The organism is Cohnella massiliensis, assembly GCF_900169535.1.
In the GTDB taxonomy this organism is placed as follows: domain Bacteria; phylum Bacillota; class Bacilli; order Paenibacillales; family Paenibacillaceae; genus Cohnella; species Cohnella algarum.
In genome coordinates this window covers 1-57,517 of record NZ_LT821244.1, presented here as the reverse complement: position 1 = coordinate 57,517, position 57,517 = coordinate 1, and the positions used below count along the sequence as shown (strand labels likewise).

Sequence of the window (57,517 nt, the reverse complement as noted above, 5' to 3'; positions counted from 1 at the left end):
GCGTTCTCGCACGGCGTGTTCATGTCCGTCGGGTCGACCATCGCCGCCGACCTCGTTCCCGAGAACCGCAGGGCCAGCGCCATCTCGATCATGTTCTCCGGCCTGACCGTCGCCACCGTGGCCGGCGTGCCGCTGGGAACCTATATCGGCCAGGAACTGGGCTGGAGAATCGCGTTTTGGCTCATTACGGTTGTCGGAGCCGTCGCCTTTTTCGCCAATCTGACCCTTGTTCCGTCTTCGGGTTTGCGCAAGGGCACGTCGGTTTCCTTTCGGGATCAGGCGAAAGTAATTGCGAACGGCCGGTTGCTGCTGATGTTTATCATCACCGCGCTGGGATACGGCGGCACCTTCGTCGTTTACACGTATCTGTCGCCGATGCTTCACGAAATCAGCGGCTTTCCGGAAAAAACGGTGGCGCTCATCCTCGTGCTGTACGGCGCGGCGATCGCCATCGGCAACGCCGTAGGCGGGAAAACGGCCAATCGGAACCCCGTGTCCGCGCTGCTGGTCATGTTCTCCGTTCAGGCCGTCGTGCTGCTCGTTTTCACGTTTACCGCGCCTTATCCGGCAGCCAGTCTCGCGACCGTCTTTCTGATGGGGCTCCTCGCGTTCATGAACGTGCCCGGCCTGCAGTCTTACGTCGTCGTATTGGCCGAACGGTTCGTGCCCAAAGCGGTGGATGTCGCTTCGGCGATCAACATCGCCGCTTTTAACGCCGGAATCGCGTTCGGAGCGTACCTGGGCGGAATCGTAACGGATACGCTGGGCCTGATTCATACGCCTTGGGTAGGCGCCTTGATGGTCGGAGCCGCCGTCGCGCTGACGTTCCGGGCTCGCGCGCTCGAAAACCGGGATGCCCGTTCGGCCGGCTCTCAATAAATAAGGAGGGATACAAACAATGAAAGCACGACATTTGCAAGATACGATTAAGCTTCGCAACGGAGTCGACATGCCTTGGCTTGGCATCGGCGTTTTCCAGGTTCAAGAAGGAAGCGAGCTCGTGAAAGCTCTCCGGTCGGCGGTCAAGCTCGGCTACCGGAGCATCGACACCGCGGCGATCTATCAAAACGAGACCGGCGTCGGGCAGGGGATCCGCGAAGCGCTCGCGGAAACCGGACTGGCAAGAGAAAGCCTGTTCGTAACATCCAAGGTGTGGAACACCGACCTGGGCTACGAGCAAACATTGGCCGCGTACGAGGCGAGCCTGCAAAAGCTGGGCCTCGACTATTTGGACCTGTACCTCATCCATTGGCCGGTGGAGGGAAAATACAAGGAAGCCTGGAAGGCGCTCGAAACCCTGTATAACCGGGGAAAAGTCCGGGCGATCGGCGTGAGCAATTTTCAAATCCGGCATTTGGAAGAGCTGAAGGAAAGCGCCGAGATCGTGCCGATGGTCAACCAAGTCGAATTCCATCCGCTGTTGACGCAAGAGCCTCTGCGCGCGTACTGCGAAGAACGCGGCATCCAAATGGAGGCCTGGTCGCCGCTCATGCAAGGCCAGCTGCTGGATCATCCGTTGCTGGCGGAGCTTGCGGCCAAGTACGGCAAAACTGCGGCCCAAATCATTCTGCGCTGGGATCTGCAGCACGGCGTCGTCACGATCCCGAAGTCCACGAAAGAAACCCGCATCGCCGAAAACGCGAACGTCTTCGACTTCGAACTCGCGAAGGACGATATGAAGCGCATCGACGCTTTGAACGAAAACCGCCGCGTCGGTCCCGATCCGGAAAACTTCGATTTTTAAAACCGAATTTTCGCTTGCCTTGCGCCTCTCCGTGCAGAATTCCCGATGCGGATCCTGCCCGGAGAGGCTTCGGCTTTGCGGATCGGTCCGTCGTTCGTTCCCGCCCGACCAGCCTCCCTGCCTGAGGATACCGGAACGTCATGCCCGCCGCAACGCAAGTCTATGCAAAAAAAGCCGTCCGGACGAGCGGACGACTCTCTGCGACGTTGCGTTTTCGCTACTTTTTCGTTTTTTTGCGTTTGGACGGCTTGGCGGCCTTTTCGCCTGCGGGGGCAAGCGTCAGGGCCGGTTTTTTCTTGCTGCCGTTCCGTTTCCGGCCACCGACGGCACCGACGGCACCGATGATACCCGCGGATCCGCCGGTGCCCGCGGCTCTCTCGCCGGACCCCCGTTTTCGGCCCCGGGAAACGGTGAACCCGACCTCATCGTCGTCATGGTTCCGGGAGCGGCGGCCGGCAGGCGGGATCGGCAGGCCCCACATGTCGAGCGCGACTTTGCGGGCGGGGGCCGGCGGAATGTAGTCCGCCGAGTCGCGGTTCACCGGCGGCTCGACGGCGAACTCCGCCGCCTCCGCCGGTGCCGGCCGCCCGCCGCGCCGGCCGGCTCCCTTCCCGCCGCCGGCTCCGGCGGCGGCGGAGCCGCCCTTGCCGCCCCGCTTCGCGCGGAGCGGCGGCTCTGCGGCGCCCGCTCCCGGCGCCGCCCCCAGCGCAACGCCGCCGCTGCCCCGGCGCTGCTTGCTCTTGCGCCCCGCCGCGGCCGCGCCAGCCGCGACGCCGGCGCCCTTGCGGCGCTTGCCGCCGCCCGCGGCCGCGCCGCCGAACGCCGCCGGCTCTTCCCGGCGGCTGCGCTTCTTGCGGCCGAATCCGCCGCGGCCGCCCCCGAACGCTCCGGCGCCGACGACGTTCATCTTGCCTGCGCGGCGAGGCTTCATGTCGACCATCTCGAAGTCGATGTTATAGTCGTCCATGTTGACGCGCGCGACGCGAATGCGGACCTCGTCGCCGATGCGGTACATTTTCGACGTGCGCTCGCCGATGAGCGCCATGTGCAGCTCGTGGAAGTGGTAGTAGTCGTCGGAAAGGTCGCTCAGCCGAATGAGCCCTTCCACCGTGTTTTCCAGCTCCACGAACATGCCGAAGCCCGTCACGCCGCTGATGATGCCGTCGAACTCCTCGCCGATTTTGTCCAGCATGAACTCGGCTTTCTTCAGCTTCTCCGTGTCGCGCTCCGCGTCGACCGCCACCCGCTCGCGTTCGGACGACTGCTGCGCGATATCCGGCATCCGCTGCGCGAGCGCATCGAGCCGGTCCTCCTTCGGCATGCCGCCGCTTTCGAGCGTCTCGCGGATAATCCGGTGGATGACCAGATCCGGATACCGGCGAATCGGCGACGTGAAGTGAGTGTAAAACTCCGCCGCCAGCCCGAAATGCCCGAGGCTTTGCGAGTCGTACTTCGCCTGCTTCATCGAGCGGAGCATCATCGTGCTGATGACCGTCTCTTCCTTCGTGTCGCGGATTTCCTCCAGCAGCGTTTGCAGCGCGCGCGGGTGCACCGAATTGCCCTTGCCGCGCACGGCGTAGCCGAAGTTGCTCGCGAACTGCACGAACGTCATCAGCTTTTCGCTGTCCGGCTCCTCGTGAATCCGGTACAGAAACGGCACCTTCAGCCAGTGAAAGTGTTCCGCGACCGTCTCGTTCGCCGCAAGCATGAACTCCTCGATGATCTGCTCCGCGACGGAGCGCTCCCTTTTCACGATATCGACCGGCTTGCCTTCCTCGTCCACGATCACCTTCGATTCCTGAAAATCGAAATCGATCGCCCCGCGCTGCATCCGGCTCTTCCGCAGCCCCATCGCCAGCTCCTCCATCAGTCGGAACATGTCGACCAGCGGCGCGTAGCGCTCCAGCAGCTCGGGATCCTTGTCGACCAAAATTTTGCGCACGTTCGTATACGTCATCCGCTCCGCCGTGCGGATCACGCTCGTATAAATGTCGTGGCGAACCCGCCGCAGCGTCTTCGGCTCGAATTCCATCTCGCACGTCAGCGTCAGCCGGTCCACCTTCGGGTGAAGCGAGCAAATGCCGTTCGACAGCCGGTGCGGCAGCATCGGAATGACGCGGTCGACCAGGTACACGCTGCACCCGCGACTGTACGCCTCCTCGTCAAGCCGGGACTTCTCGCGGACGTAGTAGCCGACGTCCGCGATATGGACGCCGAGCAGCAAATTTCCGTTCGGAAGCCGCTCCACGTTGACCGCGTCGTCGAGATCCTTGGCGTCCTCGCCGTCGATCGTCACGATCGCCCGGTTGCGGAGGTCGCGGCGGCCTTGCTCCGCGATTTCGTCCTCCCGGATCGTATCCGGAGCGGCCTCCGCCTCGGCCAGCGCTTCCGCCGGAAAAGCTTCCGGCAGTCCGTGCTTGCGAATGATGCTCAAAATATCGACGCCCGGATCGTCCTTATGGCCGAGAATTTCGACGATTTCGCCTTCCGCCGCCGAACGGCCTTCCGGGTAATGAATGATGCTGACGACGACCTTCTGCCCGGTCACCGCGCCGTGAAACCCTTCGGGCCGGACAAAAATATCTTTATTGATCCGCTTGTCGTCCGGCAGCACGAAGCCGTAGCTTTCGTGGTTTTCAAACGTGCCGACGACCTGGGTCACCGCGCGCCTGACGATGCGGACGACTTCCCCTTCCATCCGGGAGCCGCCTTCGCTCTTCGACGTCACGCGCCCCAGCACGATGTCGCCGTTCATGGCGCCCTTCAAGTCGTTGGCGTGAATATACAGGTCGGGATGGTCCTGCTCGTCCGGCAGCAGGAAGGCGAAGCCTTTCGCATGCGCCTGCAGCCTGCCGCGCACCAGATTCATCCGCTCGGGCACGCCGTAGCGCTCCGTGCGGGTCCGCATGATTTTTCCCTGATGCTCCAGTTCGTTCAACAGCTTCAAAAACGCCTTGAATTCCGCGGCGTCCTCCAATTCGAAATGCTTTTCCAGCTCTTGGTACGTCAATGGTTTATACGCGCTTTCGCGCATGAAATCGAGCAGCTCCTGCTCCGTACACAATGGCACCGGCATCACCTCGTCCTGCTATAGTATACACGCTTTCGGCCGGTTGCAATCAGATCAGCCGCCCTGTCAACCGCATAAAAAAAACGAGAAGCGATCGCTCCCCGTTTGGTTCCCGTCCGATTTACGCTTTTACGACATAGGCTACGACCAGCGACAAAACGAAAAAGCCGACCGCCAGTCCGACCGTCAGACGCTGTAAAAACAGGTCCAGGCCGCGTGCCTTCTGCTTGCCGAACAAGTGCTCTGCCCCGCCGGAGATGGCGCCCGACAGCCCCGCGCTCTTCCCGCGTTGAAGAAGGACGACAGTAATCAGGCCAAGCGAGAAAATGATCAGCAAAATTTTCAAGATTACTTCAAGTGCTTCCATTGCTTCCACCTCCATTGCGCTATGCAGACAACAGTATTTCTATTCTACCATAGCCGCACCTGGGTGACAACCTGCTTTCGCAGCGGGTCACGATGCCCATTTGCGCTTCAAAAACGCCTCGAAAACGAACGGACCGAACGGGAGAAAAGCGGCGGCCAGCGCCCCGAGCGCCCAAACCCACCGCCAGCGGTGCAAAATCGTCATCCAGGCGATCCCGGCCACGTACGCGGCAAAAAGAACGCCGTGAATCATTCCGATAACCGTGACCGGCTCGGGAATATCCACCATATACTTTAATGGCATCGCAATCAGCAGCAGCACGAGAAAGGATATGCCTTCGGCGTAGCTGACCCATTTGAACAGCCGGTAAGAAGTCGACATCTTGGCCTCCCGTCACGCGCGTTCCGGCACCGAAGGCGCCGTGCGCCAGGCCGCGGCGCGATGGCGGCGGCAGGCGGCGCACAGCCCTTGCGGGGCCCGGCCGGCGCGGATCTTCTTCTTTCAGAATAGCGAATGCGCAGGCGGCGCAAAAGACCGAATCCGCCGTCATTCGAGGCAATTTTGTGACCGAAATGGCGGAACGGGGCATCCCCCGGTCCCATTATCCGGTCCATGCCGCCGACGGGCGGCGGATCGGCAAGTGACGACCGGCACCCGCCCCCCGCTTCGGAGGACTCCTCGCCTTCCGCAAGCCGCGCCGCATGCCGGGAACGGCGCGCGGCGCGGCGTCGATTGCCTGCTCAATCCTCGCCGAACCATTTGCGCAAATAACGGATCGCCGTTTTCGCATCCTGTATTTGCGCGGGGAACGGGGCCACGTCGGACGGGCGATATTCGGCGATCGCGACGGCATAGCCGCGTCGGGCGACCCACGAGAGCGAAGCCAGGTTCAGGTCCAGTTCCTGCTTCCGCCAGGCCGAACCCTGCACATAAACGAGCAGCGGCCATCGCTTTTCGGGCTTCTGATGCTGAGCGGGCAAAATCAGGTGCATATGCAGAGGGTAGCCGTCGCGTTGACAGTAAGGATGCCGGTAAATCACCCGGCAAAATATCGCCTCCTCATCCATCGGAATCGTCTTCATTCCTTCGGCAGACGCTGCCGATGCCGGAAATTCCTCATAGCTTGCCGCGATGGGCTCGATCATGTTTCTAACGAATCCCGGCTTTTTTGACTTGTCTCCTCCGTACGTTTGCATACCTGCTTTCGGGTTCGTCTCCGGTCCGCCGCAAATTTTTTCCGCTCCTCCGCCATCTCCGTCTTTCTTCCGATCAGCGGCCGCTCGCGGGAACTTGCCGACGAATGAACGATGAACATCGTCGTCCTCCGGTCGGCATTTGCAACTTGTGCCATGTAGTGTAAACTCTGTTTAGGATCGCATGCGGCCTGTTGTTGCGCAGCGGTTCGCGCCGCCCGTTCGGCGTTTCAATCCTTAGAGGGACGTGCACCGATGGATATTGTCGATACCTTAAAAAACTTGACCGAAGAGGACCTGAAAAGCTGGCTGGAGCAATTTCGCGCGCTCGGCCCTCTCCCCGGCATTCTCCTTACGTTCGCCAAATCGTTCGTGCCGCCGCTGCCGACGCTGTTAATCGTCGGAGTAAACGCCGCCGTTTACGGGCTGTGGCTCGGCTTTCTTTATTCCTGGATCGGCATCGTCGCCGGTTGCCTGACGACGTTCTGGATCGTGAAAAAAATCGCCGGCCACCCCTTTTTGGACCGCTGGGCCCGCAAGCCCAAAGTGCAAAAAAGCATGGTTTGGATCCGGCGAAACGGATTCAGCTACGTCTTTTTGCTCAGCCTTTTTCCTGTCGGTCCGTTCGTCGTCATCAATATCGCGGCGGGCTTGGCGCGCATGCGGTTCGGGTCTTTCCTGATCGCGATCGCCTTCGGCAAAGCGATTATGGTGATGTCCGTATCGATCATCGGATACGATTTGTCCCGGTTCGTCGAGCATCCGCTGCAATTGCTGTATGTCGTCGCCTTTATCGCGGCGTCGCTATGGATCAGCAAAAAAATTGAAGCGATGTATACGCGGAAAACGGAAAAAAATTCGGCCTAACGCGCCAATTCCATTCGTGTAGTGCACCCGGTGCACCACTTTGGCGGTATCCGCCGCAACACCCTCTCATGTAGTGCACCCGGTGCACCACTTTGGCGGTTTTCACCCCAACATCCTCTCATGTAGTGCACCCCGTGCACCACTTTGGCGGTATCCGCCGCAACACCCTCTTATGTAGTCCGCCTGCTCCCCTTTTTGTCCAGCCCCCATTATCTCGGCTCCCCCACAAAACAAAAAAGGCCCGGCCCGCCGCAGCGCCTGCCGGAATGGGCCGAACCTTTTTCGCATCTTTACTCGTAGCCCCGCGCTTTGAACCAAGCGTAGTTCAGCTTGGCGCTCTCCAGGGAATTCACGTCGTAGCGTTCCTGCTCAATGATGACATACTCGACGCCCGTTTCCTCGCAAGCCGCGAGCGCCGAATCCCAATCGACCGAGCCGCGTCCGATTTCCGTGTCGACGCCGTCATCCTTGAAATCCTTGGCGTGCACGACCGGCACCCGTCCCGCGTATTTGCGAACGTAAGCCGCCGGATCCTGGCCGCCTACTTTAACCCAACCGAGGTCGAATTCCGCGAACAGCAAGTCCGGGGAAACCCGCTCCAGCAGATGATCGATGACTGCTTTGCCATTAACCGTCTTGAACTCGAAAGCATGGTTGTGATAGCCGAATTCGAGGCCGGCCGCTTTCACGGTTTCGCCCGCTTCTTGCAAAGCCGCCGCGAATTTCGCCACGTCGTCCTCCGTCGGCACTTCCGCAAGCGGATAGGCCGGCACGATGAAGCGCTTGAGTCCGATTTCCAACGCGATCTCGATCTGCTGCTTCAAGTGCTCGCCGATTTTTTCCGGCTCCTTGAACGGCAGCCCGATATGGGCCGAAGGCGCCTTAAGTCCGGCGTCGTCAAGCGTTTGGCGAACCTCGCGGGCCGAGTGGCCGAAAATTCCCGCCAATTCCACGTTGCGATATCCGATTTCCGCCATCTCGCGGATCGTTCCGAGAAAATCGCGCTCGCTCCGGTCGCGAACGGAATAAAGCTGAATGCCCAATTGCGGCTTGCTCATCGGAAAAAACCTCCTGAACGTATCGATTCGATTCGTGCGCTTTCCCGCGTGGGCGAAGCGCATGTCTACCTCACATTATAGGGAAACGCCTTCTTTCGCGAAACCGCCGTTTTGGCCGTGTTCTTATGGCATTTGGTTCACCGATCGGGTCCGCCTATTGCCGCCAAGGCCGCGATGAACTTTGTCCCGGAAATTCTTTTCGAATAAAAAAGACGAACCCGAGCGTAAACGCGGTCGGATCCGTCTTTCGAAGGAAATGTATCGCAAGCGCGGGCTTCGAAAAGCGAAATTACTTGAAGCTGCGCAGGTTGTAGAACGCGGACTTGCCGGCGTATTGCGCGGTGCTGCCCAGGCGGTCTTCGATGCGAAGCAGCTGGTTGTACTTCGCTACGCGGTCCGTACGGGACGGAGCGCCGGTTTTGATTTGGCCGGCGTTCGTCGCGACCGCGATGTCGGCGATCGTGCTGTCTTCGGATTCGCCGGAACGGTGCGAGATGACGGCCGTGTAGCCGGCGCGCTTCGCCATTTCGATCGCGTCGAACGTTTCGGTCAGGGAGCCGATTTGGTTGACCTTGACGAGGATCGAGTTGCCGATGCCCTTCTCGATGCCTTGGGACAGGCGCTCGGTGTTCGTGACGAACAGGTCGTCGCCGACGAGTTGGACTTTGTCGCCCAGCTTTTCGGTGAGCAGCTTCCAGCCTTCCCAGTCGTCTTCGGAACAGCCGTCTTCGATCGTGATCAGCGGGTATTTGTCTACCCAGCTCGCGAGCAGATCGACGAATTCCGCGGAGGTGAAGGACTTGCCTTCGCCTTCCAGGTGGTACTTGCCGTCTTTGAAAAATTCGGTGGAAGCGACGTCCATGCCGAGGAACACGTCGACGCCCGGCTTGTAGCCCGCTTTTTCGATCGCTTCGATGATCGTGGACAAAGCTTCTTCGTTGGAGCCGAAGTTCGGCGCGAAGCCGCCTTCGTCGCCTACGGCCGTGTTCAGGCCTTTTGCCTTCAGAACGGCTTTCAGAGCATGGAAAATTTCCGCGCCCGTGCGCAGAGCTTCCTTGAAGGAAGGAGCGCCGACCGGCAGGACCATGAACTCTTGCACGTCGACGTTGTTGTCGGCGTGAGCGCCGCCGTTGACGATGTTCATCATCGGAACCGGCAGAACTTTGGCGTTGAAGCCGCCCAGGTAAGCGGAAAGCGAAACGTCGAGAGCGTCGGCGGCTGCGCGAGCCACGGCGATGGAGACGGCCAGGATGGCGTTGGCGCCCAGCTTCGCCTTGTTCGGCGTGCCGTCCAGCTCGATCATTTTGCGGTCGATCGCCACTTGATCCAGCGCGTCGTAACCGATGATTTCCGGCGCGATGATCGAGTTGACGTTTTCGACGGCTTTCAGTACGCCTTTGCCCAGGTAGCGGTCCTTGTCGCCGTCGCGCAGTTCGACGGCCTCGTAAGCGCCGGTGGAAGCGCCGGACGGCACGATGGCCGTGCCGCGAGCGCCGGATTCCAGGGTTACTTCGACTTCAACGGTCGGATTGCCGCGGGAGTCGAGGACTTCGCGTGCGTAAACGTCGGAAATGATCGTCATCGTGAAAACACTCCTATTAATCGTATTTTATTTCGTCCGGACCGCTGGATAACGCGGCGTCGGCGATTTAAGCGTTTTGAATCAGCGTTTGGCCCGTCATCTCCGCCGGCTGCGGCAGCTCCAGCAGCGTCAGCAGCGTCGGCGCCACATCCGCCAGAATGCCGCCGTCGCGCAGCGCGACGCCTTTCTTGGTCACGATGCACGGCACCGGATTCGTCGTATGCGCGGTGTGCGGACGGCCGTTTTCGTCGATGACCATGTCGGCGTTGCCGTGGTCGGCGATGATGACCGCCACGCCGCCTTTCGCGAGAACGGCGTCGACGACGCGGCCGAGGCATTCGTCGGTCGCCTCCACCGCTTTGATCGTCGGTTCCAGGAGACCGGAGTGGCCGACCATGTCGGGGTTGGCGAAATTGAGAATGATCGCGTCATGCTTGTCTTCTTCGATTTCCTTCACCGCGGCGTCCGCGACCTCGTAGGCGCTCATTTCCGGCTTCAGGTCGTACGTGGCCACCTTCGGCGAATTGATCAGAATCCGCGTCTCTCCCGGCAGCTGGACGTCGCGTCCGCCGCTGAAGAAAAACGTGACGTGCGGATACTTCTCGGTTTCGGCGATCCGCAGCTGCTTCTTGCCCTGCTGCACGAGCACTTCGCCGAGCGTGTTGTCGAGCTCCTTCGGCTTGTAGGCGACGAAGCCGCCGACCGTCTCGGAGAACAGCGTCAGGCAGACGAAGTGCAAATCCTTCGGCGCCTTCTCGCCGCGGTCGAAGCCGCGGAAGTCTTCGTTCGTGAACACCTGCGAAAGCTGGATCGCCCGGTCGGGACGGAAATTGAAGAAAATGACCGAGTCGCCCGATTCGACGAGGCCGACCGGTTTGCCGTCCGCGCCGACGATGACCGTCGGCAGCACGAACTCGTCCATGACGGAGCTTTCGTACGAAGCTTTAACCGCCTGAACCGGATCGACGGCGGTCGGACCGTCGCCGTACACCATGGCGCGGTACGATTTCTCGACGCGATCCCAGCGCTTGTCGCGGTCCATCGCATAGTACCGGCCCTGGATCGTGGCGATTTTGCCGATGCCGACCTCGTCGATCTTCGCTTGCAGCTGCTGTAAGTACCCGACCGCGCTGTCCGGCGCAACGTCGCGGCCGTCCAAAAACGCATGAATGTAAACTTCGTCAAGCTGCTCCGACTTGGCCAGGTCCAGCAGCGCGAACAGGTGCGCGATATGGCTGTGAACGCCGCCGTCGGACAGCAGGCCGTAGAAGTGCAGCTTTTTGCCGTTTTGCTTGGCGTGGCGAGCCGCCGCGAGCAGCGTTTCGTTGCGGTAAAAATCCCCTTCGCGGATCGACTTCGTGATCCGGGTCAAGTCCTGGTAGACGATCCGTCCAGCGCCGATATTGAGGTGGCCGACCTCGGAGTTGCCCATCTGGCCTTCCGGCAATCCGACGGCTTCCCCTTGCGCGGTCAATTGCGTATGGGGAAATTCGGACCAGTACTTGTCGTAATTCGGTTTGTTCGCTTGCGCGACCGCGTTGCCCGTGACGTCGTTCCGCAGGCCGAAGCCGTCGAGAATGATGAGGGCAACCGGTTTCGGAGCGCTGCTCATCTTACTTCGCCCCCTCGACAAGCGCGATGTACGAGGCCGGCTCCAGGCTGGCTCCGCCGACGAGCGCGCCGTCGATGTCCGATTGGCCGAGATATTCGGCCACGTTGTTCGGCTTGACGCTGCCGCCGTACTGGATGCGCACTTTGGCCGCCACGTCGGCGCCGTAAAGGCCTTCGACGACGCTGCGGATGTACGCGATCGCTTCGTTCGCGTCCGTCGCCGTCGACGATTTGCCCGTTCCGATCGCCCAGATCGGCTCGTACGCGATGACGACTTGCGCCGCTTGCTCCGCGCTTAAGCCCGCGAAAGCCGCTTCCGTCTGCACGCGGTTCACTTCGTTCGTTTTGCCGGCTTCGCGCTCTTCGAGCTTTTCGCCGACGCACAAAATCGGAACGAGCCCGTGCTTGAACGCCGCATGGAGCTTCTTGTTGACGGTTTCGTCCGTTTCGTTGAAATATTGGCGGCGCTCCGAGTGGCCGACGATGACGTAGTCGACGCCGAGATCCTTCAGCATGACGCCGCTGATCTCGCCGGTGAACGCGCCGTTGTCTTCGAAGTGCAGGTTTTGCGCGCCGACCTTGATGGACGTGCCTTTTACGGCTTCGACGAGCGCCGGAAGCGCCGTGAACGGAGCGCAGACGACGCTCTCGACGCCGGCGACCTCCGCCTTGCCCTTCACGTCGTTCACGAAAGCGACCGCTTCGGAAACCGTTTTGAACATTTTCCAGTTGCCTGCGATAATCGGGGTTCTGCTCATCTTCTCAACCTCACTTGTCGTTCAGCGCCACGACGCCTGGCAGGGCTTTGCCCTCCATAAACTCCAGGGACGCGCCGCCGCCGGTGGAAATGTGGTCCATCTTCTCCGCCAGGTGGAACTTCTCGGCCGCGGCCGCCGAATCTCCACCGCCGATAACCGTATAAGCCGCCGTGTCCGCGCAAGCTTGGGCGACCGCCCGCGTGCCGTGCGAGAACGGCTCGATTTCGAATACGCCCATCGGTCCGTTCCAAACGACGAGCTTGGAATTTTTGATGACGTCCGCATAAATTTCGCGGGTTTTCGGTCCGATGTCGATGCCTTCCCAGTCCGAAGGGATGCCGTCCACGCCGACGATTTTCGTGTTCGCCGAAGCGCTGAAGTCGTCGGAAACGACGATGTCGACCGGCAGGTAGAAATTTTTGCCGAGCTTTTTCGCCTTTTCGACGAATTCCTTCGTCAGCTCCAGCTTCGAATCGTCGCACAGCGATTGGCCGATTTCATAGCCTTGCGCCTTGAAAAACGTATAGGAAAGTCCGCCGCCGATAATGATGTTGTCCGCGATCTCGATCATCTTGTTGATCACGTCGATTTTGTCCTTGACCTTGGAGCCGCCGACGATGGCGGTGAACGGACGCTCCGGATCGTTCAGCGCGCGGCCGAGCACGTCGAGTTCCTTCTCCATCAGAAGGCCGGCGACGGCCGGCAGATGATGCGCGATGCCTTCGGTCGACGCGTGGGCGCGGTGAGCGGCGCCGAACGCGTCGTTGACGTACAGATCGGCCAGCTCGGCGAACGACTTCGCGAGCTCCGCGTCGTTTTTCTCTTCGCCCTCGTAGAAACGGACGTTTTCAAGCAGCAGCACGTCCCCGTCGTTCAAAGCCGCGACTTTCGCCTTGACGGCGTCGCCGATCGCTTCGTCGGCTTTCGCGACGGGCTTGCCCAGCAGCTCGGAAAGGCGCGCCGCGACCGGAGTCAGGCGAAGCTCTTCGACAACCGCGCCCTTCGGGCGGCCGAGGTGGCTGGCGAGAATGACTTTGGCGCCGCGCTCGATCAGAAAGCGGATCGTCGGCAGCGTCTCGCGGATGCGGGTGTCGTCCGTAATCGCGCCGTTTTCAAGCGGGACGTTAAAGTCGACGCGGACAAACACTTTTTTGCCTTGAACGTCGACATCGCGTACGCTCTTTTTGTTCATAGGTCCAATCTCCTCCCGATAGGTCGTGCTCTAAAGCGAACCGTCCTCAAAAAGACAAGTCCGCGGCAATGTCCTTATATCCAAGTAAAACGGCTGCGTTAGCCTTTCCCAAGACGCACCCGTTTTATTTGGAGCCGATTTTGAGCCGATTCGGAAAGGGCGACGGTACCGTCAATCGATCCCGAATCGCGGATGAAGAGGAGACGCGTCTCCTCTTCTCCGTAACGACTATATAGCTGTAAGGCGAATTACAGGCCTTTGCTTGCGATGAAAGCGGCCAGGTCGACGACGCGGTTGGAATAGCCCCACTCGTTGTCGTACCAGGAAACGACTTTGACCATGTTGCCCTCGATGACCATCGTGGACAGGGCGTCGATCGTGGACGAAGCCGGATCGCCGTTGTAGTCGCTCGAAACGAGCGGCTCTTCGGAGTAGTTCAGGATGCCTTTTAGCGGGCCTTCGGCAGCGGCTTTCAGGGCTGCGTTGACTTCTTCGACCGTGACGCTCACTTTCAGTTCGGCCACGAGGTCGGTAACGGAAACGTTCTTGGTCGGTACGCGCATCGACATGCCGTTCAGCTTGCCTTTCAGTTCCGGCAGAACGAGGGAAACGGCTTTCGCGGCGCCCGTCGTGGACGGAATGATGTTTTCTGCGGCAGCGCGGGCGCGGCGCAGGTCTTTGTGCGGCAGGTCAAGCACTTGCTGGTCGTTCGTGTAGGAGTGAACGGTCGTCATCATGCCTTTGACGATGCCGAATTGGTCGTTCAGAACTTTGGCGAAAGGAGCCAGGCAGTTCGTCGTGCAGGATGCGTTGGAGATGATCGTGTGAGCGGCCGGATCGTACTTGTCGTTGTTGACGCCCATGACGATCGTGATGTCTTCGTTCGTTGCCGGCGCGGAGATGATGACTTTCTTGGCTCCGCCTTTCAGGTGAAGCTCGGCTTTCTCTTTCGCGGTGAAAATCCCCGTCGATTCGACGACGATTTCAGCGCCTACGGAAGACCAAGGCAGCGCGCCCGGATCGCGTTCCGCGAATACTTTGATCGTTTTGCCGTTGACGACCAGCGCGCCTTCGCCTACTTCTACCGTAGCGTTCAGTCTGCCGTGCGTCGTGTCATATTTCAACAAGTGAGCCAGCGTGTCAACGCTCGTCAGGTCATTGATCGCGACAACTTCTACGTTCGGGTTGTTCAGCGATGCGCGGAATACGTTGCGTCCGATCCGTCCGAAACCGTTAATGCCGATTTTAACACTCATGAATGGTTCCTCCTTGAACATCTGTTTTAAAATTTGATCTATGTCAAGCGCATGAATATTGCGCCGAGACCACCGATTCGACCGGCTTCCTCGCCCTTCCTTCGGGCTAGCCGTTCTTCAACGCTTCTTCGGCCGCCGCCTCGTCGGTCACGAGGATGTCGTCATGGCCGAACTTTAACACCGAGGCGATCGCCTCGCCCTTGCTGCGGCCGCCCGCCAAGCCGATGACCGTTTCGGCGGCTTCGATGTCGTCCAGCCGGAGTCCGGCCGTCGCCATCCGATGAATGACCGCTCCGTTCTTGTCGAAGTAATAGCCGAACGCTTCGGCCAGCGCTCCGTCCTTGAGCAGCTCCTGTACCGTCTCCTTCGCAAGCTTCCGCCGCCTGGCCATCGTGATCGCGTCGCCGATGCCGTGAACGACGATGCGGGCTCTGCGGATCATATCGACCACTTCGCGCACGTTGGGCTCCTGCATGAGCGACTGATACGCTTCCTCGCTCAAATGATCGGGGACATGGAGCATCCGGTAACGGGCTCCCGTTCGCTTGGCAAGCTCCGAAGCGATCGTGTTCGCCTGGTAGTCGACGCTTTCCCCGAGTCCTCCGCGGGCCGGCACGAACCAGTTGTCCGCGAGCGGCTCCGAAACCTTGAATTGGGCGGCCAATCGCGCCATCGTCGTTCCGCCCATGACGGCGACAATGTCGCCGGGCGAAAGCGACTGGCTGAGCACCCTGCTACCGGCTCGGCCGATTTCCCTCTTCGTGTCGTCCGAAACGTCGGAATCGCCGGGAACGACCACGACCTTGCGCAAGCCGAATTTCTGGCGGACCGCCTCTTCCAGCTCCGACAGCCCGAACAGCTCCTTGACGATCGGTTCCAGCTCCTCCAGCAGCTTCTTGCCGGACTCGCTTAGCGACATTCCCGCCGCGCCCGCTTCGAGCAGGCCTTGCTCGCGCAGGATGTCGAGCTCCGAGCGAAGCGTCCGCTCCGTCAGGTCGAGGCTTGCGGCCAGCGTTCTTCGGCCGATCGTGCCCGCGACGAGAATGCGCCGCATAATTTCGTAGCGCTTCTGCATGACTTGCACCAAGTCGGGCACGAGCTTCTTTTGAATATGGACGATGCTTTGCAAGAGTCCGGCCTCCCCAAATGCCGGATGGAGTCGGCACGAATGCGGGTCCGTCTAGCTGGACGTTAAATGTCCCGCCACTACGTTTTAAGTCCCACATTTATTTTAATGCAACTCGCCGTCTCTTGCAAGAGCGGCCGCCGTTTCCTCCCGGCCTAATTATTTTTGTCGAACCCTTGCTTTTTATCAGGGAATGGCCTATAATAACTCTTGCTGTCAAACTTTCAGCGTGTTAATCTTCTCAAGTATGCGCCCGTGGTCCAACGGATATGACGCAGGCCTCCGGAGCCTGAGATTGGGGTTCGATTCCCTACGGGCGCGCCAATATTCATCATAAGCACGACCGAACGACCGGCCCTTCGCGAAGAGGCGCGGTTTTTTTGTTTGTCCAAGTTTGACTTTCTTTGACTTTTGGTTTCGGATGATTTATGATGGAATCACTTCGTCACCTAACTGAAGGAGGTTATGTTATGAGTTTCGTACCCATGGTCATCGAACAAAGCAATCGAGGCGAACGGGCCTACGATATTTATTCCCGTTTGCTTAAAGACCGAATCATTTTTCTCGGATCGGGCGTAAACGACGTCGTCGCCAATTCGATTATCGCGCAAATGCTGTTCCTTGCCGCCGACGATCCGGAGAAGGACATCAGCTTATACATTAACAGCCCCGGCGGATCGATCACGGCCGGCATGGCGATTTACGACACGATGCAATTCATCAAGCCGGACGTCTCCACGATTTGCGTCGGCATGGCCGCCTCGATGGGCGCCTTCCTGCTCGCCGCCGGCGCGAAAGGCAAACGCTACGCGCTTCCGAACAGCGAAGTGATGATCCATCAACCGCTGGGCGGCGCCGAAGGCCAAGCCAGCGACATCGAAATCAGGGCCCGCCGCATTTTGAAGATGCGCGACAAGCTGAACCGCATTTTGTCCGAGCGCACCGGGCAACCGCTGGAAAAAATCGAGAAAGACACCGACCGCGACAACTTCATGGATGCGGAAGACGCGAAAGCTTACGGCCTCGTGGACAAAGTCATCGAGAAAATCTGACGCTCGCGTCCGCTTTGCTTGCATGGCGGCGGATGTCCGCCCCCGTTGCCTCCCCGCTCCCCTTGGAGCCGGGGAGGCTTTTAATATCATAAACGTTTTCCTTTGTCAACAAGAATTCAAATCTGCGAATCCCCCCTCTGCGAAAAACCTGTATCGTGTTATTCTAAACTCAAGAAACATTCCATAAACAACCATATCTAGCTAAACCCTAGGAATCTTGCAAAGGGGGGATCCCCATGAGCCGCACGTCCCACATCATTCGGCTGGTACCGCGAAACTCATCCGCAAACGATTCAGTCACGACCAGCAAGAGCAGTTCCGACGCGATTGCCGCGCGAAGCCTTAGCGACAAAGCATCGCTGCTTCGCCCGTTGAAAGACGAACACCTGTTGGAAGTGTACCGGGAAGCCAAGAAGATGAACTTGTCGGCCGAATTCATCGAGCTGCTGGAAGACGCCATCGAGCTCCGCCAGTTGGAGCATAGGCTTAAAGCCTGAACCTGACAAATTCGGACCAAGCAAGACAAGATAAATCCTGCGGTTTGCCTTTCTGACGGTTTGCCTTTCCACCAAACGCGTAATCGCCTCCCGTTCGAATGAACGGGGGGTTTTTACTTTTGCCTTGACATCGGGACAAGCGCGCCCGTTCGGATGGCCCTCTGAGCGAACGGGATATCGCGAACAGGGGGCTAATTCCCCCCTCCGGGCTGCCGCTGCGAAACCGAGCCATCGAACACGGAAAGCCCCGCCGCCCGAATGCCGGAGCGACGGGGCTTTCCCCCTATTGCTGCCCTTTGCCACGATTATTTCAGCTCATATTGCACGGTTACGCTCGCGGAAATCTCGATCTGGCCGGATTGCACCGAAGACGATTGCGCGCTGTCGCCCGCCAGCATTTTCGCCTCGGCCATCGTTCCGGCTCTGAGAACCGGAACCGGCGCGGCGTCGCCCTGAACGATGTTGATGACGCCTCCCAGCTGGCGATTGCCCGAGGCGGCCAGCACGCCCGCTTTCGCCCCGGCGGACTCCATCGCCTTTTTCAGCGCCTCCAGCTCGTACTCGTCCCGCTTCTCCGTATCGAACGTCACGCCCTGCATCCGGTTCACGCCGGCTCCCGACAAGGCGTCCAGCAGCTTGCCGATGTCCGCGAGCTTGCGGTACGTAATCCGGATCTCATGGACCGCCACGTACCCTTTCAAAACCTGGCCGTCCTTCTCCGTATAATTATACTCCGGGCTTACATGAAACCCCGTCGTTTGGACGTCCTTTTTGTCGATTGCGAACGTTTCGTACAGCACCTTCTCGACGGCGGCGAACGTTTCCGCATTCGCCTGCTGCGCCGCCTGGGCGGTCGACCCGCGCGTCTCGACGCCGACGTTCAAGTATGCGACGTCGGGCTCCGCCTTGACCGAACCCTCCGCTCCGACCGTTACCGTATTCACCGCATATGCCGAACCCGATGCTGCCGTCGCCGTCTCCGCATTCGCCACCGTACCGGCCTCCCCTCGTCCGAATCCGTACCAACCGATTGCCGCCGCGGCCAGAACGACCGCCGCGATTTTCATCCCTTTCATCCTCATCTCGGAACCCCTTTCGCCTGTTTGTCTTCACAAACGCATCTTGGGCGGAAAAGGTTGCAAGCATACGCAAAATCGTCCATAAAATGCAAAAAGCCCCCTCGAGGGAGCTTGATGCTAAAGGATTTTACTGGTTCTCCAGTTCTTCCTTGCTGACCAATTGGACTAAAGCGGTTACAGCTTGCTCTGCGTCCGAACCTTCGGCACTTATGAATACTTCCGTGCCCGAGCTGATCGCCAGACTCATAATCCCCATAATGCTCTTGGCATTCACCTTCTTGTCGTCTTTCTCAACAAAGACGTCAGAGGAAAATTTATTGGCTTCTTGTACAAATAAAGCCGCCGGTCTGGCGTGAAGCCCCGTCTTAAGCCGAACAACCACCGGCTGTCTCGTCATGGAACGGATACCCCCTGTCAAATTTCGTCGTCCCGAACCCGGGACCCACCGCGTGTGTAGTCTGTCACCTATTATAGCATTGTTTGGAACGGTTGCGCCATACGGTTATGCCCCGCCGTTGCGGATTTTTTCGGCCCACTCGTCGATTTTCCTGAGACGGTGATTGACGCCGGACTTGCTCACCTGCCCCTTAAGCATATCTCCGACTTCTTTCAAATTCAAATCGGGATGCTTGAGGCGGATTTCAGCCACTTCCCGAAGCCTTTCGGGCATGTTCTCGAGCCCGACTTCCTTCTGCAGCAGCTTGATGTTGTCGATCTGGCGGATGGCCGCCCCGATCGTCTTGTTCAGGTTCGCCGTCTCGCAATTGACGATCCGGTTGACCGAATTGCGCATATCCCGCATGATTCGGACATCCTCGAATTTGAACAGCGCCTGGTGCGCGCCGATGATGCTTAAAAATTCGATGATTTTTTCGCCTTCTTTGATATAAAGAATGAAGCCCTTTTTGCGCTCGATGAACCGGGCGTTCAGCTGAAACTTGTTGGCGAGCTCGACGAGCGAACGGCAATGCTCCTCATACATCGAAGCGATCTCCAGATGGTAGGACGAGCCTTCCGGATTGTTGACCGAGCCTCCCGCGAGAAAAGCTCCCCGCAAATAGGCGCGCTTGCAGCAGGGCTTGCGGACGAGCTCCTTGTCGATCGTCGGATGAAACTGAAACCCTTCGCTCGTAATGTAAAGCTGCTTCAGCAACGGCTCGACGCCGGCGGGCACGCGCACGATGTAGACGTTGTTTTTTTTCAGTCGCATCTTCTTGCGAACGAGCAGCTCGGTCGGCACGGCGAAATGACGCTTCATCAAGGTGTATATCCGACGCGCAATCGCGGCATTTTCGGTGGAGATGTCCAGGACGATCCTTTTGTTCGTCAATTGAACCGATCCGTTCATCCGAATGAGCGCGGACAGCTCCGCGACCTCGCAGCACGGCTCCGCGTCCACCATCGTCAGTTCTTTTTTCGTTTGGGCCGCGAAAGACACGACGCTCACTCCTTTCTAAGCATCCAGTTTTCCACCAGCTGATAAATGTGCTCGCTCAGCTTCACGGCATCATGCCGCAAATACGTCCGGAACAAAACGAGACGGTCGGCAATGACCTTGTAGCCCCGGCGAGTCACTTCGTCCAGATCCAGGTGGACCGCTTTGGCGCCTTGCTCCGCGTACATGCTGTGCACCTGCGGCGGTATTTCCCCGTCGTTGACGATCACGTAATCGAATAAATGATGCCCGACATGCGCATGAACCGCATTCAAATGATCGCTTACCGAATAATTGTCGGTTTCCCCCGGCTGGGTCATCACGTTGCAGACAAAAATTTTCACGGCGTTCGCGGACACGATCGCCTCGGCCAGCTTCGGAACGAGCAAATTCGGAATGATGCTCGTGTACAGGCTGCCCGGACCGATGAGCACCGCATCCGCTTCCCGGATCGCCTCGACCGCTTCCGGCAGCGCTTCGACATCCGCCGGCTCGATCAGGACGCGCCGGATTTTTCGTCCGGACTTCGGAATGGCGGATTCTCCGGTCACCGTCGTGCCGTCGGTCATCTCCGCCTTGAGCACGATCGCCTGGTTCGCCGCGGGAAGCACCCTCCCTCGCACGGCAAGCACCCGGCTCAGTTCGCGGATGCCGGTCACGAAATCGCCGGACAAATCCGTAATGGCCGCCAATATCAGGTTGCCCAAGCTGTGGCCCGCTAGTCCTGTCCCGTTCTGAAAACGGTACGAAAGCATATCCGCAAGCAGCGGCTCCGCGTCGGCAAGCGCCGAGAGCACGTTGCGAATATCGCCCGGAGGCGGCATCCTCAGCTCTTCCCGCAAAATGCCGGAGCTGCCTCCGTCATCCGCGACCGTGACGATGGCGGTAATATCCAGAGGTTTCTGCTTCAACCCCCGAAGCATAACCGACAGTCCCGTACCGCCGCCGATCACGACGATCCGGGGATTCCGCTCGGCCCCTTTGGCCGGTCTCTTCATTGCCTCACCGCCTTATCCGTGACGATCGCGTTCCGCGTCCCGATGACTGACGCGGACCGTCTCCGTTTCGCTCGTGCCGAGCATCCGTCCGAGATATTCGGCGAGCGCCACCGAACGATGCTTGCCGCCCGTGCACCCGATGCCGATGACGACCTGGCTTTTGCCTTCCTTGTGGTACATGGGAAGCAAAAATTGCAGCATATCGAGCAGCTTGGACAGGAAGGTCTGCGTTTCGGGCCATTTCATGACATAATCGTACACTTCCGCATCCTGCCCGGTTTTCGGCCGCAATTGCTCCACATAGTGGGGGTTGGGCAAAAAGCGGACGTCGAAAATCAGATCGGCGTCGATCGGGACTCCGTATTTGAATCCGAAGGAGGTGACTTGAATCGAAATCGTATTCCGATCCAGATTCGTAAACCGGCCGACGATCCGTTCCTTGAGCTGGGCCGGCTTCAAATTGCTCGTGTCGATTACCTGGGAAGCCCCGCCCTTCAAGTCCTCAAGCAGCTTCCGTTCCGAACGGATTCCTTCGAGCAGCATGCCTTCCGGAGCGAGCGGATGCCGGCGGCGGCTTTCCTTGTAGCGCTGGACGAGCACCGAATCCGTGGCGTCGAGAAATAAAATTTCGCTGCGTATCGTATAATGTTCGCTGATGTATTGAAGGGACTCGGACAATGCGGTAAAAAACTCTCTTCCCCGCAAATCGATGACGAGAGCGACCTTGGCGATGCGGCCTTGCGATTGGTCGATCAGTTCCGCGAATTTCGGAATGAGCACCGGAGGCAAATTGTCGACGCAAAAGAAGCCCAGGTCCTCCATGCTCTGCACGGCAATCGTTTTGCCCGCGCCCGACATTCCCGTAATGATGACCAGCGTCGGTTTCGCTCCTAGCGTTTCCATGAGCAGTCTCCTTAAGTCCGAAAATGGTCGAATGATGACAATAATGCGCCAACGAGCCGGCAGCGTTCACCGGCAAGCGGCGCATTTTCGATTATGCCCGGAGAAACAAGCCAGCCGCGCCGACGACGCCCGCGTTGTTGCCCAGTTCCGCCGCGACGATGTCGACGCCGCTGCGGGCTCTTTCGGGGGTCATTTTGGCGAACGACTCGCGAATTTGCGAAAAGAGGAATTCGCCCGCCTTGCTCACGCCGCCCCCGATAATGAAGCGCTGCGGGTTCACGATCAGGGCGATCGCGGCCATCGACTTGCCCAGGTAGAACGCCGCGCGGGTAACGATTCGCTGCGCCGCCTCGTCGCCGTCCTTGGCCGCGTCGAACACGTCCTTGGCCGTCAGCTCCTCGATATACGAGAGCGACGTTCTGTCGCCCCGCTCGACCGCGTCGCGGGCCATCCGGATAATGCCCGTCGCCGAGGACACCGTCTCCAGGCAGCCCATCTGGCCGCAGCCGCATTGAATCGCTTCAAGGTCGGGAACGACCGACATATGGCCGAGCTCCCCGGCCATCCCGCTGAAGCCTTCGATCAGCCGGCCGCCGACGATAATGCCGCCGCCGACTCCCGTGCCGAGGGTGTAGCAGACGCAATCGGCGACCCCTCGTCCCGCGCCGCCCCAAACTTCGCCCAGAGCGGCCACGTTGGCGTCGTTATTGATTTTGACCGGTTTGCCCAGCTTCTCCTCCACGATCGCTTTCACGGGCACTTTGCGAAAGGGAAGATTCGCCGAAAAGTCGATGATGCCGTTCGGAATGTCAAGGAAGCCGGCGATTCCGATGCCGACGCCTTGAACCTTCTCCCATTCGGGCGTGCCCGGCGGAACGAGCTCCCGCACGTACGACGCGATGTTTTCCAAAATCGCATCCGTTCCGAGTTCGGTCTGCGTCGGACCTTCGTTGATGCGAAGCAGTTGCCCGTCGGCGTTGCATAAACCGACTTTTATCGCTGTGCCGCCCAAATCGACGCCAACGTATAAAGCTTGAGACATAATGGTTGACACCTCGAATGAATAGAATAAAAGTGAACTTTAAAGCGTATGGCTCCAATCGTGAACGGAAGAGCCTTCCAGGAATTTCTCGCAGTCGAGCGCCGCCATGCAGCCGCTTCCGGCAGCCGTGATCGCCTGGCGGTATTTCGTATCCTGAACGTCGCCGCAGGCGAAAATGCCCGGCACGCTCGTTTCCGTCGAACCCGGCTTCGTCACGATGTAGCCGTGCTCGTCCGTCTCGACTTGTCCCCCGAGAAACTTCGTGTTCGGCGTGTGGCCGATCGCGACGAATACGCCCTGGGTATCGATCAGCTCTTCCTCGCCGGTCTCGTTGTTCTTCACCTTAAGCGCCGTAACGCCGCTTTCGCCCGCGACGACTTCGAGCGGGGCGCGGTTCAGGCTCCACGAAATTTTCGGATTTTCGCGGCAGCGGTCCTGCATGATTTTCGAAGCGCGCAGCTCTTCGCGGCGATGCACGAGCGTCACCTCGGAAGCGAACCGCGTCAGGAAGTTCGCTTCCTCCATGGCGGAGTCCCCGCCGCCGACGACGATGATTTTTTTGCCGCGGAAGAAGAACCCGTCGCATGTCGCGCACGTGCTGACCCCGCGTCCGACGTTGTCCTTCTCGCCGGGAATGCCCAAATATTTCGCGGATGCGCCCGTCGAAATGATCAGCGTTTCGGCTTCGAGCGTCTCGCCGCCTTCAAGCGACAATTTGAACGGGCGCGATGCCGTTTCGACGGAATGGATCCATCCGGTGCGGAATTCCGCTCCGAAGCGTTCCGCCTGCTTGCGCATGTTCGCCATCAGGTCCGGGCCCATAATGCCTTCCGGAAAGCCCGGGAAGTTTTCCACTTCGGTCGTCGTCGTCAATTGTCCGCCGGGCTCGGGGCCTTCGATGACGAGCGGCTTCAAATTCGCGCGAGCCAGGTAAATAGCGGCCGTCAACCCCGCAGGGCCCGTGCCGATGACAATCGTTTTGTACATGGTTGCTCTCCTCCTTGGCGTGTCTCCCGGCTAAAACGGTCGTATCCGCTTAGCGATGCAAGTTTCTTGGCTGATCACTATCTGTAATTCCAACCATAACAGTTACTTTCTCTATGCGCAACCTGTCCCGAGGCTCGAACGTCCCCGGATCAGGATTTGCCCGAACCTTATTCGCCGAAAGTCGCGCTGCTTCGCTTGAGCTTCTCCCGGATGCCGCAAGCTTCGTCGATCAGATTCGCGTAACGGCTGATGCTTGCCTGGGAAGCGCCGTAACGGCTGACGAGGTCGGCGTAGGTGATCGCTTTGCGGTGCATTTTGGCGGTCCAGTATTCGAGCGCGGCAGCCCAGCCGTACGGCTTGAGCAGCTTGGGCACTTTCGGATACACCCGCGAAAGATAGTCGACCCAAAGCGTCATCAGGTCGTGCTGCTGAACGACGTCGTAGCGGCCCGACATCCGTTCCGTCGCGATTTCCAGCACGGTTTGCCAGGAGCTGTCCCAAATCGGAAGATTGACGGATTTCCGCCTCGATTCCAGCGTCAGCGAACGCCCTCCGTAAACGACGCGCAACGGATCGTGCACGCCGATCGAGCGCAGCACGAGCACGGCGACCCGCTTCAGTTCGTCCTCCTCCTCCGGATCGATCAGAAACGCTTTGAGCGCGTCGACCACCTCGTCGTCGGCCACGAGGCCCAGCGCCTGGATGACCTGGATTTTCGTGTGGCGGTCGCCGTGGCGCAAAGCCCAAAAAAACGACGAGCGGATGAGCGGGTTGCGCTTCAGGGCGTTCGGCACCATCTGCGGATCCTGCTCCCATTGCCGGAACTGCTCGTCGAACGGGAGATGGAAATGGTAGTGGGACGGCGTCGCGTACGCCCCGCTGCGCATGTCGTCCAGCTTGCCCAGGTAAAACGCCGGGACCTCCGACTCCGGATCGAGCCGGTCGGCCTGGCGCCAATGGCGCTCGGCGTCGTCGAACCGGCCGATGTTCACGGCGGCGACGGCGGCGAAATGATGCAGGCAAGGCTCGTCGGACAGCTCCCCGGACCGCAGCAGCCGCCGAAAATGGCCGTACGCTTCCCGGTGCTCGCCGACGATGCCGAGCGTCGTCGCCAGCTTGAAGACGTGCTCGGGGTGGAACGGGACCGTTTTTTTCAGCAGGCGGATCAGCCCGGGCAGTTCGGCCCGGTTCGAATGCTGGTAAAAGATCGCCAGATTGCAAAGCGCGTGCAGGTTCCCGGGTTCGGCCTGCAGCACCAGGTCGATCGTCTGGACGGACTTTTCGAACAGTCCCATGTAATAGTAAGCCAAGCCCAAATTGTTGCGGGCGGCCAAGAAATCGGGCTGGCGTTCGAGAATGCCCTCCAGAATCCGGACCGCTTCGGCGAAGCGCCCGGCTTCGAGCAGCTCGCGCGCCTTGTCGTGGGCATACAGATTTTCCCGGGATTTGATCGTCGTCAGCTTCGTCGGACGGTTCAGCTCGTAGTTGAGCAAGTCGAGCAGCTCGTCGGATTCCTCGAGAAAATGACCGTCCAAATCGTTCTCCAAATATTGGACGAGCGCGTCTTCCGCCGCTTCGTACAGCTCCATGTTGGCATAATTGTTGGCCAAATAGTAATAGCATTCGGTCATGGCGGGATCGATCCGATCCAGCACGGACCGCAAAATGTCGTTCGATTCCTCGTAACGGCCCATCTCCGACAAAATGCCGGCCATGTTGCAGTGATTGACCGGATTGTCCGGCTCGTATTCCACCGCGCGGCGGAAATATTTCAGAGCCTTGTCGTAACGATAGCGATCCAGCGATTGCACGGCCCGTTCGAAGAAGAATGTGGCGTCGGGGGAAAAGGGGATGACTTTGGGTCGACGGTTCTTCACCGCGCGTTTGCGCTGATTCATCGGCAAGGCTCCTTCCGATCCTGGGAATGGGTTCGCGGGCCTGCCAGCGTTTCACGTTTCGGTCGGCCCACATCACAACGATTATACCATACGCGCGGCATCCTTAAAATAAAATGCTCCGAGAAGCGGAACGCGGGTTTCCGCCGCCGCCGCGTCCCGGCGCCGCGCGCCGTTTGCCGGCGCTTTCCCGCTCCTGGCGGCTTTGTTGACAATCCTGCCGATCTGTCGTTTAATGCACTTGACGATTGCGGGGAGGTGGGAACTCATGCGGGAAAACAGCCGCCGAAGCGGAGGCGAAGCTCCGTCCGGTCCGGCGCCGCGTTACGGCCGGATCCGGAATATGCTGCGTTACGTATACCCGCACGTTCGCGCCCAAAAAGGGCGGATCGCGATCGCGTTCGTTTGCATGCTGCTGATCGCGCTGCTCGAATTCGTCATTCCGCAGCTAACCGCGTATACGATCGACCGCGTCATTCCCGAACGGCGTTCCGATCAACTGATCCTTATCGCGGCCGCGATTGTCGGCACCGCCGTCCTGCTCGGCGCTTTCAACTTCGCGAGCGGCTATACGATGTCCGCCGTCGGCCAGCGCGTCGTTTACGATTTGCGCAATCAGCTGTACCGCCACATCCAGCGGATGGATTTGGGCTTTTTCGACCGCAACCGCACCGGCGACCTGATGTCCAGGGTGACGAGCGACGTCAACATGCTGCAGCAGCTCGTCTCGTCCAGCATGCTGTCGCTGCTGACCGACGCGTTTACGTTCGTCGCCGTGGCTTGCTATATGTTTTACAAGGATTGGCTTCTGACATGCATCATGCTCGCCACTTTTCCGTTTATGACGCTTGCGACCCGCAAGTTCGGGCGGCGCATCCGCGGCGCTTCCCGGAAGGTGCAGGAATCGGTTGCGGAAGTGAACAACCATCTGCAAGACAGTTTTTCCTCGATTCGCCTGATCAAGTCGTTTACGACCGAGGATTACGAGGCGGTGCGCTTCGGCGCCAAGAGCCGGGCCAACATGGAGGCGAGCGTTCAAGCCGCGGGCTTGCGCGCCGTTTACGAGCCGCTGATCGACCTGCTCAATTATATCGGGATGGACGCCGTCCTGCTGGTCGGAGCCTTGCAAGCGATAAGAGGTAAGCTCTCGGTCGGCGAAATCGTCGCCTTTTTGGCCTATTTGCGGCTTTTGCAAAATCCCGTTCGCCATTTCAGCCGGGCCCTCAACACCGTCCAGCAATCGTCGGCGGCTTTCGAACGGATCCAGGAGATGCTCCGGCTCGTTCCGGAAATCCGGGACAAGGAAGGCGCGATCGAGCTGCCGCCGATCCGGGGGGCCGTCTCGTTCCGGCACGTCGACTTCGCCTACGGCAACGGCGTTCCCGTGCTGCGCGATTTCAGTCTGGAGCTTGCGCCCGGCACGATGACCGCGCTGGTCGGCTCCTCCGGCGCGGGCAAAACGACGCTGGCGCATCTGCTCGCGCGGTTCTACGACCCGCAGGGCGGCGAAATCGCCATCGACGGATACCGGCTCGCCGATGTCCGGATCCGCTCGCTGCGGGACCAGATCGGCATCGTCTCGCAGGACGTCATGCTGCTGAACGGAACCGTCCGCGAAAATATCGCGTACGGAAAGCCGGGCGCGACCGACGCGGAAGTGGAAGCTGCCGCGCGGTCGGCCGCGGCGCACGAGTTCGTCGCCGCGCTGCCCGACGGGTACGAATCGCAAATCGGCGAGCGGGGCGTCAAGCTGTCCGGCGGGCAGAAGCAGCGGCTGTCGATCGCCCGCGCGCTGCTGCGCGACCCGCGGCTCATCATTCTCGACGAAGCGACGTCCGCGCTCGACACCGAATCCGAGCAGCAGATCCAGGAGGCGCTGTCGCGCCTGCTGGCCGGGCGGACGAGCATCGTCATCGCCCACCGGCTGTCGACGATTCAGCGGGCCGACCGGATTGTCGTGCTGGAGGCCGGCGCCATCGTCGAATCCGGCACGCACGAGTCGCTGCTGCGTCTGAACGGCCGGTACCGGCAGCTGCACGACCTGCAGTTTCCGCAGGAGAAGACGGAGGCTTACGCTGGCCCCATGTCGTCCGTTCCAGCTCCTTCCTCTCACCCAAACGACCGCTAGCGTCCCTATGTCGTCCGTCCAGTCACCTTCCTGGCCCCCGAACGACCGCCTACTGTCCCTTGTAGTCCGTTCGATCCTCTTCTCGGCCTCCGAAGCGACCGCCTACTGTCCCTTGGAGTCCGTCCGGTTCTCTTCTCGGCCTCCGAACGACCGCTACTGTCCCTTGTAGTCCGTTCGAGTCCCTTCACGATCCGGGCCTGTCTTTCAGCGAATCGAACTGCAGCAAGACGTGGCGAAACTTCATTGGATTTTGTCCAATCAGAACCGGCTTTCTCGGAAATCTCGCCATCTCCGTTGGATTTTGTCCAATCTGGCGAGACCTTTTCGGAGATTTTGCCCGTATCCCGCGTCTCTCGTTGGATAAAATCCATGATAGACCGCGGTTCGCCCGTTTTTCGCTCCATAGAGTGGATAAAATCCAACAAAGACCTCCGCTCGCTGATCGGTAACGCGGCTGCCAGTCAGCGCGCGCAACGAAAAAACCCCGGCCCGCCGAAGCGGAAGCCGGAGCTTGCCATTTCCTATGCGCACTGTCGCTCGGCGACAACGAAAATCATACGCCCGCATCCTTGAAGAGCGTGCTGATCGAGCCGCCCTCCATGATGATGCGGATCGCATCGGCCAGCATCGGCGCGACGGACAGCACCTTGAACCGGCTCGGCCGGTCCAGCGGCAGCTGGATGGAGTCGGTGACGACGACCTCCCGGATATTCGGGTGGTCCAGCTTCCGGAGCGCGTCGCCGGAGAACAGCGGGTGCGTCGCGCAGACGAACACGTCCTCGGCGCCGCGTTCCTTGAGGCTTTCGACGACGTTGACGATCGTCGTGCCCGTGTCGATCAAGTCTTCGATAATAATCGGCGTCTGTCCTTCGACATCCCCGATAACGTGCGTAATGACCGATTCGTTGTGGGCGGGGCGTTTCTTAATCATGATCGCGAACGGCGAGTCGAGCTGGTTCGCCAGCTTCTCCGCGGTCGATGCGCGTCCGGCGTCCGGAGACACGACGACGGGGCTGCGGATGCTTTTTGCCTTGAGGTAGTCGCTGATGAGGTCCAGGGCGGTCAAATGGTCGACCGGGATGTTGAAGAAGCCCTGAATCGCGGCGGCGTGAAGGTCGATCGTCACGACCCGGTTCGCGCCGACCGTCGTCAGCACGTCGGCCACCATCTTGGCGGAAATCGGCTCGCGCGGGGCCGCCTTGCGCTCCTGGCGGGCATACCCGTAATACGGCAGCACGACATTGATCGTCCGGGCGGAGGCCCGTTTGGCCGCGTCGATCATGACCAGCAGTTCGACAAAAAATTCATTAATCGGATGAGACAGCGACTGTACGAGAAAGACGTCGCAGTTGCGGATCGTTTCCTCGAAATGAACGTAAATCTCGCCGCTCTTGAAGCGGGACAGCTTGATCTTTCCGAGCGGCAGCCCAAGCTGATTGGCGATATTCTCGGCTAACAGCGGAGTCGACGACCCCGAAAAAATGCGAAGCTTACTGCTGTGCATGTGCCCCTCCACGGTTCGGTCAAATCGCATCTATCATTTAAATAAAAGCTATTAAAAATTGCCTAGAATATTATACAACAGCGAGACGCGATTTCAAAAATCGACTGCGCCCCGCTTGCAGCCGTTAAACGTCGCCAAGCGCGAATATCCGACGTTTTTCAACATCGCGGACGCTTCTTCCCATTTTTGTCCTATTTTTTCGGGATGATGCGCTTCGGGAAGGATACATTTCCCTGGCCGCCGCATGGATGCGCGTCGCGATCCCCCCGCCTAGTTTTTCTTGACCGGCTTGCGGTGGCGGAATTCCAGTTCCTTCAAGACATCGTCAAAAGGAATGCCCTGCTGGCGCAGCAGCACCATCAAGTGGAAAATCAAATCGGCCGCCTCGCTGCTGATTTCGGCGCGGTCGTTGTTTTTGCCGCCGATGATGACTTCCGCCGTCTCCTCGCCGATTTTTTTGAGGATTTTGTCGAGGCCTTTTTCGAACAAATAGGTCGTATACGAGCCTTCCGGGCGTTCCGCTTCGCGCCTTGCGATCGTCGCTTCCAGATTGGACAGCGGGGCGAAGCGGTCCGCTTCCCCAAGCTCCGCGGCGGCCCCGCCGAGCTCCGCGTCGCGATAGAAGCAGGAGTAGGCGCCCGTATGGCAGGCCGGTCCTTTCTGCTTCACCTTGACCAGCAGCGTGTCGCCGTCGCAGTCGTAGTGCATGGACACGATCTGCTGCGTGTGGCCGCTCGTCGCGCCCTTGTTCCACAGTTCCCCGCGGGAGCGGCTCCAGAACCAGGTCGTGCCGCTTTCCAGCGACAATTTGAGCGACTCTTCGTTCATGTAGGCCAGCATCAGCACTTCCTTGCTGACCGCATCCTGCACGACGGCCGGCACGAGGCCGTCCGCGTTCCAGCGAACCTCTTCGATCCACGTCGTATTCATCGCACGTTCACTCCTTTTGCCCGCAGCTCGTCCTTGACTTCCCGGATCGTCACTTCTTTATAGTGGAAAATGCTTGCCGCCAGCCCCGCGTCCGCCTTGCCTTCCGCGAACACGTCCGCAAAATGTCCGGAGTTGCCCGCGCCCCCGGAGGCGATGACCGGGATGCTTACGCTCTCCGACACCGCGCGCGTAAGCTTGAGATCGAATCCGTCCTTCGTTCCGTCCGCGTCCATGCTCGTCAGCAGCAGCTCGCCGGCGCCGCGCCGCTGGGCGTCCTTCGCCCATTCGAGCGCGCGAATGCCGGTGGCGTTGCGGCCGCCGTGCGTATACACTTCCCATTCGCCCCACTCCGCGTTGTACTTCGCGTCGATGGCGACGACGATGCACTGGGCGCCGAACATTTTCGCGCCGTCCGTAATGAGGTCGGGGTTGCGGATCGCCGCCGTGTTGATGCCGATTTTGTCGGCGCCGGCGCGCAGCAGCCGTTTCATGTCGTCGACCGAGGCGATGCCCCCGCCGACCGTAAACGGAATCGTAATTTCGCCGGCGGTTCTCCGCACGACGTCGACCATCGTCGCCCGCCCTTCGTGAGAAGCCGAAATGTCCAAAAAGACGAGCTCGTCGGCATGCTCGCGGTCGTACGTCGCGGCGAGCTCGACCGGATCGCCCGCGTCGCGCAAATTGACAAAATTGACGCCTTTGACGACGCGTCCGTCCTTGACGTCAAGACATGGAATAATGCGTTTCGCCAGCATAGCGCGCTTGGCTCCCTTCCGCCCGCCGGCCCAAACGAGCCGGGCCGCCGGAAACCATCGCTCTCCGGCGGCCGCTCCCGGCCGGCTGCATGATTATTGTTGCGCCGCGAACCGCTTGACCGCGTCCGCCAGCTTGATGCTTCCCGTGTACAGCGCTTTGCCGACAATCGCCCCGCCGACGCCTTGATCCGCTTGCTCCGCGAGCCGCTCCAAATCCTCCGGCTTGCTGACGCCTCCGGACGCGATCACCGTGCGGCCGGAAACCCGGGCCAGCCGGACGATCGCCTCCACGTTCGGGCCGCCCATCATGCCGTCGCGGGAAATGTCCGTGAAGATGAACGTTTGCGCCCCTTCCGCGGCCAGCGAAACCGCCAGCTCTTCGGCTTTCACCTCGGACGTCTCGAGCCAGCCGCGCGTCGCCACGAAGCCGTTCCGCGCGTCGATGCCGATCGCGACTTTTTCTCCGTAGCTCTCGAGCACCTTCGTCACGAACGCGCGGTCTTCGATCGCCGCCGTGCCGAGAATGACGCGGGACACGCCGAGGCCGACAAGCCGCTCGACGTCCGCTTCCGTTCGGAGGCCGCCTCCGACCTGCACCGGCACCTTCACCGCCTGCGCGATCCGGCCGATCAGCTCGTCGTTGACCGGGCGGCCGGCCTTCGCCCCGTCCAGATCGACCAGGTGGATCCACCGGGCGCCTTGCGCTTCCCAGTCCCGGGCGACGGCGACCGGATCTTCCCCGTACACCGTTTCCTGATTATAGTCGCCTTGAACGAGCCGCACGCACTTGCCGCCGCGAATATCGATCGCGGGATATAATATAAAGTTGGACATGATAGGCCGTTGCCTCCTCTGTAATCAAACCGTGAACGAAACCGTCTCCGCCCCGGACTCCGCGGCCGAGACGAACCTCTGCAGCAGCGCCATGCCGAGGTCGCCGCTTTTTTCCGGGTGGAACTGCATGCCGAGCAGCGCCCCCCGGCCGACGATCGCCGTCACCGGCTGATGGTAGTCGGTCGTCGCGAGCAGATCCTCGCGGCGCTTCGGCAGCGCATGGTACGAGTGGACGAAATAAACGTGTCCGGGCTCGAGCCCCTCGAACAGCGGACTTTTTTGCCTGAACTCCAGCTTGTTCCAGCCCATGTGCGGCACCTTGTAATCGCCTTGAAAACGGACGACCCGGCCTGGCAGCAAGCCCAGCCCCTCGTGGACGCCGTGCTCCTCGCTCTCCTCGAACAGCAGCTGCATCCCGAGACAAATGCCGAGCAGCGGCTTGCCCGACGCCGCGCAAGCTTTGACCGTATCCAGCAGCCCGGTCTCCCGCAAATTGCCCATCGCGTCGCCGAAAGCGCCGACGCCGGGCAAAATCGCCCCGCGAGCGGCCATGATCTCGTCGGCCGACGACGTCACGACGGCCTCGCAGCCGAGCCGCTCCACCGCCTTGCTGACGCTGTGCAGGTTGCCCATGCCGTAATCGATAATCGCGATCACGTTACAGCACTCCCTTCGTGGAAGGCACGCCTTTCACCCGGGGATCGATCGAGGTCGCTTCGTCCAGCGCACGCCCGAGCGCCTTGAACACCGCTTCGATCATGTGGTGGGTATTTTTTCCATAGTGGACGATAACGTGCAGCGTAATCCGCGCCTCCAACGCCAGCTTCCACAAAAACTCGTGCACCATCTCCGTACTGAAGCTGCCGACCGTCGCCGACGGGTACTCGGCGCGGTATTCGAAATGCGGCCGGTTGCTGACGTCGATGACGACCTGCGCCAGCGCCTCGTCCATCGGCACGAACACGCTCGCGTACCGCTTGATGCCGGCCTTGTCGCCGAGCGCCTCGCGCAGCGTCTGGCCGAGGCAGATGCCGATGTCCTCGACCGTATGGTGGTCGTCGATGTCCACGTCGCCCCGCGCTTCGACCTTCAGGTCGAACTGGCCGTGCTTGGCGAACAGGTCCAGCATATGGTTCATAAACGGCACGTCCGTTTCGATGTCGACCGTCCCCGTGCCGTCCACCGCGAACGAAAGCTTGATGTCCGTCTCGTTCGTCTTGCGGGCGATTTCCGCCGCGCGCGCTCCTGCCTGCTGCGTCATTTGCTTTCTCCACCTTCCAATCGGATTTCGACCGCTCTCGCGTGGGCTTCCAGCCCTTCGTGCCGCGCCAGCGTCGCGATGCCGGCGGCGTCGCGCTGCAGCGCCTCGCGGCTGTAGCGGATCAGGCTTGATTTTTTCAAAAAGTCGTCCACATTGAGCGGAGAAGAAAACCTCGCGGTCCCGTTCGTCGGCAAAATGTGGTTCGGTCCGGCATAGTAATCGCCCACCGGCTCGGAACTGTACGGACCGAGGAAAATCGCGCCCGCGTTCTCGATCGCCCCGAGCAGGTTCATCGGGTCCTCCGTGATGATTTCCAGATGCTCCGGCGCGAGCTTGTTGATGATCTCCGCGCCTTCGGAGAGGTCGGCCACCGTCAAAATCGCGCCGTAATCCGCGAGCGACTTCTCCGCGATTTCGCGGCGCGGCAGCGTGGCGACCTGGCGGTCGAGCTCGGCCGCGACCGCCTGCGCGAGCTTGTGCGACGGCGTGACGAGCACCGCCGACGCCATTTCGTCGTGCTCCGCCTGCGACAGCATATCCGCGGCCACGTACCGCGGATCGGCCGTATCGTCGGCAAGCACGGCGATTTCGCTCGGCCCGGCGATGCTGTCGATGTCCACCGCGCCGAACACGGCGCGCTTGGCCAGCGCCACGTAGATGTTGCCGGGCCCGCAAATTTTATCGACGGCGGGAATGCTCGCCGTCCCGTACGCAAGCGCCGCGATCGCTTGCGCTCCTCCGACCCGGTACATTTCGGTCACGCCCGCTTCCGCGGCCGCCACCAGAATGTACGGGTCGATGCCGGCGCTCCCCCCCGTCGACGGCGGGGTCACGAGCGCGATTTCCGGCACGCCGGCCACCTTGGCGGGCAGCACGTTCATCAGCACCGACGAAGGGTAGGCCGCCTTTCCGCCGGGCACGTACAGGCCGACCCGCTTAAGCGGACGAAACACCATCCCGAGCAGCGTGCCGTCGGGACGGGCGTCCGCCCAGGTCGTGCGTTTTTGCTTTTCGTGAAAGGCCGTTATGTTGGCTGCCGCCTGCCGCAGCGCGGCGATAAATTCCGGCTCCACCTTGCCGTAAGCCGCTTCGATTTCCTCCTGCGCGACCCGCAGCTCGCCCGGCGCAAGCTCCACCTTGTCCAACTGCGCCGTATAGCGCAGCAGCGCGGCATCGCCTTCCCGGCGAACCGCCGCGACGATCTCCGCGACCGTCTCGTTTTGCTGCGCCGAGCCGTATTCGGTTTCCCGCTCCAGCCGGAACCCTTCCGCCGAACCGATATACATGAGGATCGTCCCCCTTCCTGATCGTCCGTTCTATTGATCTTGATCTCCCGCGCAAGCAGGAGTCCGCACGCATGCTTCGGAAGCGCGAACCGAAATTCGAAGCGCCCTTACGGACGTCCCGCCCGCGCCTGCCGGTTATCCGGCTTTCGGTCATTTACAGCGACGCCGGCACCTTCTGGCCGATCCGGTCGCACAGCGCCTGGATTTGCGCGTTTTTCAGCCGGTAGCTGACGCGGTTCGCGATCAGCCGGCTCGTCACCGAGAACAACGTCTCCATCTCGACGAGGCCGTTCTCCTTAAGCGTCTGGCCCGTTTCCACCATGTCGACGATCCGGTCGGCAAGCCCGATCAGCGGAGCCAGCTCGATCGAGCCGTTCAGCTTGATCACTTCGACCTGCTGCCCTCGCTCGCGAAAATATTGCGAAGCCACGTTCGGATACTTGGTCGCGACGCGAGGCTGAATGACGGGCTTCCAGCCCGGCAGCCCGATGACCGACATCCGGCACTTCGCGATGCCGAGATCGAGCAGCTCGTAGACGTCCTTATTCTCCTCCATCAGCACGTCCTTGCCCACGATGCCGATATCCGCGACGCCGTATTCCACGTAAGTCGGAACGTCTACGGGCTTCGCCATGATGAATTCCATGTTCGCTTCCGGAACCGGAATGATCAGCCGGCGCGAGTCGTCGAAATCCTCGGGGATCGGCAGCCCCGCCTCGCGAAACAGCTTGCTGGCCTGCTTGTAAATGCGGCCTTTGGGCATCGCCACTTTCAAAATGCCGCCGTCCGTCATGCCCGCTCCTCCTTGTCGGCTCCGAATGCGATGAACCGGTCGAAATCTTTGCCTTTATAGAAAAAAGTTCCGCCCGCGGACGCCTGCCGATGCAGTTCGGCCGCTTGCCGTCCGCCGTCCGCGGCGAATTCCGTCACGACGACCCGGCCTTCCGCGCGCTCCCGCGCCGCTTCCGCCAGCGCTTCGTCCCGCTTCTCCTGCGAGTAGACGATAAGCGTGCGGCTCTCTTGATCCGCCTCGTCGCTCACGACCTCGAGAATGCGGGTCGTCTTGAGCGCGAAGCCCGTCGCCGCGGCCGGACGCCCGAACTGGGCGAGCAGGTTGTCGTACCGGCCGCCGCTGCATACGGGAAAGCCCAAATTCGAGGCATAGCCCTCGAACGTCATGCCGGTATAATACGAAAAATCCCCGATCATCGTCAGATCGATCAGCACGTGCTCCTGCACGCCGTACGCCTTCAGCACGTCCCACACGTCGCACAGGTGGCGGATGGCCGCTTTCGCCTCTTCGCTGCCGCCGAGCTCCAGCGCCTGCGCGCAAACCTCCTGCCCGCCGCGCAGCCGCAGCAGGCCTTCCAGTTCTGCTCGCACCGGTTCCGCAAGCGACAATTGCCGCAGGGCGCCGCGATAGCCGACGTAATCGCGCTGAAGCAGCCTTTCCTTCAGCGCCTCCTGATCGTCCGGCCGGCCCGGCAGCGCCTCCTCGAACAGCCCGTTCAAAAACGCGACGTGGCCGACGGCGATTTTGAACGCGGGAACGCCCGCCGCCTGCAAGGAAGCGATCGCGAGCGCGATCGTCTCCGCGTCCGCTTCCGGCGACGGGTCGCCGACCAGCTCCACGCCGGTTTGCACGAATTCGGCGTCGCGGCCTCCCTCCTCCTCGAACGCCCGGAAAACGTTGCCGTGATAGCTGAGCCGCAGCGGAAACGGCGTCTCCTTCAGCAGCGAGGAAACGACGCGGGCGATCGGCGCCGTCATATCCGAGCGCAGCACGATCGTCGTCCCGCGGTGGTCGAGCAGCTTGAACAGCTTCCGATCCGAAGTGGAGCTGGCTACCCCTACCGTGTCGTAGTATTCCATCGTCGGCGTGACGATTTGCTCGTAGCCCCACAGGCGCATGCACTCCAGCACGTCCCGCTCGATCCGCCGGAGCTTCGCCACGGCATGAGGCAAATAATCCTTAACGCCTGTCGGCTTTTCAAACACTTTTGGCTTGGACATAAGCTAACAAACCTCGTTTCTGTAAGCTGCGAAGCATCGTCCGCATCGTTCGTTAAATCGACGAAAGCCGCCCGTTCACTTTATCACATTAAAGTTCTAACATGTTACCATACTGCCAAAATAAAGACTTTTAATGTACTTTATCATGTAAATATGCCCACAGTCAAGCGGGCTTCATCCCTTTTGCCCCGTTGCCCCGGCACCCTCGGGACCAAACGGAACGCGGCCTGTCCGAGGACTTCGTGGGCTGGCCTAATGCGCGGAGCTTCAAGTGGATTTCTGTCCAATCTAAACCGGCCTTTTGGCAAAACTCTCCGGCTTCGATGGATTTTGTGAAAACTAACCCTGGCCTTTTGGCGAAACTCGCTGGCTACGATGGATTTTATCCAATCAAAACCGGCTTTTTGGCGAAACTTTCCGGCTACGATGGATTTTGTCCAATCAGGCAAGGCCATTTTGTACTTTTCGGCCACAATCGCCGCTCTCCGTTGGAAAAATCCACTCTAGACCAAAGCTTCCCCGTTTTTCGCACTGCCCGTTGGATAAAATCCAACATAGGCCCGGCAATTTGAGTACGCACCTGCCCAGCCGTTCGCCAACCGTTACCCGGCCGTTCGCAACCGCTGCCAACCGTTGCCCGGCCGTTCGGAGACCGGTATCCGCCAAATCCCGCCCCTAAAAAACAAAATAACGGCCGCGAAGGACCGTTATTCGAAACGAATCAAGGTTTGCCGTCCGACCCGAGCTCGCGCAGCGGATTGCCGCCGACGCGGGCGCCCGGAGGCACATCCCGATGGACGACCGAGCCGGCCGCCACGACGGCGCCGTCTCCGATCGTCACGCCGGGCAGCACCGTAACGTTCGCTCCGATCATGACGTTGGAGCCGATCCGGATCGGGCCGAGCCGGTATTCCTTGATCAAATATTCGTGCGTCAGCAGCGTGGAATTGTAGCCGATGATCGAGTTGTCGCCGATCGAAATCTTTTCCGGAAAAAAGACGTCGACCATCACCATGAGCGCGAACGAGGTTTGCTTCCCGACCTTCATGCCGAGAACGCGGCGGTAGATCCAGTTTTTGACGCGAAGCTCCGGACAGTACCGGGCCAACTGAATAAACACGAAATTGCGTACCGCCTTCCAGCGGGAAACCGTATGGTATACCTGCCATAACGCATTCGGTCCGTCCACCGGGTACCGTTCGGTCTGTCTCAACGGGGCTCCGCCTCGATTCCGCATAAGGTGAGCAGCTCGTCCATGCTTTCGATCACGACTTCCGCGCCGGCTTCCCGCAACGCTACGCTCCCTTTCAGCGACCAGGCGACGCCGACCGGAATGGCGCCGGCTTGCCGCGCGGATTCGATATCGACCGCGCTGTCGCCGAGCATGACGGTGCGGCGCGGATCGGCGCCGAGCGCGTCCATCGCCTTGCGCACCGGCTCGGGGTGCGGCTTGGCGTTTTGCACGTCGTCCAGCGCCACGATGACATCCATATCGTCGAAAATGCCGAGCAGCTTAAGGGCATGAACGGACGTTTCGCGCATTTTGGTCGTGACGATGCCGAGCTTGAGGCCCGCCGCCTTGAGCTTGGGGACGGCTTCCGCCACTCCCGGAAACAGCGTCACCATTTCGTCGTGCCGCTGCAAGTTGTAGGCCCGGTACTTCTTCGTCAGTTCTTCGACTTCATCCCTGCCGGTGAAGATTTGCATTTGCATCGCGAGCGGGAGTCCCATTTTCGGGATGATGTGTTCCCGGGAGAACCCTTCCGGAACGACGCCCTCCAGCGCATGCAAAACTGATTCGATAATCAGCTCGTTCGTATCGATAATCGTCCCGTCCAGATCGAACAAAACGGTCGTAATCGCTTGTTTCATCATTCCTGCTCCTTATTTCCATCGTGCTGTCCAAGCGGATCTTGAGGGACGAATCATTCGTCGCGGCTCCGGCTTCGGCCGAGGGCTCAGTCCCCTCCGCCGCCTCCGCCGCCATCCGAGCCGCCGCCGCCGGAGTCCGAACCGCCGCTATGACCGCCGGAGCTCGATCCGCTGTCGGAGCTGCCGGAAAAATCGGAGCCCGACCGCGAATCGGAATCCGACCGGGAGTCGGCGGGATCGCCTCCGGACCGGGACCCGGAACGGCCGGAATAGCCGCCGCTGCCGGCGTCGTCCGCGCCTCCGGATGTTTTCGAATCGTCGTCAGGACGGCGATCGTCCCTGTCCCCGTATGCGCCGGCATTCGGGTCGTTCGCGATCGTCGAGCCCGCGTAGGCGTCGCTCCCCCGATCCGAAGCCGGCGCGCCGCCCGCCGAAGGCGCGACGCGGCGTTCGATCGGATCCAAGTAGCGCTCCTGAGCCGTCCCGTTGGACCGGCGCACGACGATAAAGACGATGGCCGCGATCACGATGAGCAACGCCAGCAGCTGCGAGCTGCGGACATTGCCGTACACCGGGTCCAGATAGCCCTGCTCGAAGCCGAGCCAGCCCATCGGCGACCAGATCGAATCCAGCAGCGAAGCGAGCCAGTCCGGTCCCTTGAACGCAAGGCTGTCCGTCCGAAGCGCTTCGATAAAGAAACGGCCGATCGAATACCAGGCGAAATAGAGGACGGACAGCTCGCCGACCCGGAGGAATTTCCGTCTCCTTACGACGAACAGCAGGATCAGGCCGACAAGGCTCCACAACGACTCGTACAAAAAAGTAGGGTGAACATACGTGCCGTTCACGTTCATCTGGTCGACGATGAAACCGGGCAGGCGCAGCGTATCCCGCAAAAACGATTCGCCGGCCTCCCCGCCGTACGCTTCCTGATTGACGAAGTTGCCCCAGCGTCCGATCATTTGCCCCGCCAGCAAGGACGGAACGCAAATGTCGAGAATGCGGATAAAAGAGTACCCTTTTTTCCGGCTGTAAATGTACCCGCAAATGAGCGCCCCGATAATGGCGCCGTAAATGGCGATGCCGCCTTCCCAGATTTGGATGATTTCCCCGGGATTCTCGCTATAGTAGTCCCATTTGAAGATGACGTAATACAAACGCGCGGCGATAATCGCCGACGGGGCTCCGAACAGCAGCAGGTCGAGGAAAAAATCGGAAGGAATTCCGAACCTTTTCCCCTCCCGGATGGCGAGCAGCAACCCGACAAGCGCGGCCAATCCAAGAATAATTCCGTACCAGTGCACCGAAATCGGCCCGATCGAAAAAGCAATGGGGTTCAACGCCAACGGCAACATCCGTCTCCTCCGTCTCCTCCCGCCCGCGGATGCCGCGGGCGGCCGTAATTAATCGTAGTCTTCGTCCGCGATCGCTTCCGTCAACTTGTTGGTAAACTGTTGGGCCGCATTGAAGCCCATCCGCTTGAGGCGGTAATTCATCGCGGCCACTTCCAGGATGACCGCCAGGTTCCGTCCGGGACGCACCGGGACGGTAACGAGCGGAATATCCGACTCGATGATGCGCGTCGTCTCCTCGTCCAGGCCGAGCCGGTCGTATTGCTTCTCCTGCTGCCAGTTTTCCAGCTTGATGACGAGGCTGATTTTCTTTTGCGTCAGGACGGCGCCGGCTCCGAACAGCGTCATGACGTTCAAAATGCCCAACCCGCGAATTTCCAGCAAATGCTGGATAAGCTCCGGGGCGTTGCCGTACAGCTGGTTGTCCGCCGTCTGGCGGATTTCGACCGCGTCGTCGGCGACCAGCCGGTGGCCGCGCTTGACGAGCTCCAGCGCCGTTTCGCTTTTGCCGATGCCGCTGCCGCCCGTGATGAGCATGCCGACCCCGTACACGTCGACCAGAACGCCGTGGATCGTGGCGGTCGGGGCCAATTTCTTTTCGAGAAAGTTCGTGATGCGGCTGATCAGAATCGTCGTGGCCATTCCGCTGCGCAGCACCGGGAAATTGCGCTCGTTCGCCACGCCGACAAGCTCCTCCGGCGCCTCGATGCCGCGGGTGATGATGATGCAGGGGGTTTCGTCCGCGCAGATGCGCTCGAGCCGCTCCCGCCGTTCGTCGGAAGTGAGCGTTTCGAGGAAGGCCAGCTCGGTCTTGCCCAGGATTTGGGCGCGATCCACCGGATAATAATCGTAATAGCCGGCCATCTCCAAGCCGGGCCGATTGAGGTCGTCGGTCTCGATCGTGCGGCGCAGGCCGTCCGCGCCCGCCACCACTTCCAATTGGAACTGCTGCACGAGTTCGGATACTCTTACTTTCTTGGCCATCGTACAGCTCCCTTCCCATCCGTTTATTTATTCATCGTATCGAAAATACCGCCGGAAATCAATGCAATCCGCTCGCCGGCCGAACGATTCGCTTTCGCGCGCCCGTTTATTTTCTTTATTGTCAAGGCCGTCGTTTTTCCTTACACTGAACCTTATCGGTCACGGCCGTATCGACACCGAGCCCGGGAGAGATCTCCTTATGTCCAAAGTAAATCGAAAAGTGAAAGTGTTGGCGCATTTTTTCGTACCCTACGCGGTCCTGCTGGCCGGCTTCGTGGCCGTCGGGCTGTACGCTTACGGCCGCACGGCGGCGCTCGTTGAAAATCAAACAAATGAAACCGCTTACGCTATCATGGCGCAAACCAAGGAAACCCTCGATCGGCGTTTCGAGGAAATCGAAACGATCTCCGAGCAAGTCGCCGGCAGCACGAAAGCGAGATCGTTCCCCTATGTCGGCGACCCGTTCGCCGGAACGAATCCGGCGCGCATTCTCGAGCTGCAGAAGGGCTTGTTCGATTATCCGCTGTTCAACCATTTCATTCTCGACTATTACATCGTCTACCCCGACATAGACCTCGCCGTATCCCCCCACAAAGTATATACGCTGCGGCAATTTTACGATTTGAAATTCCAATACGATGGCTTCAGCTTCGAACGGTGGAGAAGCGAGCTGTCCGACCGGTACCGGTATCGGACGTTCATGCCCGGTCAGTCCGCCGTTTACGACGGAAAGCGGCAGTCGGTCGTTTCCTACCTGCAGTCGTTCGGCACGAAGGACCGCGCCGCCCTCGTACTGATGCTCATCGACAACTCCCAGATCCAGAGCATGCTTCGCAAGCTGGTGCCGGGTTCCGGAGGGTTCGCGTTCATTACCGACGACCGAGGGCAAGCGATCAGCGGCACGGGGGGCTTCGCCTCCATCGCGTGGGCGGCCGATTTGCCCGACGGTTTCTCTTCCGTCGTAATCGACGGCCGCCGCATGCTCGTTACCCGCACCACATCGCAAATTAACGGGTGGACTTACGTATCGGCGCAGCCGGAATCGGTCGTGCTGCACAAGGTGCACTATTTCGAACAGCTCATTCTGACGATTATCGCGCTGGGCGTCACCCTTGGCCTTATCGCCGCGGCGCTGTTCGCCTACCGCAACAGCCGGCCGCTGTGGCTGCTGCTTCGCGCGCTGCCGGCGCAGCACGCCAACGGAACGAACGGGAAGCCCCGGAGCACCTGGGATGACGTCCGAACCTCGGTCGCCGGTCTCGTCTATCGCAACAACTCCCTGGAGGAAAAGCTGGAGCAGCAGGCGCCGCTGATCCGCAGCGGTTTTTACGAGCGGCTGCTGCGGGGGCAGTTCGCTTCCGACAAAGATATCGTCCTGGCCATGGAGCACTCGAGGTTGCAGTGGGAAGGGGACTATTTCGCCGTCGCCGTGCTTGCGATCTCCGGCTATGACGGCACGTACAACGAGGAAATGCTGACCGAGCTCGAAATTCGCAAAATGGCCGTTCGCGACGTCGTCGACCAAGCGTACGGGGGCTCAATGTCGGCGCACGATCTGGGAGAAAACCAGGTCGCGCTGGTGCTCAACGGCGACGCTCCGACATCCGCCGCCTTTCTTTCCGAATGCCTGAACAAGCTCAAGGAACTGCGCGCCCGGCTCGCCGGAACGCTCAACATCGCCGCATACGCGGCCGTCGGGGGCTGCTATTCCCGATTGACGGAAATCAGCCGTTCTTACGAGGAGGCCCGGCTGCTCCTGCAGCGGACAACCTGGACGGAAGCGCGTCCGGTCGTCTGCCGCGACGACGACGCTCCTCCCCTGCCGGCGTATTATTATCCGCCCGACGTCGAGCAGCGGCTGATCAATCTGGTCAAATCGGGCGATGTCGAAGAAACCGGGGCACTGCTCGAGCTGATCCGGAAAAGCAACCTGGAGGGAAGCGGCATGCCCGCGGGCGTCGGCCGCATTTTGCTCGGCGAAATGAGCGGCACGCTGCTCAAATGCATTGAGCAGACGCAGCCGGACGACCGTCTCGGCTCCGAGGAGCTGGACAGGGCGCTTGCGGCCGCCGAATCCGGGCGTTCGGCCAAAGACGCGTTCAAGGAACTGGCGGACGCGTTTCTGCAGATGAGCCGCAACATGAACGATCGCAAAAAAAGCCACAACACGCGATTAAAGGAAGAGCTGATTCGGCATCTCGACGAGCATTACATGCAAACCGATCTAAGCTTGAGCAAGCTGGCGGAAAGGTTCGGCATTTCCGAGGCGTACGTTTCCTACTTTTTCAAAGAACAAACCGGGGTCAACTTTTCGGACTATCTGGAAAACGAACGCATGAAGCACGCGAAGCGGCTGCTCGAGGAGAGCGACATGCCCGTGAACGAGGTAGCCGCCCGGGTAGGCTACTACTCCCTCAACACGTTCGGCCGGGCGTTCAAGCGGGCCAACGGACTGAGCGCGACCGAATACCGGAAAATGCGAAAGCCCCGCGCCCCGGGCGGGTTCTAAAAAAACGCACAGCGCTTGAATATGGAATAACAGCGCTTTCATGCGATTCTAAACGATTGCGCAACGGATGAAATCTTCCGCTTTACGCTCCCCATGCCCCCCCCTTATACTTCAAATCGCCGGCCGGCAAACGAAGCTTTCTTTCATCTGGCGCAAAGGGGGAACCGCCGCTTGAGATGGGTGCAGGATTGGAGAAGGGGTTGGCAATTGTACGCGCTGTTCGCGCTGCCTCTTCTGTATATCGTCTTGTTCAAATACGTGCCGATGTTCGGCAACGTCATCGCGTTCAAGCAATTCACGATATCCAAAGGCTTTTTCGGCAGTCCTTGGGTCGGCTTCGACCAGTTCGAACGGTTTTTCAATTCGTACGAATTTTGGCGGCTGCTGCGCAATACGCTCTCCATCAGTTTCTATATGCTGATCGCGGGCTTTCCTTTTCCGATTTTGCTCGCGGTCGGGCTTCATTACGCGCGCAGCGAGCGTTTCAAAAAAACGGTGCAGATGATCACGTATGCCCCGTATTTTATTTCGCTCGTCGTGCTGGTCGGGCTGCTGCTGCAGTTCCTCGACCCCCGCACGGGCGTCGTCAACCAGATCCTGGGCCTGTTCGGCGTCGAGCCGATCAACTTTATGGCCGAAGCGTCGTTGTTCCAGTCGATCTACGTCTGGTCGCACATTTGGCAAAACGTCGGATTCTCTTGCATCATTTTTTTGGCAGCGCTTTCCGGGATCGATCCTTCGCTTCACGAGGCTGCGGTCATCGACGGCGCCTCCAAAGCTCGGCGCATCTGGCACATCGATATCCCCGGCATTATGCCGATCGCGGTCATCATGCTCATTCTTAATACGGGCTCGGTGATGGAGACGGGCTTCGAAAAAATTTTGCTGATGCAAAATTCGCTGAATTTGCGGACGTCCGAGGTGATCGACACTTACGTGTACAAGGTGGGGCTCGTGTCGCAGGCGCTCAACTTCTCGTATGCGACCGCGATCGGTTTGTTCAAAGCGGTCATCGGCTTCATCCTGCTCGTCGTCGTCAATGCCTCGGCCAAGAAGCTCGGCCAGGAAAGCTTATGGTAGGAGGCATGGCAGGATGAATCAACGGGTCATCAAAGAGTCCAAAGGGGATCGGCTGTTCAATATCGTTAACGCGATCCTGCTTACGCTTGCGCTGATCGCCGTAGCCTATCCGCTGATCTACGTGTTCAGCGCGTCGTTCAGCTCCACGAGCGCGGTTTTGTCCGGACGCGTCTGGCTGTGGCCGGTCGAACCGTCGCTGGACGGGTACGAGGCGATATTCCAAAACGGCAATGTCGTTCGGGGCTTTCTCAATACGGTCATGTATACGGCGCTCGGCACGCTGCTCAACGTTGCGCTGACGATCATGGCCGCGTACCCGCTGTCGCGCCGGGATTTCAGGGGAAGAGCCGGCTTCATGCTGCTGTTTGTTTTCACCATGATGTTCAACGGCGGCCTTATTCCGAATTACTTGCTCGTCAAGGAGCTGAACATGCTCGATACGATCTGGGCGATGATCGTGCCGACGGCGCTGTCGGTATGGAACGTCATCATTATGAGAACTTACTTCCAGACGACGATTCCTTACGAAATGCTGGAAGCGGCCCAGCTTGACGGGTGTAGCGACTTTCGGTTTCTTACGCGAATCGTGCTGCCGCTGTCCGGCCCGATTTTGGCCGTTATCGCGCTGTTCTACGCCGTCGGGCACTGGAACCAGTATTTCAACGCAATGATTTATTTGAAAAATCCCGACCTGTATCCGCTGCAGCTCATTCTGCGCGACATTCTCGTGCAAAACGAGGTGAACGTCGACATGCTCGGAGACGTCAAAACCGCTGCGGCCAGACAGGGGCTGCGCGAGCTGCTGAAATATTCCCTGATCGTCGTTACGTCGCTCCCGCTGCTTATCGTGTATCCGTTCGTGCAAAAGTTCTTCGTCAAGGGCGTCATGATCGGTTCCGTCAAAGGATAACGCCCGCGGCGGGAACCGATGCCCGACGGCAACTCAAGCCCGTATAGGAGGATATCTATGAAAAAAGGTTACCCGGGTCTTCTTTCCGCCATTCTGCTGTTGACGTTCGTTCTCGCGGCCTGTTCCGGCGGCGGCGACGGGACATCCCGCTCGTCCGAGGCTTCCGGCTCTGCCGCCGCCAATCTGACCGAGGCGGGAACGTACCCGATCGTCAAGGAAAAAACGACGCTGAAAGTGATGGTCCGCGGCAATCCGCTCGTCGAAGATTTCGCGACGAACGAATTCACGAAGTGGTACGAAGAAAAAACGAACGTCCATATCGAATGGGAAGTCGTGCCGGAGCAAAGCTTGCAGGAAAAGCTGAACCTTGTGCTTGCCGGCGGGGATTATCCGGATGTGATTCTTGGCCTCAACGTTCCGCCTTCCCAGCAAATGATCTACGGTTCGGAGGGCACCTTTATCGCGCTGAACGATCTGATCGAGAAATACGGCGTGCAGACGAAGAAGCTGTTCACGGACAAACCCGAGGTCAAGAGAGCGATTACGGCGCCGGACGGCTCCATCTATTCGCTGCCGGAAATCAACGAATGCTACCACTGCTCGATGAACCAGAAAATGTGGATTTACAAGCCCTGGCTCGACAAGCTCGGACTCGATGTCCCGACGACGACCGACGAATTTTACGACGTGCTCATGGCGTTCAAGACGCAGGACCCGAACGGCAACGGCAAAGCGGACGAGGTTCCGCTCTCTATCACGAACAAAGCGTGGGGATCGCCGATCGACGCGTACCTGATGAATTCCTATATCTACAATCCGATGTACGGCGACACGAAGCATCTGTTCGTAAAGGACGGCAAGCTAGACGTCGCGTACAACAAGCCGGAATGGAAGGAAGGGCTTCGATATCTGAACAAGCTTTATGAAGACGGCCTGCTGACCTCGGAATCGTTCACCCAGGACAACAACCAGCTCATTCAGCTCGGCGAAAACCCGGATACGGTGCTGCTCGGCGCTTCGACGGGCGGCACGACGGCCGCGTTCACGCAGCTGCTCGGCGACAGCGGCCGATGGGCGGAATACGTAACGGTGCCGCCGCTCGAAGGACCCGCCGGCGTCCGGTACGCGCCGAACGATCCCGCGATCCTGGTGCCCGGAACCTTCATTATTACCGACAAGGCCAAAAATCCGGAAATCGCCTTCCGCTGGGCGGACGGATTGTACGAGTACGAGCATACGCTGCGCAGCAACTACGGCCGCCCGGGCACGGAATGGCGCGAAGCGGAAGCCGATGAGCTCGGCATCAACGGAGAACCGGCAAAGTGGGCGGAGGTCGAGCCGTTCGGAAAAGTGCAAAACGTTCATTGGGCGCAGACCGGCCCGTCGCTCCGCTCCAACGAGTTCCGCCTGAGCGCGGTCGCCAAGGGAGACGACGATCTGGAAGTCATCCTGTACAACGAAACGAAAAACAATTACGAGCCGTACAAACCGACCGACGTCTCTTCCGTGCCGCCGCTGTTCATGACGAACGAACAGGCGACCGAATCCGCCGATCTGGCGAAGACGATCAACGACTATGTCGATGAAATGATGGCCCGCTTCGTTCTCGGCGACGCCGATCTCGACAAGGATTGGGACACCTATGTCAAAACGCTCGACAACATGAACCTTGGCCGGCTGATCGAAATTTATCAGGAAGCCTACTCGGCGATGCAGTAAAGCTTATTGACGAACGGAAGGCCCCGCTCCCCTTGCGGAGCGGACCTTCCGACAAGACGGGAGGAAACGCGCTTGATGACGAGAGAAGAAAGAACAAAGCGGTTTTTGCATGACCGGTTCGGCCTGTTTATCCATTGGGGGCTGTATGCGATTCCCGCCCGAGGCGAATGGGTTCGCAGTCACGAAAGGATAAGCAAGGCGGAATACGAGCGCTATTTCGCGGAATTCGACGCGTCCCGCTACGATCCGAAAGCCTGGGCGCGGGCGGCCAGGGAGGCCGGGCTGAAGTACGCCGTGCTGACGACGAAGCACCACGACGGCTTCTGCCTGTTCGACAGCGGGCTGACCGAGTACAAGGCGACGAACGCGCCGGCCGGCCGCGATCTGGTGCGGGAATACGTCGACGCGTTCCGGGCGGAAGGACTCGGCATCGGCTTTTATTATTCGCTGATCGATTGGCATCATGACGATTATCCGGCTTACGGCGACCGCTACCATCCCGAGCGGGACAATGAGGCGTTCAGGGACAAGCCGATCGATTTCGACCGCTATGTCGCGTACATGCACGGCCAGGTGAAGGAGCTGCTGACGACCTACGGCAAAATCGACATCATGTGGTTTGATTTTTCCTACGACGACATGACCGGCGAAAAGTGGAAGGCGTCCGAGCTCGTCGGCATGATCCGGTCGCTTCAGCCCCACGTCGTCATCGACAACCGGCTCGGCAATATCAATGCGAAGCTGCCGGAATCGTATGCCGGCGACTTCTATTCGCCGGAGCAGATCATTCCGCCGGGCGGCATCGTCGATGCGAACGGCCGGCCGCTTCCGTGGGAGGCGTGCATCACGCTGAACGAAAATTGGGGCTATTACGCGGAGGACCGGGCGTTCAAGCCGCCGATGCACATCGTCCGCGCGCTCGTCGAATGCGTCAGCAAAAACGGCAACCTGCTGCTCAACGTCGGTCCGGACGCGAAGGGCGAAATTCCGCGCGAATCGCTGGACGCGCTGGCCGGGGTCGGGGAATGGCTGCGGCGGAACGGCGACAGCATTTACGGGTGCGGCGCGTCGGAGCTGCCGAAGCCGGAATGGGGCCGTTATACGCGGAAGGGCGACAAGCTGTACGCGCACGTCTACGATCGCGGCATCGGACCGATCTACTTCCAGGGGCTCAAAGGGAAAATCAAACAAGCCCGCCTGCTCCGCGACGGCTCCGAACTGAGCGTATCGGTGCCGTGGATGGCCGACCACTACTCCGACACCGACACCGGAGCGTTCATCCTGCTGAAGGGGGCGGAGCTGCCCGACGAATGGGATACGGTTATCGAGCTGGAGCTGCTGCCCGAAGGCGAGCGGGCTTAAGCGCCGTTCGAAGCCGATAGCCGAAAACGGGCGCGCCTGATTTTCGCGGCGCGCCCGTTGCGGCGGCACAACGGCGTTTACGCATCGTAGTTTACCAAGTAATGCTGCAGCTCGGTGTTGTAGAACCCGACGCTGTGCTCGACGGCGTTGCCTTCGACGTCGAACGAATACCGCAGCCGCTTCAGCAGCGGCGCGCCTTCGGGCACCCCCAGCAGCTTTCCGGTCTCGGCCGAAGCGAAGCCGACCGTAAAGCGGTCCCGGAAGCTTTCCAGCTCGATCCGGCTCTCCTCGATCAGATCGTACAGCGACTGCATGTCGGGCAAGCCCGCGGCTTCGTCCAGCCATACGGCTTCGGAAAAGAAATGAATGTAATGGATAAACGGCTCCCCGTCCAGAAAGTAGAGTCGCTCGATTTTCCGGCAGCGCGCTCCGAACAGACGGCGGAGCTCCGTCCCTTCCTCGATGTCCGCGAGCGCTGCGCCCAGCACTTTTTTTTCGATTTTGTGGCCTTCTTCGACCAAAATTTCCGTGAACCGCTTCCCCTTGGACAGCTTGGAAAAGGAGGTGTTTCGCAGCACGATCGTGCCGACGCCGCTTTTTTTCTCGACGTAGCCTTCCTGGGCCAGCTCCTGCATGGCGCTGCGGATCGTCATTTTGCTTACCTGGAATTCCTTCTCCAGCAGCGGCTCCGAAGGAATGTTCGTGCCGAGCGGATAGACTCCGTGCAAAATGCGGTCCTTGATGATCTTTTTGACCTGCAAATATAAAGGGCCTTTTTTACGCGTTATCGACAAGCCTTCTCCCTACCTTTCGATATCCCGGGAAGCGCCGGTCATCGCCCGCAGCACTTCCGCTTCGGTGGCGATCGGCGTGTCTCCCGCCACCGTATGGGCGAGCATCGCCGCCGCCGCCGCAAACTCGACCGTCTCCCGGGGAGGAAGCCCCTTTGCCGCGCCGTGAAGGATCCCGCTTGCGTAGGCGTCCCCCGCGCCGATCCGGTCGTGCACCTGAAAAGTCAGCGTGTCCGAGAAGACGAACTCCCCTTCGCGGTACATAAAGCCGGTCAGCGAGTGCGAATTGTCGCCGTTGACGCCGCGGTGCGTTCCGGCGATCGTTCCGATGCCGTATCGCCGCGCGACCTGGGGAATCAATTCCTTCAACTGCCCCGTTCGATCCCGTTCGCTCGTCCGCATGCCAAGGGTCAGCATCGCGTCCCGCTCGTTCATCAGCACGATGTCGGCAAGCGCCAGCATCTCCTCGTAATGCGGCTTCGCCGCGGCATAGCCTTCCTCGCCCCACAAGGCCGGCCGATAGTTGCAGTCGAACGCGACCGCAGCCCCGGCTTGCTTCGCTTCCGCGGCAAACCGCTTCATCTGCTCTCGGACGCCGTCATTCATCGCGAGCGTAATGCCGCAGAAATGAACGTAATCGGCGAGCCCGGCGATTTCGGAAAAATCGTACGGCCCGGCCGCCACCCGGTTAAAGCTGCTGCCCTGCCGGTCGGCGTACGTCACGCGGCTCGGCCGGACGCCGAAGCCGTTCTCCAGAAAGTACATGCCGATGTACTTCCCTCCCCGGCTGACGTACGTCGTCGCGATGCCGAGCTTGCGGAGGAAGGCGACCGCCGCGTCGCCGACCGGATTGTCCGGCAGCGTCGTGACGAGGTAGCTTTCATGGCCGAAACGGGACAGAGCCGAGATGACGTTGACCCCGGTTCCCGAGAACGTGTACCGGAGAGTATCGCTTTGCGCGAGGGAATCGAAGCCCGGCACCTGCAGGCGCATCATCACTTCTCCGAAGGCCGCGATTTTTTTAGGCATGGCGGTCCACCAGCGCCGTCAGCGCCTCGAGCAGCGCTTCCACGTCGCCTGTCCTCGTATCGCCGGTCGCCGGATCGATAATGGACGAGTAGACGTGCGGGATGACCTGGGGCACGCCCGCCTGCAGCGCGATTTCGACGATCGGCCTGAAGTTGTCCGGGTCGATGCCGCCCGTCGGCTCCAGCGCGAAGCCTTCCTCCCCGCACGCTTTCGCCACGGCGCGGTATTCGTCCTCCAGCTTCAGGCCCTGCATCGGAAAATATTTCAGCGCGTTGCCGCCCATATCCCGCACGAGCGCGATTGCCGCCTTCACCGGGACGATCGCCTGCTCGGAGGCGCTTCCGCTGATCGGCCCGGTTGAAAGATTGACGTAGCCGGCGCGGCCGCTGGGCGAAACGAGGCCGTTGATCCAGCCGGGACAGCCGTTCAGGTTGGCGCGGGTGGCGCCGACGGCGGGAAACACTTGATTGATGTGGGCCCCGGCATACGATTTCGCGATCTCGGCCACGACCTCGGCCTGGCGGCTGTCGCCGGCGCCGAGGCCGATCGACACGGCATCCTCGATCGCCTCCCCGTACCGCTTCATGCCGGCGACCGCCTCCGCGGCATTCGGGTAATGTTTGGACAGCACGCCGACGAGGACATGGCCCCGGGCCGCCGCGAACACCTCTTTGGCGTTTCGCACGCTGCCGGCCAGCACGTTCAGCGCCGCGCGGCCTCGGTAAAGACGGTTCTGCAAATCAGCCATGGGCCGACCCTCCGATAATTTCGTTTATTCTCGCTACGATAACCGCCATATCGTCTCCCTGCAGCGAGCGGGGATCGATGTCGAAGTACCCCTGCCGGACTCCGTAATCCCTTGTGTAAACGGCAATGGCGCCCTCGCGCAGCGCGTCGTTCACTTCCTTCGCGGTCACCCCCGCCGCTTGGGCGTCCACCCGAACGCGCCCGCGATAAATCGCTCGTCCCGCCTCGTCCCGCACGATCGAAACCGTCACGCCGGGCAGCCCGGACAACGCGTCCAGCGCCTTGAGCGCTTCCTTCTCCCGCTCGCTGCGGTCTTCCTTGCGCATATATTCGTCCAGCGCCTGCAGCAGGCCGAACGTCGATTCCTTGCCGACCTTCATGCTGCGTCCGATGCCGTGCAGCTGGACCTTCACCCAGTCGACGTATTTGCGCTTGCCGGCGACGAGCCCGGAAGTCGGCCCTTCGATCGCCTTGGAGCCGCTGTAAATGGCGAGATCGGAGCAGGTCACGTATTTGCGGAGCTCTTCTTCCGCGGCGGCATCCACGATCAGGGGAACGCCCCGGCTTTGGGCGACTTCCCACGCTTCCTCCGCGGAAATCACGTTTTTCTGTACGCAGTGATGGGATTTCACGTACAGAATGGCGGCGGTGCGCTCCGAGATCGCCGCTTCGATGTGCTCCTTGCGCCCTTCGTTCGCGTAGCCGACCTCGATCAGGCGGCCTCCGCCCAGGTAGACCATCGTTTCCACCGGAGCGCCGTACTGCACGTTGTGCCCTTTCAGCAGGATGATCTCGTTTTTCGGCAGCGGATCCTGATGGAGGCGCAAGCTTTTGCGGACATCGCCTTCGGTCACGACGGCCGCCACCGTCAGCGCGATGCCGCTCGAGGCGGAATTGACGACGACGGCCGCCTCCGAACCGAGAATTTCGGCGACGTAATCGCCCGCCTTGTCGACCAAATCGGCCATTTCCACGTAGTTTTGGCCGCCCTCCTTCATCGCTTCCATCACCGTATCGGTCGGCGCCGAGACGCCCAGAATGCTCATCCGGCCGCTCGCGTTCACGACCCTCTTCAATCCGTATTTAGCAAGTATAGTAGCTGCCACCGATCACTACCCCTTTCGCTTCGACATATGCTTCCGCCAATCGGCGCTCCCCTTCGGAATCGACCAGCACGCGCTTTCCTTTCTTCACTTCGAACAAGGTCAGGTTCGCCTTGTCGCCGACCCGGATCCGGCCCAGCTCCGGCTTGTTCAGCCATGCGGCGGCGCGAACGGTCACCGCGTCCACGACTTCCCGTAGCGAATAGCCGAGGCTCAGAAACTTGCTCATCACGTTGGCCATCCCATATACGGGTCCTTCCAGCCGGTTGCCGCGGTAAATGTCGGTGCTGATCGTCCCCAGCCCGATGCTGCAGCGACGCGCCTGCTCGGCCGCCCGGAACGAGAAGCTCGCCGTGCCGTGCCCGACGTCCAAATGGACGCCCCTTCGGATCGCGTCGGCGAGCCCTTCGACCGGCGTCCCGTCGGGGCGGAACAGATTGTTCGGCTTCCCGTTCAAATAATGGGTGACGATATCGCGTTCTTGCAGCAGGGCAAGAATGTCCTCGATCGCGGGAGGCGCCGAGCCGATATGGACCATGAGCGGAAGCCCGGTTCGCCCGGATATTCGGCGCGCCAGCCGCAGCGGCTCGATCCCGTTGTCCTTGACGACGCTGCCGCTCATTCGCGCTTTCAGTCCGACGATGAAATCGCCGTTCTCCCGCACCGCCGCGGCGGCCTTTTCCTCGTCGATCCACGCAAGCCGCGAAAGCTCGTCGACACGCGCAAGCCCGATATGCGAAACGTTCAAAAAGGCGAATACGCCCGTTCTCGCCCCCTTCGCGCTCTTCCTGAGCTCCGCGATCCGGTCGGCCCCGCAGCTGCCTGCGTCCACGATCGTCGTGACCCCCTGCTTCACGCCGATCTCGTCGATTTCGTCCCCGTACGGCTCGAACTCCGGAAACGCATGCACGTGCAGATCGATCCACCCGGGCGAGACGTACAGGCCCGTGCCGTCGAATCCGCCTTCCCCTTTCGCCTTCCCTCCCGGAACGATTTCCGCCACGATTCCGTTCCGGATGACGACGTCGATTTCCCGCTCGTCCGGCAGCTTCACTTTTTGCAGCACGAAAGAACCGTTCACTTCCCTCATCCCAACTTTCCGCAGCCCGGTTTTCATATGGAGCTCCTTTGTTCAGGATAAGGATAACACAACGGAACGAAAAATTAAACATAACGTTATAATGTTTATAGCATTCCTTCGCAAAACGAGCGCCAGCAACGTTCGTTCGCTCCGAATCGCCGCTTGAAGTCGGGGTCGAAAGTCCGCCATCCCTGCCGACCGCAATAAAAGCGCCCGGCCGATTGGCCGAGCGCTTGGGGGTAAGAGCTTATTATTCCGTTTCCAGAATGTTGAGCTCGCTGTCCTTGTCGAAAAGATGAACCTTGTTCATGTCGATCGCCAGCTTGACGTTTTGGCCTTCTTGCAGCGTGGTCCGTCCGTCGACGCGAGCGATGACGCTGTCCTTGCCCAGACCGGCCAAGTACAGGAGCGTTTCGTGACCGAGGTTTTCGCATACTTCGATGTTTGCGTTAACGATCGATTTCGGCGAAGCCTCGATGAAGACCGGCTCTTCGTGAATGTCTTCCGGACGGAAGCCCAGGATCACTTCGCGGCCGATGTAGCCTTTGCCGCGGAGCACTTTCGCTCTGCCTTCCGGAATTTCGACGTTGATGCCCGTTGCTTTGAAGTGAACGGCGCCGCCTTCTTCCGTCAATTGGCCCGTTACGAAGTTCATTGCCGGAGCGCCGATGAAGCCTGCGACGAACAGGTTAATCGGATGGTTGTACAGCTCTTCCGGAGTAGCCGCTTGCTGAATGAAGCCGTCTTTCATAACGACGATGCGGTCGCCCATCGTCATGGCTTCCGTTTGGTCGTGGGTTACGTAGATGCAAGTCGTCTCAAGACGCTTCATCAGTTTGGAGATGCTCGCCCGCATTTGCGTACGCAGCTTGGCGTCCAAGTTGGAAAGCGGTTCGTCCATCAGGAACACTTGCGGTTCGCGGACAATCGCGCGGCCGAGAGCGACCCGTTGGCGTTGACCGCCGGACAGAGCCTTCGGCTTGCGGTCGAGCAAATGCTCGATTTCCAGCGTTTTTGCGGCTTCGCGAACGCGGCGGTCGATTTCGTCCTTGCGGAATTTCCGCAATTTGAGGCCGAAAGCCATGTTTTGATATACGTTCATGTGCGGATACAGCGCGTAGGATTGGAATACCATCGCGATGTCGCGGTCTTTCGGAGCGACGTCGTTCACGACGCGGTCGCCGATGTACAGCTTGCCTTCGGAAATTTCTTCGAGACCTGCGATCATCCGCAGCGTAGTCGATTTGCCGCAGCCGGAAGGACCTACCAGCACCAGGAATTCCTTATCTTGAATGTCGAGGTTAAAGTCGGTTACCGAAGCTTTGTCGGAACCCGGATATTTTTTATAAACATGCTCTAAACGTACGCCTGCCATTTTATAGTTCCCCCTAACGACTCGTTTAAGGTACGTTCTTATCTTACCGCAGAGGGGTGTCGAATGACTATGCACAAAGCGTACAAAAAATTCATTTCCTTTTCGTAACTTTGTACAATAGCAGCATAATGCGGACAAGAACCGCGTCGTTGAAGGACCGAACGTCGAGTCCCGTCTCCTGCTTCAGCTTGTCGAGCCGGTACAGCAGCGTATTGCGGTGAATGAATAGTCTTTTCGCCGTTTCGCTTACGTTGCAATCCATGGCGAAAAAAGCGTCCAGCGTCGACACCGTTTCCGCGTCGTTGAACAGATCGAGCCGCGGCATCATCTGTTCCATGAACCGGGCTTTCGCCGGGTCGGGGATTTCGTTCAGCAGCCGCTCCAGGTGAATGGCCCAAGGGACGTGGACTTGCGTGCCGACGTGATACTTCCGTCCCAAATAAATCGTATCGCGAAGCATGCCGACGGCCTGGATCAAGCTTTCGGTAGGAATCATCGGCTCGCCTACGGCGACGTAGCATTCCCCGCCCCACTGCTCGGTGAACATTTGCTGCAAGCCGGTAGCCAGCGAAAAGAGCGCCTCTTTCGTTTCTTCGCGGTCGATCACGTCGCCTTCCCCCGAGTCGATTTCCGCCAATAGCCGATCCGAACCGAGGATAAGCCATTCCCTCTCCTGCAGCGGAACCAGCATCATTTCGTCGGAAATAAACGAGCGCAGCACTTTTTCCAGTTCGGCGTAGGAAGGCTCGCGCTCGTCCGTTTGGTCGTTCAGCAGAAGGAAAGGAATCATGCCGTCGAACAGCTTGCCGCGGGTTTCCAGCCAATCGGGGACTTCGACCCGGGTTTCTCCCGACAAAATGCACTGTTCGATCCATTCGCCCAAGCGGCGCGCCTGACGCTCCTGGTCGCTGCCGGCGACGGGGGACGGCTTGCCCGACTGCTGCTGAAGCGCCCATTTGAGCAGCTCTTTTTCGAGCGGGGTCAGCTCGGCTTCGGTCCGGATATAGCCGATTTCCTTCGTTTCGATTTTCGTGGCGAGCAGGCATCCGCCTTCCAGTTGAACGTAGTCGCCGATCTCGGGAAACTTTTTGCCGCCGATGCTTTCCCATTCGGCCTTCTTCATCGTCCCCGCCGTCACCGGAGCGCCCAACAAATGCTGCAGCTGCTGCAGCTTCGTCTTGATCAACGCCATGGTCCGCCCCTTTCCCCGATTCGTTACCATTATTGTAACATAATCGAAGGGGCAAAGGCTTTTAAACCCATCCTAACGGAGAATGAGCAGAATGACGATGGACGTCAAGGCAAAAACGGAGGCGATCAAATAAAGGAAGGAAACGGTTTGAACCTGGGTCAGCCCCCATTTCATCAGACTGTGGTGAGTGTGCAAATTGTCCGCCCGGTGAAGTCCTTTGCCCTCCAGCAGTCTTCTCGTAAAGACGACCGCCGTGTCCAGAATCGGAACGCCCAAGGCCAGCAGCGGAACGAGCAGCGACAGGAAGGTCGCTCCCTTGAGCGTGCCCTCGATGGCGGTCACCGCAAGCGTGTAGCCGAGAAACGTCGCCCCCGCATCCCCCATGAAAATTCTCGCCGGGTGAAAATTGTACGCCAGAAACGCCAGGCACGAGCCCGCCAGCGCGACCGCGATCAGAGCCGTCACTTCCTGGCGGCCGATCAGCGACGCCGCGAACAAGGTTAGCGAGGATATGACGCAAACGCCGGAAGCGAGGCCGTCCATGCCATCGATAAAATTCATCATGTTGATCAGCGCAAACACCCATACCGCGGTAAAAAAAAGGCCCCAGCCGTCGGTAAACACGATCATCGCCGACGAGGAAGGGGAGGAAATGCCCGATATCGAAATACCGTAAGCTCCGGGCAGCAGGGCGACGGCAACGTAAAGCACGAGTCTCGGCCATACGGGAAATTCCCGGCCGCGCGATTTGAAAGCGTCGTCGGCCAACCCGATCGCAACCAGCGCCCCTCCTCCGACGGCAAGCGTGCACACGAGCGGAGAGTCCCCTAGCCAGAGGAAAGACGTCGCGACAACGCCCGCGTACAAGGCAACCCCGCCGCTGAGCGGAACGGGGCGGCTATGGATTTTGCGCCTGGCCGGCCGATCGACGAAGCCGATGCGAAGCGCAGCGGCCCTGACAAAAGGAACCAGCAAAAAAACGAACAAAAATGAAAAGCCCAATGCGTATATGTACATCATGGCAGGCCCTCCGGCGGACAGGATACCTTTAATTTGCCCGATAAGACGACCGCCATACCAAAAGGCGAAAACACAAAAAAACAGACGTTCGCACGTCTGCCGTTCGTGAACTGGTGAGCCATGAAGGACTCGAACCTTCGACACCCTGATTAAAAGTCAGGTGCTCTACCAACTGAGCTAATGGCTCGGGTAAATGGTGGAGGGTGATGGATTTGAACCACCGAACCCGAAGGAACAGATTTACAGTCTGCCGCGTTTGGCCACTTCGCTAACCCTCCACGTGACCTCCGGATAGCTTTAGCACCCGAGCGCTCGCTTATACCGGTAAAAACAAATGGTGGCTCGGGACGGAATCGAACCGCCGACACGAGGATTTTCAGTCCTCTGCTCTACCAACTGAGCTACCGAGCCGTACATTTTATGCGATTTTAGAAAAATGGCGGAGCTGACGGGATTCGAACCCGCGGTCTCCTGCGTGACAGGCAGGCATGTTAGGCCTCTACACCACAGCTCCATGATCGATATGAATGGTGGAGGCTGAGGGGATCGAACCCCCGACCCTCTGCTTGTAAGGCAGATGCTCTCCCAGCTGAGCTAAGCCTCCATGAAGGAAAATAAGTATGGTAGCGGCGGAGGGGATCGAACCCCCGACCTTTCGGGTATGAACCGAACGCTCTAGCCAGCTGAGCTACGCCGCCATACCTCGCTGCGAACGGACGGCTTGTCCGGACGAGCCAGATGTGTTTGCAGTCATCGTTCAAAGCTTGCGCCTTGATAACCGGATACGAAACGAATGCGCATGGTTGTTTGCTGGCTTGCTTCCCGTCCGCTCCATGCCCGAAGGCGCTTCGCTTTAGGATAAGCCCTCGACCGATTAGTACTCGTCAGCTCCACACGTTGCCGCGCTTCCACCCCGAGCCTATCAACCTGGTGTTCTTCCAGGGGTCTTACGAATTGGGAAATCTCAT

50 protein-coding genes, 7 tRNA genes, 1 rRNA gene and 1 pseudogene (1 of these 59 cut by a window edge) are annotated in these 57,517 nt (G+C 59.9%); 12 read left to right on the top strand and 47 right to left on the bottom strand.

Annotated elements, in window-relative coordinates:
• On the top strand, window positions 1–879 hold the 3' portion of the coding sequence (locus B7E11_RS01415; RefSeq protein ID WP_080831862.1) for an MFS transporter. Its footprint begins 324 nt before the window's first position; only the last 879 of its 1,203 coding nucleotides appear in the window; the start codon falls outside the window, past its left edge; its stop codon occupies window positions 877–879.
• Between the two features lie 19 nt (window positions 880–898).
• Entirely contained in the window at window positions 899–1,744 is an 846-nt protein-coding gene (locus B7E11_RS01410; RefSeq protein WP_080831861.1) for an aldo/keto reductase, read from the top strand.
• Window positions 1,745–1,961: 217 nt separating this feature from the next.
• Here B7E11_RS01410 and rnr read toward each other — a convergent pair whose 3' ends face one another.
• From rnr to B7E11_RS29305, 4 genes are all read right to left on the bottom strand, one after another.
• The gene (rnr, locus tag B7E11_RS01400; protein WP_139787030.1) at window positions 1,962–4,820 is read right to left on the bottom strand and encodes a ribonuclease R; all 2,859 of its coding nucleotides are present in this window, start codon (window positions 4,818–4,820) and stop codon (window positions 1,962–1,964) included.
• A 115-nt stretch (window positions 4,821–4,935) separates the two neighbouring features.
• Window positions 4,936–5,181 (bottom strand): preprotein translocase subunit SecG, encoded by a 246-nt coding sequence (gene secG, locus B7E11_RS01395; RefSeq protein WP_080831859.1) that lies wholly within the window; start codon window positions 5,179–5,181, stop codon window positions 4,936–4,938.
• 87 nt (window positions 5,182–5,268) lie between these two features.
• Window positions 5,269–5,562, bottom strand: a complete 294-nt coding sequence (locus tag B7E11_RS01390) for a DUF3817 domain-containing protein (RefSeq protein WP_080831858.1) — start codon at window positions 5,560–5,562, stop codon at window positions 5,269–5,271.
• Between the two features lie 359 nt (window positions 5,563–5,921).
• Entirely contained in the window at window positions 5,922–6,326 is a 405-nt protein-coding gene (locus tag B7E11_RS29305) for an alpha/beta hydrolase family protein (protein WP_080831857.1), read from the bottom strand.
• A 303-nt stretch (window positions 6,327–6,629) separates the two neighbouring features.
• On the opposite strand from B7E11_RS29305, the gene B7E11_RS01380 reads away from it, so the two are divergent.
• Window positions 6,630–7,241: a TVP38/TMEM64 family protein gene (locus B7E11_RS01380; RefSeq protein WP_080831856.1), complete on the top strand. Its 612-nt coding sequence runs from the start codon at window positions 6,630–6,632 to the stop codon at window positions 7,239–7,241.
• Window positions 7,242–7,531: 290 nt separating this feature from the next.
• Here the strand turns inward: B7E11_RS01380 and B7E11_RS01375 are convergent, their stop codons facing one another.
• The 7 genes from B7E11_RS01375 to B7E11_RS01345 form a co-directional block, all read right to left on the bottom strand.
• Window positions 7,532–8,299: a sugar phosphate isomerase/epimerase family protein gene (locus tag B7E11_RS01375; protein ID WP_080831902.1), complete on the bottom strand. Its 768-nt coding sequence runs from the start codon at window positions 8,297–8,299 to the stop codon at window positions 7,532–7,534.
• A 289-nt stretch (window positions 8,300–8,588) separates the two neighbouring features.
• Window positions 8,589–9,881, bottom strand: a complete 1,293-nt coding sequence (gene eno, locus B7E11_RS01370; RefSeq protein WP_080831855.1) for a phosphopyruvate hydratase — start codon at window positions 9,879–9,881, stop codon at window positions 8,589–8,591.
• A 67-nt stretch (window positions 9,882–9,948) separates the two neighbouring features.
• Complete coding sequence (gpmI, locus tag B7E11_RS01365; protein ID WP_080831854.1) at window positions 9,949–11,493, bottom strand: 2,3-bisphosphoglycerate-independent phosphoglycerate mutase; 1,545 nt, start codon at window positions 11,491–11,493, stop codon at window positions 9,949–9,951.
• A 1-nt stretch (window position 11,494) separates the two neighbouring features.
• A complete protein-coding gene (gene tpiA / locus B7E11_RS01360; RefSeq protein ID WP_080831853.1) occupies window positions 11,495–12,250 on the bottom strand; it encodes a triose-phosphate isomerase in 756 nt (251 codons plus the stop codon).
• 10 nt (window positions 12,251–12,260) lie between these two features.
• Window positions 12,261–13,442, bottom strand: coding sequence for a phosphoglycerate kinase (locus B7E11_RS01355; RefSeq protein WP_080831852.1), 1,182 nt, complete (start codon window positions 13,440–13,442; stop codon window positions 12,261–12,263).
• 248 nt (window positions 13,443–13,690) lie between these two features.
• Window positions 13,691–14,698 (bottom strand): type I glyceraldehyde-3-phosphate dehydrogenase, encoded by a 1,008-nt coding sequence (gene gap / locus B7E11_RS01350; RefSeq protein ID WP_080831851.1) that lies wholly within the window; start codon window positions 14,696–14,698, stop codon window positions 13,691–13,693.
• A gap of 106 nt (window positions 14,699–14,804) precedes the next feature.
• Entirely contained in the window at window positions 14,805–15,827 is a 1,023-nt protein-coding gene (locus B7E11_RS01345) for a sugar-binding transcriptional regulator (RefSeq protein WP_080831850.1), read from the bottom strand.
• Window positions 15,828–16,073: 246 nt separating this feature from the next.
• Here B7E11_RS01345 and B7E11_RS01340 point away from each other — a divergent pair.
• From B7E11_RS01340 to sda, 3 genes are all read left to right on the top strand, one after another.
• Window positions 16,074–16,148: transfer RNA gene (locus tag B7E11_RS01340), tRNA-Arg, on the top strand.
• 146 nt (window positions 16,149–16,294) lie between these two features.
• Window positions 16,295–16,876, top strand: a complete 582-nt coding sequence (gene clpP / locus B7E11_RS01335) for an ATP-dependent Clp endopeptidase proteolytic subunit ClpP (protein WP_080831849.1) — start codon at window positions 16,295–16,297, stop codon at window positions 16,874–16,876.
• Window positions 16,877–17,112: 236 nt separating this feature from the next.
• A complete protein-coding gene (gene sda, locus B7E11_RS01330; RefSeq protein ID WP_080831848.1) occupies window positions 17,113–17,373 on the top strand; it encodes a sporulation histidine kinase inhibitor Sda in 261 nt (86 codons plus the stop codon).
• A gap of 305 nt (window positions 17,374–17,678) precedes the next feature.
• Here sda and B7E11_RS01325 read toward each other — a convergent pair whose 3' ends face one another.
• From B7E11_RS01325 to B7E11_RS01290, 8 genes are all read right to left on the bottom strand, one after another.
• Window positions 17,679–18,449 carry an SIMPL domain-containing protein gene (locus B7E11_RS01325; protein ID WP_176220563.1) on the bottom strand — a complete coding sequence of 257 codons (771 nt, stop codon included), beginning with the start codon at window positions 18,447–18,449 and terminating at the stop codon, window positions 17,679–17,681.
• 130 nt (window positions 18,450–18,579) lie between these two features.
• Window positions 18,580–18,849, bottom strand: a complete 270-nt coding sequence (locus B7E11_RS01320) for an HPr family phosphocarrier protein (RefSeq protein ID WP_080831846.1) — start codon at window positions 18,847–18,849, stop codon at window positions 18,580–18,582.
• A gap of 105 nt (window positions 18,850–18,954) precedes the next feature.
• Entirely contained in the window at window positions 18,955–19,890 is a 936-nt protein-coding gene (gene whiA, locus B7E11_RS01315; protein WP_080831845.1) for a DNA-binding protein WhiA, read from the bottom strand.
• Between the two features lie 5 nt (window positions 19,891–19,895).
• Complete coding sequence (locus B7E11_RS01310) at window positions 19,896–20,885, bottom strand: gluconeogenesis factor YvcK family protein (RefSeq protein ID WP_080831844.1); 990 nt, start codon at window positions 20,883–20,885, stop codon at window positions 19,896–19,898.
• Window positions 20,886–20,897: 12 nt separating this feature from the next.
• The gene (rapZ, locus tag B7E11_RS01305; protein ID WP_080831843.1) at window positions 20,898–21,788 is read right to left on the bottom strand and encodes an RNase adapter RapZ; all 891 of its coding nucleotides are present in this window, start codon (window positions 21,786–21,788) and stop codon (window positions 20,898–20,900) included.
• A gap of 91 nt (window positions 21,789–21,879) precedes the next feature.
• Window positions 21,880–22,830 carry an ROK family glucokinase gene (locus B7E11_RS01300; protein ID WP_080831842.1) on the bottom strand — a complete coding sequence of 317 codons (951 nt, stop codon included), beginning with the start codon at window positions 22,828–22,830 and terminating at the stop codon, window positions 21,880–21,882.
• A gap of 39 nt (window positions 22,831–22,869) precedes the next feature.
• Window positions 22,870–23,817, bottom strand: a complete 948-nt coding sequence (gene trxB / locus B7E11_RS01295; RefSeq protein ID WP_080831841.1) for a thioredoxin-disulfide reductase — start codon at window positions 23,815–23,817, stop codon at window positions 22,870–22,872.
• 167 nt (window positions 23,818–23,984) lie between these two features.
• Window positions 23,985–25,715 (bottom strand): tetratricopeptide repeat protein, encoded by a 1,731-nt coding sequence (locus tag B7E11_RS01290; RefSeq protein ID WP_080831840.1) that lies wholly within the window; start codon window positions 25,713–25,715, stop codon window positions 23,985–23,987.
• Window positions 25,716–25,980: 265 nt separating this feature from the next.
• On the opposite strand from B7E11_RS01290, the gene B7E11_RS01280 reads away from it, so the two are divergent.
• Window positions 25,981–27,840 (top strand): ABC transporter ATP-binding protein, encoded by a 1,860-nt coding sequence (locus tag B7E11_RS01280; RefSeq protein WP_080831838.1) that lies wholly within the window; start codon window positions 25,981–25,983, stop codon window positions 27,838–27,840.
• A gap of 553 nt (window positions 27,841–28,393) precedes the next feature.
• Here B7E11_RS01280 and B7E11_RS01275 read toward each other — a convergent pair.
• The 13 genes and pseudogenes from B7E11_RS01275 to hprK all read right to left on the bottom strand — a co-directional run bounded on the left by B7E11_RS01275 (window position 28,394) and on the right by hprK (window position 40,631).
• The gene (locus tag B7E11_RS01275; protein WP_080831837.1) at window positions 28,394–29,344 is read right to left on the bottom strand and encodes a ribose-phosphate diphosphokinase; all 951 of its coding nucleotides are present in this window, start codon (window positions 29,342–29,344) and stop codon (window positions 28,394–28,396) included.
• Window positions 29,345–29,614: 270 nt separating this feature from the next.
• Window positions 29,615–30,274: a bifunctional phosphoribosyl-AMP cyclohydrolase/phosphoribosyl-ATP diphosphatase HisIE gene (gene hisIE, locus B7E11_RS01270; RefSeq protein ID WP_080831836.1), complete on the bottom strand. Its 660-nt coding sequence runs from the start codon at window positions 30,272–30,274 to the stop codon at window positions 29,615–29,617.
• Entirely contained in the window at window positions 30,271–31,029 is a 759-nt protein-coding gene (gene hisF, locus B7E11_RS01265) for an imidazole glycerol phosphate synthase subunit HisF (protein ID WP_080831835.1), read from the bottom strand. Before hisF ends, hisIE begins: the two co-directional genes overlap by 4 nt.
• Before the next feature lie 93 nt (window positions 31,030–31,122).
• Window positions 31,123–31,863: a 1-(5-phosphoribosyl)-5-[(5-phosphoribosylamino)methylideneamino]imidazole-4-carboxamide isomerase gene (hisA, locus tag B7E11_RS01260; protein WP_080831834.1), complete on the bottom strand. Its 741-nt coding sequence runs from the start codon at window positions 31,861–31,863 to the stop codon at window positions 31,123–31,125.
• Between the two features lie 24 nt (window positions 31,864–31,887).
• Window positions 31,888–32,520 carry an imidazole glycerol phosphate synthase subunit HisH gene (gene hisH / locus B7E11_RS01255; protein ID WP_080831833.1) on the bottom strand — a complete coding sequence of 211 codons (633 nt, stop codon included), beginning with the start codon at window positions 32,518–32,520 and terminating at the stop codon, window positions 31,888–31,890.
• Between the two features lies 1 nt (window position 32,521).
• Window positions 32,522–33,124 (bottom strand): imidazoleglycerol-phosphate dehydratase HisB, encoded by a 603-nt coding sequence (hisB, locus tag B7E11_RS01250; RefSeq protein WP_080831832.1) that lies wholly within the window; start codon window positions 33,122–33,124, stop codon window positions 32,522–32,524.
• A complete protein-coding gene (hisD, locus tag B7E11_RS01245; RefSeq protein WP_080831831.1) occupies window positions 33,121–34,410 on the bottom strand; it encodes a histidinol dehydrogenase in 1,290 nt (429 codons plus the stop codon). Before hisD ends, hisB begins: the two co-directional genes overlap by 4 nt.
• Window positions 34,411–34,564: 154 nt before the next feature.
• Window positions 34,565–35,203 (bottom strand): ATP phosphoribosyltransferase, encoded by a 639-nt coding sequence (gene hisG / locus B7E11_RS01240; protein WP_080831830.1) that lies wholly within the window; start codon window positions 35,201–35,203, stop codon window positions 34,565–34,567.
• A complete protein-coding gene (locus B7E11_RS01235) occupies window positions 35,200–36,423 on the bottom strand; it encodes an ATP phosphoribosyltransferase regulatory subunit (protein WP_080831829.1) in 1,224 nt (407 codons plus the stop codon). Before B7E11_RS01235 ends, hisG begins: the two co-directional genes overlap by 4 nt.
• A gap of 721 nt (window positions 36,424–37,144) precedes the next feature.
• Entirely contained in the window at window positions 37,145–37,636 is a 492-nt protein-coding gene (locus B7E11_RS01225) for an acyltransferase (protein WP_080831827.1), read from the bottom strand.
• Entirely contained in the window at window positions 37,633–38,295 is a 663-nt protein-coding gene (ppaX, locus tag B7E11_RS01220) for a pyrophosphatase PpaX (protein WP_080831826.1), read from the bottom strand. Before ppaX ends, B7E11_RS01225 begins: the two co-directional genes overlap by 4 nt.
• Before the next feature lie 452 nt (window positions 38,296–38,747).
• A pseudogene (lgt, locus tag B7E11_RS01215) lies at window positions 38,748–39,650 on the bottom strand (prolipoprotein diacylglyceryl transferase); the annotation flags it as partial.
• Between the two features lie 48 nt (window positions 39,651–39,698).
• Window positions 39,699–40,631: an HPr(Ser) kinase/phosphatase gene (hprK, locus tag B7E11_RS01210; RefSeq protein WP_080831824.1), complete on the bottom strand. Its 933-nt coding sequence runs from the start codon at window positions 40,629–40,631 to the stop codon at window positions 39,699–39,701.
• Window positions 40,632–40,830: 199 nt separating this feature from the next.
• Here hprK and B7E11_RS01205 point away from each other — a divergent pair, with 199 nt between their 5' ends.
• The 5 genes from B7E11_RS01205 to B7E11_RS01185 all read left to right on the top strand — a co-directional run bounded on the left by B7E11_RS01205 (window position 40,831) and on the right by B7E11_RS01185 (window position 48,211).
• Window positions 40,831–43,140, top strand: coding sequence for a helix-turn-helix domain-containing protein (locus B7E11_RS01205; RefSeq protein WP_176220562.1), 2,310 nt, complete (start codon window positions 40,831–40,833; stop codon window positions 43,138–43,140).
• Between the two features lie 207 nt (window positions 43,141–43,347).
• On the top strand, window positions 43,348–44,220 hold the full coding sequence (locus B7E11_RS01200; RefSeq protein WP_080831822.1) for an ABC transporter permease subunit: 873 nt from the start codon (window positions 43,348–43,350) through the stop codon (window positions 44,218–44,220).
• A gap of 13 nt (window positions 44,221–44,233) precedes the next feature.
• Window positions 44,234–45,130: a carbohydrate ABC transporter permease gene (locus B7E11_RS01195; protein ID WP_080831821.1), complete on the top strand. Its 897-nt coding sequence runs from the start codon at window positions 44,234–44,236 to the stop codon at window positions 45,128–45,130.
• Window positions 45,131–45,187: 57 nt separating this feature from the next.
• The gene (locus B7E11_RS01190) at window positions 45,188–46,849 is read left to right on the top strand and encodes an ABC transporter substrate-binding protein (protein WP_080831820.1); all 1,662 of its coding nucleotides are present in this window, start codon (window positions 45,188–45,190) and stop codon (window positions 46,847–46,849) included.
• A 75-nt stretch (window positions 46,850–46,924) separates the two neighbouring features.
• Complete coding sequence (locus tag B7E11_RS01185) at window positions 46,925–48,211, top strand: alpha-L-fucosidase (RefSeq protein ID WP_080831819.1); 1,287 nt, start codon at window positions 46,925–46,927, stop codon at window positions 48,209–48,211.
• A gap of 77 nt (window positions 48,212–48,288) precedes the next feature.
• Here the strand turns inward: B7E11_RS01185 and B7E11_RS01180 are convergent, their stop codons facing one another.
• From B7E11_RS01180 to B7E11_RS01110, 15 genes are all read right to left on the bottom strand, one after another.
• On the bottom strand, window positions 48,289–49,005 hold the full coding sequence (locus B7E11_RS01180; protein WP_080831818.1) for a GntR family transcriptional regulator: 717 nt from the start codon (window positions 49,003–49,005) through the stop codon (window positions 48,289–48,291).
• A 9-nt stretch (window positions 49,006–49,014) separates the two neighbouring features.
• A complete protein-coding gene (locus B7E11_RS01175) occupies window positions 49,015–50,031 on the bottom strand; it encodes a sugar kinase (protein WP_080831817.1) in 1,017 nt (338 codons plus the stop codon).
• A complete protein-coding gene (gene dagF, locus B7E11_RS01170; RefSeq protein ID WP_080831816.1) occupies window positions 50,024–50,779 on the bottom strand; it encodes a 2-dehydro-3-deoxy-phosphogluconate aldolase in 756 nt (251 codons plus the stop codon). Before dagF ends, B7E11_RS01175 begins: the two co-directional genes overlap by 8 nt.
• Window positions 50,772–51,824, bottom strand: a complete 1,053-nt coding sequence (locus tag B7E11_RS01165) for a DgaE family pyridoxal phosphate-dependent ammonia lyase (RefSeq protein ID WP_240353596.1) — start codon at window positions 51,822–51,824, stop codon at window positions 50,772–50,774. The genes dagF and B7E11_RS01165 overlap by 8 nt, the downstream gene beginning before the upstream one ends.
• A 37-nt stretch (window positions 51,825–51,861) precedes the next feature.
• On the bottom strand, window positions 51,862–52,962 hold the full coding sequence (locus B7E11_RS01160) for an amidohydrolase/deacetylase family metallohydrolase (protein WP_176220568.1): 1,101 nt from the start codon (window positions 52,960–52,962) through the stop codon (window positions 51,862–51,864).
• 250 nt (window positions 52,963–53,212) lie between these two features.
• Window positions 53,213–54,337, bottom strand: coding sequence for an ABC transporter ATP-binding protein (locus B7E11_RS01155; RefSeq protein WP_080831814.1), 1,125 nt, complete (start codon window positions 54,335–54,337; stop codon window positions 53,213–53,215).
• A 91-nt stretch (window positions 54,338–54,428) separates the two neighbouring features.
• Window positions 54,429–55,529, bottom strand: coding sequence for a PucR family transcriptional regulator (locus B7E11_RS01150; RefSeq protein ID WP_240353210.1), 1,101 nt, complete (start codon window positions 55,527–55,529; stop codon window positions 54,429–54,431).
• A gap of 72 nt (window positions 55,530–55,601) precedes the next feature.
• On the bottom strand, window positions 55,602–56,549 hold the full coding sequence (locus B7E11_RS01145) for an MraY family glycosyltransferase (protein ID WP_080831813.1): 948 nt from the start codon (window positions 56,547–56,549) through the stop codon (window positions 55,602–55,604).
• 111 nt (window positions 56,550–56,660) lie between these two features.
• Window positions 56,661–56,736 (bottom strand) — tRNA-Lys (locus tag B7E11_RS01140).
• Window positions 56,737–56,743: 7 nt separating this feature from the next.
• Window positions 56,744–56,827 (bottom strand) — tRNA-Tyr (locus B7E11_RS01135).
• 57 nt (window positions 56,828–56,884) lie between these two features.
• Window positions 56,885–56,960, bottom strand: a tRNA-Phe gene (locus B7E11_RS01130).
• Window positions 56,961–56,986: 26 nt separating this feature from the next.
• Window positions 56,987–57,063, bottom strand: a tRNA-Asp gene (locus B7E11_RS01125).
• 14 nt (window positions 57,064–57,077) lie between these two features.
• Window positions 57,078–57,153, bottom strand: a tRNA-Val gene (locus B7E11_RS01120).
• 17 nt (window positions 57,154–57,170) lie between these two features.
• Window positions 57,171–57,247, bottom strand: a tRNA-Met gene (locus B7E11_RS01115).
• A gap of 156 nt (window positions 57,248–57,403) precedes the next feature.
• Window positions 57,404–57,517 (bottom strand): 23S ribosomal RNA (locus B7E11_RS01110); the annotation flags it as partial.

Bases quoted from the DNA above. Each gene is read 5' to 3' on its own strand.
- hisIE (WP_080831836.1), bottom strand. From the start codon at position 30,274: ATGAATACGACGTGGATCGAAGAGGTTCGCTGGAACGCGGACGGCCTC.
- B7E11_RS01320 (WP_080831846.1), bottom strand. From the start codon at position 18,849: ATGACGAGACAGCCGGTGGTTGTTCGGCTTAAGACGGGGCTTCACGCC.
- B7E11_RS01185 (WP_080831819.1), top strand. From the start codon at position 46,925: ATGACGAGAGAAGAAAGAACAAAGCGGTTTTTGCATGACCGGTTCGGC.
- B7E11_RS01375 (WP_080831902.1), bottom strand. From the start codon at position 8,299: ATGAGCAAGCCGCAATTGGGCATTCAGCTTTATTCCGTTCGCGACCGG.
- B7E11_RS01310 (WP_080831844.1), bottom strand. From the start codon at position 20,885: ATGAAGAGACCGGCCAAAGGGGCCGAGCGGAATCCCCGGATCGTCGTG.
- hisG (WP_080831830.1), bottom strand. From the start codon at position 35,203: ATGACGGACGGCGGCATTTTGAAAGTGGCGATGCCCAAAGGCCGCATT.
- clpP (WP_080831849.1), top strand. From the start codon at position 16,295: ATGAGTTTCGTACCCATGGTCATCGAACAAAGCAATCGAGGCGAACGG.
- tpiA (WP_080831853.1), bottom strand. From the start codon at position 12,250: ATGAGCAGAACCCCGATTATCGCAGGCAACTGGAAAATGTTCAAAACG.
- B7E11_RS01380 (WP_080831856.1), top strand. From the start codon at position 6,630: ATGGATATTGTCGATACCTTAAAAAACTTGACCGAAGAGGACCTGAAA.
- hisD (WP_080831831.1), bottom strand. From the start codon at position 34,410: ATGTATATCGGTTCGGCGGAAGGGTTCCGGCTGGAGCGGGAAACCGAA.
- hisF (WP_080831835.1), bottom strand. From the start codon at position 31,029: ATGCTGGCGAAACGCATTATTCCATGTCTTGACGTCAAGGACGGACGC.
- B7E11_RS01155 (WP_080831814.1), bottom strand. From the start codon at position 54,337: ATGGCAGGCGTACGTTTAGAGCATGTTTATAAAAAATATCCGGGTTCC.
- B7E11_RS01300 (WP_080831842.1), bottom strand. From the start codon at position 22,830: ATGTCTCAAGCTTTATACGTTGGCGTCGATTTGGGCGGCACAGCGATA.
- eno (WP_080831855.1), bottom strand. From the start codon at position 9,881: ATGACGATCATTTCCGACGTTTACGCACGCGAAGTCCTCGACTCCCGC.
- secG (WP_080831859.1), bottom strand. From the start codon at position 5,181: ATGGAAGCACTTGAAGTAATCTTGAAAATTTTGCTGATCATTTTCTCG.
- hprK (WP_080831824.1), bottom strand. From the start codon at position 40,631: ATGGCCAAGAAAGTAAGAGTATCCGAACTCGTGCAGCAGTTCCAATTG.
- hisA (WP_080831834.1), bottom strand. From the start codon at position 31,863: ATGTCCAACTTTATATTATATCCCGCGATCGATATTCGCGGCGGCAAG.
- rapZ (WP_080831843.1), bottom strand. From the start codon at position 21,788: ATGGAAACGCTAGGAGCGAAACCGACGCTGGTCATCATTACGGGAATG.
- B7E11_RS29305 (WP_080831857.1), bottom strand. From the start codon at position 6,326: ATGATCGAGCCCATCGCGGCAAGCTATGAGGAATTTCCGGCATCGGCA.
- B7E11_RS01325 (WP_176220563.1), bottom strand. From the start codon at position 18,449: ATGAAAGGGATGAAAATCGCGGCGGTCGTTCTGGCCGCGGCGGCAATC.
- B7E11_RS01145 (WP_080831813.1), bottom strand. From the start codon at position 56,549: ATGATGTACATATACGCATTGGGCTTTTCATTTTTGTTCGTTTTTTTG.
- B7E11_RS01290 (WP_080831840.1), bottom strand. From the start codon at position 25,715: ATGAATCAGCGCAAACGCGCGGTGAAGAACCGTCGACCCAAAGTCATC.
- ppaX (WP_080831826.1), bottom strand. From the start codon at position 38,295: ATGAAACAAGCGATTACGACCGTTTTGTTCGATCTGGACGGGACGATT.
- B7E11_RS01390 (WP_080831858.1), bottom strand. From the start codon at position 5,562: ATGTCGACTTCTTACCGGCTGTTCAAATGGGTCAGCTACGCCGAAGGC.
- gap (WP_080831851.1), bottom strand. From the start codon at position 14,698: ATGAGTGTTAAAATCGGCATTAACGGTTTCGGACGGATCGGACGCAAC.
- dagF (WP_080831816.1), bottom strand. From the start codon at position 50,779: ATGGCTGATTTGCAGAACCGTCTTTACCGAGGCCGCGCGGCGCTGAAC.
- B7E11_RS01165 (WP_240353596.1), bottom strand. From the start codon at position 51,824: ATGAGCATTCTGGGCGTCTCGGCGCCGACCGATACGGTGATGGAAGCG.
- B7E11_RS01275 (WP_080831837.1), bottom strand. From the start codon at position 29,344: ATGCACAGCAGTAAGCTTCGCATTTTTTCGGGGTCGTCGACTCCGCTG.
- rnr (WP_139787030.1), bottom strand. From the start codon at position 4,820: ATGCCGGTGCCATTGTGTACGGAGCAGGAGCTGCTCGATTTCATGCGC.
- B7E11_RS01150 (WP_240353210.1), bottom strand. From the start codon at position 55,529: ATGGCGTTGATCAAGACGAAGCTGCAGCAGCTGCAGCATTTGTTGGGC.
- B7E11_RS01190 (WP_080831820.1), top strand. From the start codon at position 45,188: ATGAAAAAAGGTTACCCGGGTCTTCTTTCCGCCATTCTGCTGTTGACG.
- gpmI (WP_080831854.1), bottom strand. From the start codon at position 11,493: ATGAGCAGCGCTCCGAAACCGGTTGCCCTCATCATTCTCGACGGCTTC.
- B7E11_RS01410 (WP_080831861.1), top strand. From the start codon at position 899: ATGAAAGCACGACATTTGCAAGATACGATTAAGCTTCGCAACGGAGTC.
- hisB (WP_080831832.1), bottom strand. From the start codon at position 33,124: ATGACGCAGCAGGCAGGAGCGCGCGCGGCGGAAATCGCCCGCAAGACG.
- B7E11_RS01280 (WP_080831838.1), top strand. From the start codon at position 25,981: ATGCGGGAAAACAGCCGCCGAAGCGGAGGCGAAGCTCCGTCCGGTCCG.
- trxB (WP_080831841.1), bottom strand. From the start codon at position 23,817: ATGTACAAAACGATTGTCATCGGCACGGGCCCTGCGGGGTTGACGGCC.
- B7E11_RS01175 (WP_080831817.1), bottom strand. From the start codon at position 50,031: ATGCCTAAAAAAATCGCGGCCTTCGGAGAAGTGATGATGCGCCTGCAG.
- B7E11_RS01355 (WP_080831852.1), bottom strand. From the start codon at position 13,442: ATGAACAAAAAGAGCGTACGCGATGTCGACGTTCAAGGCAAAAAAGTG.
- B7E11_RS01195 (WP_080831821.1), top strand. From the start codon at position 44,234: ATGAATCAACGGGTCATCAAAGAGTCCAAAGGGGATCGGCTGTTCAAT.
- B7E11_RS01205 (WP_176220562.1), top strand. From the start codon at position 40,831: ATGTCCAAAGTAAATCGAAAAGTGAAAGTGTTGGCGCATTTTTTCGTA.
- sda (WP_080831848.1), top strand. From the start codon at position 17,113: ATGAGCCGCACGTCCCACATCATTCGGCTGGTACCGCGAAACTCATCC.
- B7E11_RS01235 (WP_080831829.1), bottom strand. From the start codon at position 36,423: ATGTCCAAGCCAAAAGTGTTTGAAAAGCCGACAGGCGTTAAGGATTAT.